The sequence below is a fragment of the Streptomyces sp. CB02980 genome, from assembly GCF_014451325.2.
Classification (GTDB): domain Bacteria; phylum Actinomycetota; class Actinomycetes; order Streptomycetales; family Streptomycetaceae; genus Streptomyces.
Genome location: NZ_JACSCH020000026.1, coordinates 1 through 54,911, shown reverse-complemented (window position 1 = coordinate 54,911; position 54,911 = coordinate 1). Strand labels below are relative to the sequence as shown.

The following is a 54,911-nucleotide window of genomic DNA, read 5'->3' as shown; positions in this document are numbered from 1 at the left end:
AGAGGACGCCGGACCTCGGAAGAAGCCGCGCCCCAGAGGACGCCGGACCTCGGAAGAAGCCGGGCCTCAGAAGATGTCGGGCGAGAAGGGCCGCAGCGGCGTACGGAACAGCAGGTCGGCGCGGGCGGCCGCGCCGGCCGTCAGCTCCTCGACGCGCCCGAGCCGGGTGAGCCGAACCGCCGACTCGTCGCCGAAGGCGAGCACGCCCAACTCGGCGATGTCGAAGGCGAGATCGGCGGACTCGTCCGTGGGGACACAGGAGACGCCGTCCGGGGAGGCGTCGAGCCGGTAGCGCCCGCCGGCGAACCCGTCCCCGTCCCGCAGGTCGAGCACCAGACCGTCCGTCACCGGGTACGTCCGGCTCTCCAGGACCCGGACGACGTCGAGGACCCGGACCCACAGCATGTCCGCGTACGTCAGCAGCTTCGCGGCGCGCGGGTCCGGCAGGAGCAGCGGCAGCGTGTCGTCGGGCGCCCGGTAGCCGGAGCGGACGGTGGTGATCCAGTCGACGGAGCACAGGTAGTGCCAGAGGGCGCGCTCGGCGGCCGGGGTGACGGCGATCAGATCCCGTACGGTCGCCGTGTTCATCGGCTGCTTGGCGTCGTCCCACTTGTCGTCCGAGGTGTACCCCACGAAGCCCTCGACCTCGCCGGACTCCGACCGGTACACCGCGTAGAACGGCTCCCGCCACGGATCGCTCTGCACGCCGAGGCCGGTGCCGACCTCCCAGTCGCGCGGGGAGCGGTCGGTCACCCCGGCGCGGACGCCGGCGAGCCGGCGGTGCGTCTCGGGGCCGATCTTGCGGATCTCGTCGGCGTCGGTCAGATCGATCCGGCCGCCGTCCTCCGGGCGGCCCGAGCGGCGCGGGTCGAGCCCGGTCCTGCGGACGTCCACGCTCCACTCGCTGCACCAGGTGGCCGGGCCGAAACCGTACCGCCCGTAGATCGGGTACTCGGCGGCGATCAGGGTGGCGATCGCGTCGCCCCGCTCCTTCGCCGCGGCCAGGTCGGCGGTCATCATCCGGCTGAGCAGTCCGCGCCTGCGGTGCGTCGGGGAGACGGTGACCTGGGTGATCGCGTCCGCGGTGAGACTGCCGCCGCCGACCGTGCTGACCTCCTGCCGGAAGGACCGGAAGGTGGCGACGAGCCGGTCCCCGTCGAAGGCCCCGAGCGTCCGCGCGAGGTCGACGTGCGGCAGCCGGTCGGCGACCTCCGCGTCGGTCACGACCGGCGGACGGAGGAAGCCGGTGCGCAGGGCGCGCTGCCAGTCGGGGAAGTCGGACTCCGTCACCGCGCGTACGTCGACAGTCATCCTTCGAGCCTACGCACGGCCCCGGCGCACCCGCACCCGAGTTTTCCCGGGCGTCCTCCGCGGCCCGGCGGCGACCTCCGCAGCCCGCGCGGCTTCGGGCCCGGCCTCCGCAGCCCGCGCGGCTTCGGGCCCGGCCTCTCCGCGGCTCACGCCAGCAGGTCGTCGACCTGCGCCTCGCCCTCCCGGTAGCGGCGGGCGATCTCGGCGCTGCAGTCGTCGGCGGTCCGCTGGAGGTGCTGCCGGCGCCGGGAGATCTGCTGCTCGTACCCGGCGAGCCGCCCCATCCCCGCGTGCAGCTCGTCGTCCGTCCGGGCCATGAGGTCCGACAGCTCGACCTCCGACAGCATCTCGGACGCGAGCCGCCGGTACTCCTCGCTGCGCGGCGTCGACAGCGTCACGTGCCGGGCCGACGAGCGGTGCCGCGAGGGCACGTCGGCGAGGATCTCGGAGAGCCGGTCGAGGACCCGGGCCTCCGGGTCGGTCCGCCGCGCCAGCTCGGCCCGCAGGATGTCGATCCGGCCCTGGAGCATCCGGCGTACGTAGCTGAGGTCGGCCTCGTCGCTCTGCGCGTCCCGGCGCAGGGCACGCAGCTCGGGCAGCCGCAGCGCACCGAGTTCGGGCTGGGTCCGGTCCGGCAGGGCGGGTTCGGCGGTCCTCTGTACGGGTGGGCGCGTGGCCGGGCCTCCGCCCGGTCCACCGCCCCTGGTTCCGGCGCGGATCAGCGGTACGGGGCCGGACGGCGTCGGCCCGGTGCCAGGTGCACTCATGAGAATCGTCCCCTCGACCGGTGCGGAGCCGCACCGCCTGACACGCATCGTGCCACTCATGCAGGGGCGCGTGCAGGCGCTCTGCACCCGTTCGGCCCCTCATCCGTCGGACTGGTCACCACTCGGTAGGTTGGGGCGTATGCGTGCAGTGGTGCAGAGGGTGGACGGCGCGAGTGTCGTCGTCGCAGGGGAGACCGTCGGTGAGATCACCGGCGAGGGCTTGTGCGTGCTGGTCGGGGTGACCCACGACGACACCCCGGAGAAGGCCGCCCAATTGGCCAGAAAACTCTGGTCCGTCCGAGTACTGGACGACGAGAAGTCGTGCTCGGACGTGAACGCGCCGCTGCTCGTCATCTCCCAGTTCACGCTCTACGGGGACGCCCGCAAGGGCCGCCGCCCCACCTGGAACGCGGCCGCGCCCGGCCCGGTGGCCGAGCCCCTCGTGGACGAGGTCGTGACCCGGCTGCGCGAACTGGGCGCACACGTGGAGACGGGCCGGTTCGGAGCGGACATGCGCGTCTCGCTCACGAATCACGGCCCGTTCACGGTGCTGCTGGAGGTCTGAGCGACCCCGGCGGCGCTACGGCTCGACGACGGTCTCCTGCGCGGCCGCCGTCGTCCCGGCGATCAGCGGGGCGTCCACCGGCACGTTCCGCTTCACCAGGGCCAGGGCGATCGGCCCCAGCTCGTGGTGGCGGACGGAGCTGGTCACGAAGCCGAGCTGACGGCCCTCCTCGCCGTCGGCGGCGAGCCGGAGCGGGGTGCCGTGCCCGGGCAGCAGCACCTCGCTGCCGTCCAGGTGCAGGAAGACCAGACGGCGCGGCGGCTTCCCCAGGTTCTGCACCCGGGCGACGGTCTCCTGGCCCCGGTAGCAGCCCTTCTGGAGGTGGACGGCGCTGCCGATGAGGCCGACCTCGTGCGGGATGGTCCGGTGGTCGGTCTCGAAGCCGAGCCGGGGCCGGTGGGCCTCGACGCGCAGCGCCTCGTACGCCAGGATGCCGGCGGCCGGGCCGTGCGAGTCCCCGAAGGACTCCAGGTCGGCGCGGGGCAGGAAGAGGTCGCGGCCGTGCGGGGTCTCCCGTACGACGACTCCCTCGGGCACCTCGGCGATGGAACCGGCCGGGAGGTGGACGACGGCGATGTCGTCCGTACGGTCGGCGACCTCGACCCGGTAGAAGAACTTCATCGACTCCAGGTACGCGACGAGCTCCTCGCGCGTCCCCGGCTCGACGTGCGCCCACACCGTCTCGCCGTCGTCGACGAGGTACAGGGCGTGCTCGATGTGCCCGTTCGCGGAGAGGATCAGCGCCTCGGTGGCCTGACCGGGCGCGAGGTCCGTCATGTGCTGGGTGACGAGCAGGTGCAGCCAGCTCAGCCGGTCGCCACCGGTGACGGCGACGACACCGCGGTGCGAGAGGTCGACGAAACCGCGTCCGTCGGCGAGGGTGCGCTGCTCGCGGAACAGGTCGCCGTAGTGCGCGGCGACACCTTCGTCGCGGCCTTCCGCGGCGACGGCGCCGGGCAGGGACAGCAGAGGGCTGGTCGTTGAATGTCGCTGCATGGGGCAAGCCTACGACTCGCTGTCCAGCGCCTTCCGCGTACAGTCCGCGCATCGCCCGAAGATGGCGAAGTGCTTCATGTCGGTCTCGAAGCCGAAGGTCTCACGGAGCTTCCCGGTGAACTCGGCAGCCACCTCGACATCCGCCTCGATCACCTCGGAGCAGTCCCGGCAGACCAGGTGCAGATGGTGGTGGCGATCGGCGAGGTGGTACGTCGGAGCCCCGTGCCCCAGATGGGCGTGGCTCACCAGACCGAGCTCCTCCAGGAGCTCCAGGGTCCGGTAGACGGTGGAGATGTTCACCCCGGACGCGGTCCTGCGGACCTCGACGAGGATGTCGTCGGGCGTCGCGTGTTCGAGCGCGTCGACCGCCTCCAGGACGAGCTGACGCTGCGGCGTCAGCCGATAGCCGCGCTGCCGCAGGTCGCTCTTCCAGTCGGTACTCACCACGCCCCCCAGTGTAGGAGGGCGCGGCGCTCCGCCCCAGGTTCCGGCGGGATCCCACAGGATCCAGCGGGGTTCCAGCCGGTTCCAGCGGGTTCTAGCGGGTTCTAGCGGGTTCCAGCGGGTTCTAGCGGAAGAAGGCGATGCCGTCGTCCGGCAGGTCGCCGAGGTTGCGGGCCATGTCCGCGACCTCTTCCGGCGTCACGACCTTCTTCAGGTGCGCCGACATGTACGGCCGCAGCGGGACCTCGGGGGTCGCCTTCTCGCCCACCCACATGAGGTCGCTCTTGACGTAGCCGTAGAGGCGCTTGCCACCGGAGTACGGGCCCGAGGCCGCGGTACGGGCGACGGCGTCCGTGGCCAGGTCGATCTGCGGCTTCTGGTCGGCGAGCTCGCCGTACCAGATCTCGACGATTCCCTGGTCACGGACCATGACGATCTCGACCTTGCGGTCCTTGTCGATGCGCCAGTAGCCGCTCTCGCTCTCCAGCGGACGGACCTTGTTGCCCTCGTTGTCCAGGACCCAGGAGTGGGACGAGTACTCGAGGAAGTCCCGGCCGTCGTGGCTGAAGGTCACGGACTGCCCGAAGTTGCACTTCTCGGCGCCGGGGAAGTCGGAGACACCCGCGCCCTCCCACGTACCGAGCAGGAACGCGAGGGGGACGAGGCCCGGGTTGAGGTCGGACGGGATCTCGATCATGAGCAGCTCTGGCGTTCTCTAGAAGTGGTTGGCGAGAAGGATTAGCGCTGGCCCTGGTACAGCTTCTTCACGGCCAGACCGGCGAAGGCGATCACGCCGACGGCGACCAGGACCAGGAGGGTTTCGAAGAAGATGATCACAGGGTGCTCCTCGACTGAGCAGTGAAGGCGGAACGGGCCGGACCCCAGCTTAGTGGGCGGGGGCCCGGCCCACTCGGTGAGGTGGGTCTCGCACGCTGTGACCGGCGCGCCGCCTAGCCGAGCAGCTGCGCCTGGAGTGTCACGGTCTGCTGGAACGGGACGGTCGTCACCCCGCCCTTCCGGGTCTGGGTGATCACCGCGAAGGTGTCACCGGCCTGGATGTAGCTCCAGCGGGTCTGCTGCGGACCGTACGGCTCCGCCTCCGCGTAGGAGTAGACGGAGAGGTACTGCACCGCGACGTCCTGGGTGGACGTGTCGATCTCCGCCGTGTCGACGCCGAGGGGCAGCCGGCTGCTCTGGGAGATCTCGCGCGTGACCCCGTCCTTGAAGGCCTCCGAGAACGCCACCGAGGAGAACCGCAACAGGTGGATCCGGGTGGTCGTGCCGTCCGGCATGGTCCAGCCGCGGGCGGCGATGTGCCGGAGCGCCGATTCCGCCATGTACTGCTTCACCTCGCCCCGGTCCTTCTCCGCCAGCAGCGCGAGGTACGAGTCGAGACCGGTCCAGCCGCCCTTGAGCTTCGGGTCGACCGTCGCGCCCGCCGGGGCGGGCAGCAGGAGCTGCCGCAGGTCGGCGTGGTGGATCTCGGCGTCGTTGCCCTCCGTCCACGGGCGCGGAGCGTCCGCGGGAAGCGCCGGAAGGGTGAGCTTCGGGTAGTCCCAGCGGCCGTCGGACTCGGTCGCGAGCCCCGGCACGTCGGTGCGCTCCATGGCGGTGATCCCCATGGCCGTACCCGCGCCGACACCGCCGAGGACGAGCACGGCGGCGGTCCAGCGGGCGATGCCCCAGAGCAACGGCCGGCGGGACTTCTTCGGCTTCTCCGGCTTCTCGGGAGCGGGGGCGGGGATCTGGGCCTCGGTCTCGGGCTGGGTCAGGGTCTGCTCGGTCATACGTACTCCCCCGGGGATGCGATGTGGTCGAGCTGCTGCGTCAGCAGCTTCGCCACGCGCGCCTTGTCGAACGGCTTGGCGCCCGCCGCCTTGACGATGACGAAGACCTCGGAGTCGTACGCGAGGCAGATCATCTCCTCCAGCGCCGCGGCCCGCTCCTTCTTGTCCAGCGAATCGTTCTCGGGGGCGAGGTAGCAGACGGCGTTCCGGTGGTCCTTCACCTTGGGGCCCTTCGGGAACTCCAGAAGGTCCATGACCCTCTTGCGCAGCAGGTAGGTGCTCTTGATCTGCTTCTTGTCCTTCATCCGCGCCAGCTCCACGGAGACGACGACGTCGTTGTTCAGGTCGGCGAAGGACCGGACTCCGATGCCCTCGATGCCGAGCTTGTCGACGTCCTTCTCGAACTGGCGGCGCTTCTTCCCGGAGAGCCCCTCGCCCGCCTGCTTCGTCAGGGCGGTCGCCTCCGCGGCCCCGAGCTCGCCGTCGTTCCCGTACAGCTCCTCGTCGGGGCCGAACTCGTACCCCTCCGGAAGCGGCAGGAGGAGCTTGCTCAGCGGCGTTCCGGCCTTGCCGCGCGCCAGCGCGGCGGCCGGGTCCTCGTCCTGCGCGGTCTTCTCGGGCGTGCCCCACAGTGTCGTCGGCGCGGTGCGGTCGGCGGAGGAGACGGTGAGCGCGGTGTAGGTGACGCCGCCGCCGATCAGGCTGAGGACGAGCACGGAGGGCAGGACGACCCGGAGCAGGACCCGCCGGACGCCCCGCTTCGCCACGGGTTCGGCCACCGCTTCGGCCATGGGTTCGGTCACGGGTTCGGTCACGTCGTTCCGGTCCTCACTCACAGGCGCCCCAGCTGTCGCTCGGCCAGCGAACGGATGTCTTTCTCGGAGACCTTCTCGGTGTCGACGACGAAGATCTCCACCGCGATGTCACCGCGGTAGAAGTAGGCCCGGGCCTCGTACATGTCCAGGTAGCCGGCCTTCCTCTGCACGGGGAAGACGTAGTAGCGGCCGTCGGCCGAGCCCTTGAGGGCCTTGCCCTCGCTGTCGGCGAAGTCCTCGTCCGGCATGTAGCCCTGCTGGTCCTCGGCGAACTCCTGCGCGCCGAGGGCGTCGTTCGAGCGGTACTGGACGAGCCGGATCTCGGTCGCCCTGTGCCGGCCCGTCTCCCAGGAGGTGACCGCGATCCGCCGGATGCCCAGGTCCAGCTGGTAGTCGAGCGCGTTGCTCGGCCCCTTGAAGTTGGACGCGAACTCGTTCACCGGCATCCAGCCGTCGGCGTCGGCGAACTCGGCCTTCTTCGCTCCGGCGGGCTTCGGCAGCAGCAGCTTCCGCAGGTCGCCCTCCGCCTTCGCCCGGAGGTCCTCCGAGGCCGGGAGCGGCTTCGCCTTCTGCCCCTTGGGGAGCGGCTTCGGGTGGGCGAGGTCCGGCTGGTTCAGCGGCGGCAGGGCGGTCGGTTCGCGGTCGGCCTGGATGCGGTAGCCGACGGCCGTGCCGCCGACGAGGCCGAGGACGGCGGCGACGGCGATCAGCCCGACGGTACGGAGGACGCGGCGGCGCGGCCGCACGGCGACCGGCACGACCGGCTCTGTGACCGGCTCTGTGACCGGCTCGACGACCGGCGGCGCGGCCGGCTCTGCAACCGGGTCCACGGCCGACGGCACGACCGGCGCTACAACCGGCGGCGCGGCCGGGTCCACGGCCGGGTCCACGGCCGGGTCCACGGCCGGCTCTGTGACCGGAGCCACATCGTCCGGTGCGTCCTGCGACACGACCGGAGGTGCGGTTTCCGTGCCCGGCTCCGGGTTCGGCGGCGGTGCCGTTTCCGGATTTCGGGTGCTTTCTTCGCTGCTCAAGAGTCCCCCCACGAGACCTGAAGCGCGGATTCCGTCATCCGCGCACCCACCAGACCCGTGGGGGACACCGGGGGTTGCGGTGCCGCACATTACAGTTCGGCATATGCCGAAGAAGCTCGTGATCAAGGTGACCGCGGGGGCCGAGGCCCCCGAACGCTGCTCCCAGGCCTTCACGGTGGCCGCCGTGGCCGCCGCCAGCGGCGTCGAGGTCTCGCTCTGGCTGACCGGCGAGTCCTCGTGGTTCGCCCTCCCCGGCCGCGCCGCCGAGTTCGAGCTCCCGCACGCCGCGCCGCTCCCGGACCTGATCGACGGGATCCTGGCGGGCGGCGGCCGCATCACGGTCTGCACGCAGTGCGCGGCCCGCCGTGACATCGAGGAGAAGGACCTCCTGGAGGGCTTCCGCATCGCCGGCGCCCAGCTCTTCGTCCAGGAGGCGATGGCGGACGAGACGCAGGCCCTCGTCTACTAGGGGGTGTCTCTTCGATCACGTGAGATCCATGGGGCGGCTGGCGGCAGCGGCCCGTCACGGGAGTCGACGGGCCGGGAAAACGCGTCGCACGCGGAGTCGACCTTTGAGAAGGTCCTGAGTGCCCTGTAGCTGCCGCGAAAGGAAGCCCGTGCCGCGTGCCGTCACCCTGATTCGCTCCGCCTCCCTGTCCGATGTCGCGGAGTACGCCTACGCGGCCACGGCCCCGGCCGAGTCACGGCTGATCTTCCTGGCCGGAGCATGTCCTCTGAACGAGGATGGCTCCACTGCGGCGATCGGGGACGTCGCGGGGCAGGCGGCCAGGGCTGTGGAGAACATGCGGACCGCTCTGACGGACTCGGGCGCGTCACTGCACGATGTCATCAGCACCCGTGTTCTCGTTGCCTCTCACCGGCGGGAGGACCTGGTGACGGCGTGGGAGGTCGTCCGGGACGCGTTCGGTGATCACGACGTGCCCAGCACGCTGATGGGTGTCACCGTGCTCGGCTATGACGGCCAGCTCGTAGAGATCGAAGCCGTCGCAGCCGTGCTTGATTCCTGATCGAAGGGACACGGCCCAGCCGGCCGACTCGTCGGCCGGCGGTCAGGGCTCCCGGCGCTTCTTGCCGTCCAGCTCGTCCCACCACTCGTCCGACTTCGGGTCGCCCGAGGGGTCGTCCCACCAGCGGTCCTCCGGGCCCCGACGGTTCGCGACCATCGCGGCGACCGGGGGGATGACCATGGCGACCACGCACATGCCGATGGCCACCGGCATCGAGAAAAGGCGCACGACGGCCCAGGCGCCCACGAAGAGCAGCAGGCAGGCGCCCATCATCCAGAAATAGACGTGGCGACGTCGTGCGTACACACCTTCAGGGTACGACCGAAGGGCCGTGCCTCAAGTCCTGGAAATGGCGTCCAACCCCCCAGGAGGCACGGCCCTTCGGCCGGTTCGGTGTCGCGGATCAGACCGCGATGGCGACCTCCGCGAGGCCACCGTGCTGCGCCACGACCTGGCGGTCGGCGGTGCCGCCGGGGACCAGGGCGCGGACGGTCCAGGTGCCCTCGGCCGCGTAGAAACGGAACTGGCCGGTGGCGGAGGTCGGGACCTCGGCCGTGAACTCGCCGGTCGAGTCCAGGAGGCGGACGTAACCGGTGACGGGCTGGCCGTCCTTGGTCACGAAACCCTGGATGGTGGTCTCACCGGGCTTGATCGTCGAGGCGTCGGGGCCGCCGGGCTGCGCTCCACACATGTCGTTCTGTCCTTACGGTCGAGGGGTCCGGAGGAGGGAGGGTCCGGGGTTACTTGTTGGCGCCGAGCTCGATCGGCACGCCGACGAGGGAGCCGTACTCGGTCCACGAGCCGTCGTAGTTCTTGACGTTCGTGACCTCGAGCAGCTCGTGCAGCACGAACCACGTGAGCGCGGAGCGCTCACCGATGCGGCAGTAGGCGATGGTGTCCTTCGCCAGATCGACCTGCTCGTCCTCGTAGAGGGCCTTGAGCTCGTCGTCCGACTTGAACGTGCCGTCGTCGTTGGCGTTCTTCGACCACGGGATGTTGCGGGCGCTCGGCACGTGGCCGGGGCGCTGCGACTGCTCCTGCGGGAGGTGCGCCGGGGCGAGCAGCTTGCCGGAGAACTCGTCGGGCGAGCGGACGTCGACCAGGTTCTGGGCGCCGATCGCGGCCACGACGTCGTCGCGGAACGCGCGGATCGAGGAGTCCTGGGCCTTCGCCTTGTACTCCGTGGCCGGGCGGGCCGGCACGGCGGAGCCGTCGACCAGGTCGCGGGAGTCGAGCTCCCACTTCTTGCGGCCGCCGTCGAGGAGCTTCACGTCCTGGTGGCCGTAGAGCTTGAAGTACCAGTAGGCGTAGGAGGCGAACCAGTTGTTGTTGCCGCCGTAGAGGACGACCGTGGTGTCGTTCGCGATGCCCTTCGCCGAGAGGAGCTTCTCGAAGCCCTCCTGGTCGATGAAGTCGCGGCGGACCGGGTCCTGCAGGTCCTGGGTCCAGTCGATACGGATGGCGTTGCGGATGTGGTTCTTCTCGTAGGCCGAGGTGTCCTCGTCCACCTCGACGATGGCGACCTGCGGGTTGTCGAGGTTGGCCTCGACCCAGTCCGCGTCGACCAGGACGTCGCTGCGAGCCATGCTGTTCTCCTCCGGGGCAGTGTGCGGCGGTGTGGTGCGGGTGTGCGATGTGGTGCGGTACGCCTCGTCGCGGGCGGCTCGTCGGGTGACGTGTCAGGGACGTGTCGGGCAAGCGGACGTGCGTGACGGACGTGCGTACGGCTACACGGGGCGGCCCCGACCTCGGTCGGAGGGCCTGAGGAATACGGGAGTGGTGAGTCCCGCTCAGACGGAGCGACAGAGCATGGCGGCGACGCGGCACAGGTCTACTGCCCGCCGCTTCGTGAGATCCGCCTGTCGCTTCATGCCCTCGATCGTAGGGACGGACAGGCGGCCGTGTCACCGGTGTGTCGTATTTTGAGACGCGATCGTCCGAGATACGAGACGCGATCACGGTACGAGAGGGATCCGGGCGCCTCCGCACCGGGGCGTCCGGTTCTGATTCTGCTGGTCGGACAGCGGTGTCTCAGCATGTGACCAACGGGTACGTGCCGGGGCCTACGGGCGGCTTGGGCGGCTTGGACAGCTCGGTCGGCTCTCCGGGCCGTCAGCCCGCCAGGACGACGTCCTTGCCGGTCACGGTGACGGCCAGACCGTCCGGCCTCGGCTCGACCTTCTCGACCTTCATCCCGGCGATCACACCGATCGGACGCTCGAAGTCGGTCCGGGCGCGGACCAGGTCCTCGATGCCCGGGATGCCCTCGCCGGGCACCTCGTCGGCGCGGACCCGGATCGTGTCGCCGTTCACCACGGTCACCGTCGACAGGACCGTACGGGTCAGGGTGCGGCCCATCACCTTCACGCCGCCGGTCACCTTCACCTTGCCGTTGCCGCCGTAGGCGACGACGGCCTCCTGGTCGGAGGCGGCGGTGAGGTCCGCGTACGAGATGAGGGCGGTGCCGCTCGCGGAACCGGCCTTCGCGCCCGCCCAGTCGCCGGTCACGGTCACGTCCCGCAGCGCCACGGTCAGCTCGCCGACCCGGATGCGCTTGCTGCCCGCCTGCGCCTTGACGCCGGTCGCCTTCACGTCGACCTCGTCGAAGTGCTTGTCCACGACCTGGGTCAGGAACGGGAAGCCCTTGATGTCGACCTCTATGGCGTCGCTGTCGACGGAGGCCAGCTTCACCCGGCCCGCCGCCTCGTCCTCGGCGTACGCCACGGCCAGCCGGTCGATCCCCACCAGGATCCCGCCCAGCACGACGGCCACGATCAACAGAATCCGCAGTGCTCGCATGGGCTGTGGTCCCCCCGATGGAAATGGATGTGTTCCGGCCCCCCGACACGAAGATCGACGCGTCGGGGGGCCGGTTGGTTCCCGTGCCCGGTCCGGACCGAGGCCGGACCGAGGCCGGACCAGGGCCGGACCAGGGCCGGACCGGTGTCCGCTCAAGGTCCGCCCGGGGCCGGGTACGGGGATCAGACCAGAGCCCTGCCCAGCAGGTAGACGGCGGGTGCGGCGGCCGTCAGCGGCAGCGCGACACCGGCCGTCATGTGCACGAAGCGGGACGGGTAGTCGTAGCTCGCCACCCGCAGGCCGACCAGCGCGCAGACCCCGGCCCCGAGGCCGAGGAGCGCACCGGAGGAGCCCAGGTCGGCGAGACCGCCGGCCGCGATCCCCGCGCCCGCCGAGGCCAGCAGCGCGGCGATCAGGGAGACGGGTCCGGGCAGCGGGAGCGCCCGGGCGAGGACGGCCGCGGCCACCGCGACCCCTCCGACGACGACCGCGTCCGGGTCGGCGCCCAGGTGTCCGGTGGCGACGACGGCCAGCGCCGCCGAGGCGATGGTGGCCATCAGGCCGTACATGCGCTCGTCCGGGTCGGCGTGGCTGCGCAGCTGGAGGACCAGGCAGAGCAGCACCCAGACGCCGAGGGTGCCGAAGATCGCGGCGGCCGCGTTCTCCCGGCCGGTGACGAGCAGGGCCGCGTCGGCGGCGAGGCCGCCGGCGAAGGCGAGGGCGATGCCCTGACGGGCGGGCCACATGCCGTTGAGCCGGAACCAGCCGGCGGCGGTGAGGCCCTGGAGCACTACGAGCGGGACGAGCAGCGCGTACGTGCCGAGGGCGGCGCCACCGGCGAGCAGCAGCCCGAGGACGGCGGTCAGCGCGGCGGGCTGCATCCCCGGCTCGATGACCGGCGAGCGGCCCTCGGCGCGGGCGCGCTGGGCGTCGGTGATCCGGGTGTTCCCGGAGGTGGTCGGCGAGGACCAGCCGGGACCCGCCTCACCGGACGGCGCGGGGGGCGCCGGAACGGGCTCCGCGACGGGGGCGGGGGCCGGGGCGGGAGCCGCCACCGGCTGAGACTGGTGCTGAGGCTGTGCCTGCGGCGGCTGCGGCTGCTGGTGCTGCGGCTCCGCGTAGTACGCGGCGGGGGTCCCGTACGACTCGTAGGAGGCCTGGCTCGACGCGTACGCCTCGTACGGCTGCTGCTGCTGAGGCTGGTGCGGCTGCTGCTGGTGGCCCTGCCGGCCCTGCGCGGCCTGCGCCCGGTCGGCCCGGACCTGCTCGTACGTGACGGCCGGCTGGAACTGGGTGTCCCAGGTCTGGCCCTCCCACGTCTGGGTGACGTCGGGGCCCTGCTGCTCCTGGTGACCGCTCCCGCTCCCGCTCCCGGTCCCGTTCGCGTTCCCGGTCCCGTTCGCGGTCCCGTTCGCGTACGGGTCGTACTGCTGACCGCCGTAGTACTGGTCGTTGCTCATGATCTGGGGTTCACCCTCCTGCGAACGGGGGGAGCACCTCGACCGTGCCGCCCTCGGCAAGCCGTACCGTCTCATGGCTCCGGGTCCCGACGGGGTCGCCGTCGACCAGGAACGAGCACCGCTTGAGCACCTGGACGAGCTCGCCCGGGTGCTTCGCGCGGGCCGCGTCGAGGGCCTCGGCGAGGTGCTCGGCGGTGTACGGCTCCTCCGCGACACCGGCGGCGGCCTTGGCCGCGGCCCAGTAGCGGATGGTTCCCGCTGCCATAGCGGGCTCCCTTCGTTCGTGTGCGCGCCGCCCCCCATGATGGGCTATGCGCGCGTGAGCCAGTTCCCGATGCGGGCGAGCAGCTCCTCGTCCGCCGCGTTCTCGGCGTGGCCCATCCCCCGCTCCAGCCACAGCTCCGCCTCGCCGGCCCCGGCCAGCATCCGCGGGTGGTCGAGCGGGAAGTACGCGTCCCGGTCGCCGTGCACGATGAGCAGCGGGGTCGGGGCGATCAGCGGCACCGCCTCCACGGGAGACAGCGGTACGGGGTCCCAGGCCCGCCGGTCGATGCGGGTGCGGAGCCCGTACCGCCCGACGAGGCGGCCCGCCGGCCGGGTGACCACCCAGTGGAGGCGACGCATCGGCGCCGTCCCCCGGTAGTACCAGCGGGCGGGCGCGGAGACGGCGGCCACCGCGTCGGCGCGTCCGTCCGTCTCCCGGGCGAGGGCCGCGTGGCGCAGGACCACGGAGCCGCCCATGGAGAAGCCGACCGTCGCCACGCGCGCGTGGCCGAGCTCACGTGCCCAGCGGACGGCGGCGGCCAGGTCGAGGACCTCCCGGTCGCCGAGGGTGGAGAGACCGCCGGAGGCACCGTGGCCCCGGAAGGAGAAGGTGATCACCGCCGCGCCCCGCTCGGCGAACACACGTGCGGCGCGGCGGACGGCGGGCCGGTCGGCCGACCCGGTGAACCCGTGGGCGACGACGACCGCCGTATCGGTGACACTTGCGGGAGAGGGTTCGTAAACCGCCTCGATCCGGACATCGTCATCCGTACGCAACATTGCCCGCCGGGGGCCGGAAGTGATCAGGGAGACATCCACCATATGAAATACGCCCTCTCCCTCTGAACCCATGTGGGCTATTCTCCTTGGCAGAGGATCCGGGCGACGTAGCCCCCGGGTCCTTTTGCGTTTTCCGACCGTTGTTACGGACGGATGAACAAAAGCTCTCAGGGCGCGAGAGCCGGCAGTGATCTGTACGAAGCAGTGCACGTCCTCGCAGGGACCGAGGAGGAACCGACGTTATGAGCGAGCGACCGAAGCACGACCGACCGACGGCAGGGACGGCAGGTGGTGCGCGATGAGCGCCTTGCTGCTCCTGACCAACGCTCTCCAGCCTTCCACCGAGGTGCTGCCCGCCCTCGGTCTGCTCCTGCACAACGTCCGGGTCGCCCCGGCCGAGGGCCCCGCCCTCGTGGACACCCCCGGCGCGGACGTGATCCTCGTCGACGGGCGGCGCGACCTCCCGCAGGTCCGGTCGCTCTGCCAGCTGCTCCGCTCCACCGGGCCGGGCTGTCCGCTGATCCTCGTCGTCACCGAGGGCGGTCTCGCGGCCGTCACCGCCGACTGGGGCATCGACGACGTCCTCCTCGACACCGCGGGACCCGCCGAGGTCGAGGCGCGGCTGCGGCTCGCGATGGGCCGCCAGCAGATCGTCGCGGACGACTCCCCCATGGAGATCCGCAACGGCGACCTGTCGGTCGACGAGGCGACGTACAGCGCCAAGCTCAAGGGCCGGGTCCTCGACCTGACCTTCAAGGAGTTCGAGCTCCTCAAGTACCTCGCCCAGCACCCGGGCCGGGTCTTCACCCGCGCGCAGCTCCTGCAGGAGGTGTGGGGGTACGACTACTTCGGCGGCACCCGGACGGTCGACGTCCACGTGCGGCGGCTGCGGGCCAAGCTCGGCCCCGAGCACGAGTCGCTCATCGGCACCGTCCGCAACGTCGGCTACCGCTTCGTCACCCCCGAGAAGGTCGAGCGGGCGGCGGAGGAGGCACGGGCCAAAGCCGAGGAGGCCCGTGTGCAGGAAGCGGCGCGTGCGACCGCCCGCGTCAAGGACGCCACGGGGGATGTCACCCCCCTGGCGGACAGGAACGTGGCAGATGCCACAGTGCGACCTGCCGGTCGGTAGGTCACCCCGCGTAGACTGCCGCGCGTGGCCAAGGTGACGCGGGATGACGTAGCTCGACTGGCAGGTACTTCGACCGCGGTCGTGAGCTACGTCATCAACAACGGACCCCGGCCGGTCGCCCCGGCCACGCGCGAGCGTGTCCTCGCCGCGATCAAGGAACTGGGCTACCGCCCCGACCGGGTCGCCCAGGCGATGGCGTCCCGGCGCACGGATCTCATAGGCATGATCGTGCCGGACGCGCGGCAGCCGTTCTTCGCGGAGATGGCGCACGCGGTCGAGCAGGCCGCCGCCGAGCGCGGGAAAATGGTCCTGGTCGGCAACTCCGACTACCGCGACGAGCGCGAGGTCCACTACCTGCGGGCCTTCCTCGGCATGCGGGTCTCCGGTCTGATCCTGGTCAGCCAGGGCATGAGCGAGCGGGCCGCGAGCGAGATCGAGGCCTGGGACGCGCGCGTGGTGCTGCTGCACGAGCGGCCCGAGGCCTTGGACGACGTGGCCGTCGTCACCGACGACATCGGCGGCGCCCAGCTTGCCACCCGGCACCTCCTGGAGCACGGCCACGCGTACGTGGCCTGCATGGGCGGCATCCCGAACACCCCGGCCGTCGGCGACCCGGTCGCCGACCACGAGGAGGGCTGGCGGCGGGCCATGCTGGAGGCGGGCCGCTCGATCGAGGGCCGGCTCTTCCAGGCCCCGTACAACCGCTACGACGCCTACCAGGTGGCCCTCAAGCTGCTCGCGGGCCCGGACAGGCCGCCGGCCATCTTCTGCGCCACCGACGACCAGGCCTTCGGTGTCCTGCGGGCGGCGCGCGAGCTGCGCATCGAGGTGCCGACGGAGCTGGCGGTGGCCGGCTTCGACGACGTGAAGGAGGCGGCGCTCACCGACCCGCCGCTGACCACGATCTCCTCGGACCGGCCGGCCATGGCCCGTGCGGCGGTGGACCTGGTCCTGGACGACTCGCTCCGGGTGGCGGGCTCGCGCCGCGAGCGCGTGAAGCTCTTCCCGTCGGCCCTGGTGATCCGCCGCTCCTGCGGCTGCGACGGCGGCTGATCCCGGCTCCTGCCGGTGCCCCGGTAGCCGGTCGGCGAGCCGGGGCCTTCAGGGGGAGAGCCGGGAAGGGCCCCTCCCCCGAGTGGCCTCACGGGGAGACCCGGGAAGGGCCTCTCCCCCGAGTGGCCTCACGGGGAGATCCGGGGAGGGTCCTCCTCCGAGCGGTCCTTCCGGGGAGACCCGGGAAGAGCCCTCCCCCGAGCGGTCCTTATATCGGGCATACACGCTTCTGTCGGGCTTCTCAGCCGGTCCTCAGACGGCTCTCATGAACGGCTCCGAGAGTCATTGCCATGACGGACTTCCAGGAGCAGCAGCCGCAGCAGCCCTACTACCCGCCGCACCCGCCGAGGCCGCCGTACGCCCCGGCCCAGCCGCCGGTGGGCGCCGAGCAGACCGCCACCCAGCCGATCGTCACCGAGCCCGGCACCACCATCTGGCCGTCCGGTGGGCACGTACCGCCGTCGGGTCCGCCCATCCCGCCCGTCCCGCCCGCCGCCGCCACGGGCGCCCCGGCCGCCGCCCCCGCCGGAGGTCCCGGCTCCCGGCGCCGCGCCAAGCGCGGGGTCGGTCTCATGGCCGCCGTGGCCATCGCGGCCGCCGCGATCGGCGGCGGTACGGCGACGCTGGTCCAGCAGGCCACCGCGGACACCCCCGTCGCCGCCTCCTCGAACGTGAACGGCACCAACGTCTCCGCGAGCAGCACGGGCACGGTCGCCGGCGTCGCCGAGGCCGTCTCCCCCTCCATCGTCGAGATCTCCGCGAGCTCCACCTCCGGCAAGTCCACCGGCTCGGGCGTGATCATCACCTCCGACGGCGAGATCATCACCAACAACCACGTGATCTCCGGCGCGTCCGAGATCACCGTGCAGCTCAGCAACGGCAAGTCCTACCGGGCCGAGGTCGTCGGCACCGACCCCGACAAGGACCTGGCCCTCATCAAGCTCCAGGGCGCCTCCGGCCTCAAGACCGCCACGCTCGGCGACTCGTCCAAGGTGCGGGTCGGCGACCAGGTCGTCGCGATCGGCTCCCCCGAGGGCCTGACCGGAACCGTCACCAGCGGCATCGTCTCCGCGCTCGACCGGGACGTGACCGTCGCGAAGGACGAAGGCGGCAGCGACGGCCGGGACCAGCAGCAGGGACAGCAGCAGTACGACCCGCGGCAGGGCTGGCCGTTCGAGTTCGGCGGACAGCAGTTCAACGGCGACACCGGTTCGTCGAAGACCACGTACAAGGCGCTGCAGACCGACGCCTCGCTCAATCCGGGGAATTCCGGCGGCGCGTTGATCAATATGAACGGCGAGATCATCGGAATCAATTCCGCCATGTATTCGCCCAGTTCTTCGAACGGTTCGACGGCCGGCAGCGTCGGTCTCGGATTCGCCATCCCGGTCGACACCGTGAAGGCCGACCTGGACAGCCTGCGCGCGGGCGGCGACAGCTGACCGGCGACCGGGTGGCGTGCGACGCTGAGCCCATGACCGCCCAGCGACACGAGCCCGAACGCATCCTCATCGTCGACGACGAGCCCGCCGTACGGGAGGCCCTGCGCCGCAGCCTCGCCTTCGAGGGGTACGGGACGCAGGTCGCCGTGGACGGACTCGACGCGCTCGCCCGGATGGACGCGTACGCCCCCGATCTCGTCGTCCTCGACGTCCAGATGCCCCGCATGGACGGGCTGACGGCGGCCCGCCGGATCAGGGCGTCCGGCTCGACCGTGCCGATCCTGATGCTCACCGCGCGCGACACGGTCGGCGACCGGGTCACCGGGCTCGACGCGGGCGCCGACGACTACCTCGTGAAGCCGTTCGAGCTGGACGAGCTGTTCGCCCGGATCAGGGCGCTGCTGCGGCGCAGCTCGTACGCCTCCGCGACGGCCTCCGGCCCGGCCGACGCCGACGTGCTGTCCTTCGAGGACCTGCGGATGGACCTCGCCACGCGCGAGGTGTCCCGGGGCGGGCGGACGGTGGAGCTGACGCGGACGGAGTTCACGCTCCTGGAGATGTTCCTGGCGCACCCGCGGCAGGTGCTGACCCGGGAGCAGATCCTCAAGGCCGTATGGGGCTTCGACTTCGAACCGAGCTCGAACTCACTGGACGTGTACGTGATGTACCTGCGACGCAAGACGGAGGCGGGCGGCGAGCCGCGCCTCGTGCACACGGTGCGGGGCGTGGGATACGCGCTGCGCGGAGGGGGCGGGGAGTGAGAAGTCCCCTCGCCTGGTTCCGCTCCCGCCCCCTCCGCTCGCGCCTCGCCCTCCTCACGGCGTTCGCCGTGGCCGTGGCGGTGGCCGCGGTGTCGCTCGCCTGCTGGTTCGTGACGCGGACGCAGCTGGAGAACGAGATGGACGCCTCCCTGCGCAGCACCCGGCTCGACCCGAACGGGGTGCAGAGCCTGCTCACCCTGTGCCGGCAGGGCACCACGCCGCCGCCGGTGGCGGGCTCGTACACGGTGCAGGTGATCTTCGCCAACGGCAGCGTGTGCACCTCCGGCAAGGCCGCGATCCCGGCCGGGGCCGGCGATCTCGCGGTGGCCCGGGGGCAGCTGGAGTTCGCCCTGCACACGGTGAAGGACGACGCCGGGCGGGAGATGCGGGTCTTCACCTATCCGCAGGAGGGCCCGATCGGGCTCGCCGTCTCCGTCGCCCGTCCCCTCGACGAGATCGACAACTCGATGTCCACCCTGCGCTGGGTGCTCCTCCTGGTCTCCGGGATCGGCGTCGTCGGCGCGGGCGCGGCCGGCCTGTGGGTGGCGCGGACCGGTCTTGAGCCGGTGAACCGGCTGACCGGGGCGGTCGAGCACGTGGCCGCGACCGAGGACCTGACCGTGCGGATCCCGGTCGAGGGTGAGGACGAGATCGCCCGTCTCTCGCGTTCGTTCAACGCGATGACGGCGGCGCTCGCGACGTCCAGGGACCGGCAGGCGCAGCTGATCGCGGACGCCGGCCACGAGCTCCGTACGCCGCTGACCTCGCTCCGGACGAACGTCGAGCTGCTCGCGCGCAGTGAGGAGACCGGCCGGGCGATCCCGCCGGACGACCGGCGGGCCCTGATGACCTCGGTGAAGGCGCAGATGACGGAGCTGGCGGCGCTGATCGGCGACCTCCAGGAGCTGGCTCGGCCGGACGCGGCGCAGCCGGGCCCCCTCGCAGTGGTCCCGCTGCACACGATCCTGCGGGCGGCCCTGGACCGGGCGCGGCTGCGCGGACCCGAGCTGACCTTCGTGACGGACCTGGCGCCCTGGTACGTACGGGCGGAACCGGCCGGCCTGGAGCGGGCCCTGGTGAACGTCCTGGACAACGCGGTGAAGTTCTCGCCGCCCCGGGGCACGGTCGAGGTGACCCTGATGCGCGGCGAACTGGCCGTCCGCGACCAGGGTCCCGGCATCGCCCCGGACGAGCTCCCGCACGTCTTCGACCGGTTCTGGCGCTCCCCGTCGGCCCGCAGCCTGCCGGGCTCGGGCCTGGGCCTGTCGATCGTGGCCCGCACGGTCCACCACGCGGGCGGCACGATCGCCCTGACCCCGGCGGAGGGGGGCGGCACCGTGGCGACGCTCCGGCTGCCGGGGGCGCCGACCCCGCCGCCGTCAGTTGTGGCGGATGAGGGACTCGACGAGGCCTGAGCTTGTGTTCGGGTAGTCCAGGACGGTGATGCCGAGGCCCTTCCAGGTGTTCGCCGTGCCGTCCAGGAAGCCGTGGACGCGGGGGTTGAGGTTGTCGGAGTTCCACCGCGGCGGCAGGGAGGCGGAGGTGCTGACGAAGTTGATGTACAGCTTGCCGGGCTGTTCGACGGCCTTGCGGTAGTGGGCCTCGATCTTGGGGTACTTGGCGTTCGGCAGGGCGTTCCAGTCGTCCTGGAGCGCGATGGCACCGCCGTCCCACCACTTGAGGCCGGGCAGGCCGCCGTTGTCGGCGATGAGGACGACCTTGCCGCGGGCCTCGCCCAGGGAGGGGACGGTGTCGCCGATGCGGAACAGCGAGCGCCAGCCCCGGTTGTCGAGGTAGTCGGTGAAGACGGCGCCGAAGGTGGCGTCGGAGTCCGAGGAGTACTCCTGCTTGACCCGCATCAGGACGGTCTCGGAGGGGTGGGCGGCCAGGAAGTCGCGGCAGGCGATGAGGACGTCGCCGAACATCATGTTCTGGTACGAGGCGCCGTGGTGGATGGCGAAGGAGCCGCCGGTGACCCGGCACCGTACGTCGAGGAATCTGATTCCGGCGGCGAGCTGCTGCGCGATCGTGGTGTTCTGGCACTCGGACCAGGGGCCGCCGAAGCGGGCGCCGGAGTCGTGGGTGCCGGGGATGGTGAGCTTCTGGAGCGGGGTGGGGTCGCCGTGGCCGGCCATCCAGTCCTGGGTCGTGGCCGCCCGCGCGGAGGGGGCGCCGACCAGGAGGACGGCACCTGCTGCCGCGGCTCCCGCGAGAAAGCTTCTACGGTCCATGCGCGGAGTATGACGTGCACGCGTCACGGTCGCCAGAGTGCCGCACCCGGAAGGGAACGGAGAAGGAGAGGGGGCGGCGGACCGTCGAACGGTCCACCGCCCCCTCGGACGTACGGAGTTACTTCACGACCGTGATCCGGCCCGTCGCCGGCGGGGCCAGCGGGGCGGTCGCGGTGGAGTGCGCCGCCAGGTAGGCGGTGAACAGGTCCAGGTCGGACGCGCCGACCAGCTTGTTCTTGTGCTCCTTCAGGACGGCGAAGCCGTCACCGCCACCGGCCAGGAACTCGTTCATCGCGACGCGGTAGGTCTTCGACGGGTCGATCGCCTCGCCGTTCAACTTCACCGAGGACGTCACGATCCGGTCGGCGCCGGTCTTCGTCATGTCCAGGGTGTAGGTGAAGCCCTTCGAGATCTGGAGGATCTTCGGGGCGGCCTGGTTGGCACCGCTGACCTGCTGCTGGAGCGTGGTGATGAGCTGGGCGCCGGTCAGGTCGACCGCCGTCATCATGTTGGTGAACGGCTGGACCGTGTACGCCTCGCCGTAAGTCACCACCCCGTCGCCCTCGGCGCCGGACGCCTTGTGGACCAGCGGCGCGCGGACGCCGCCCGGGTTCATCAGAGCCAGCTGCGCGCCGCCCTTGTCGGCCGGGGCCATGCCCTCGAGCTGCGCGTCGGCGATCAGGTTGCCCAGCGGCTTCTCGTACGCCGTCGCATCGAGGGGGTTGTCGATGTCGGCGGAGATGTGACCGACGGGACGGCCGGCGATCGGCGCGGCCAGGTCCTTCCAGCGCTTGATCAGGGAGCTCATGTCGCGGGCCGGCTTCACGTCACGGGTGACGACGTGGTTCGCGGAGGCGACCGCGGTGCGGACGATGTCCTTCGTACGACGGTCGTAGGTGAGCGTCGTGTCGGTGTAGAGCCGGCCGAAGGAGGCCGCCGAGGTGACCGTGCGAGGCTTGCCCGCCGGGTCCGGGATGGTGCACGCGTAGGCCTGGTGGGTGTGGCCGGTGACCAGGGCGTCGACCTGCGGGCTGACGTTCTTGGCGATGTCGACGATCGGGCCGGAGATGCCGTTGCCGGGACCCGGGCTGTCACAGTCGTAGTTGTACGCGCCCGAGGCCGGCAGGCCGCCCTCGTGGAGCAGGGCGACGATCGACTTCACGCCCTTGCGCTCCAGCACCTTGGCGTACTTGTTGATCGTCTCGACCTCGTCGCCGAACTTCAGGCCCTTGATGCCCTCGGCGGAGACGATGTTCGCCGTGCCTTCGAGGGTGACGCCGATGAAGCCGATCTTGACGCCGTTGCGCTCCCAGACGAAGTACGGGTCGAGCAGCGGCTTGCCGCGCTTCTCGTCCGTCACGTTGGCCGCGAGGTAGGGGAAGTTCGCCCCCTTGAAGCGCTTGCCCTTCTCGAAGCAGCCCTCGGTCGGGTGACAGCCGCCGTTCTGGATCCGGGCCAGCTCGCGCGCGCCCTCGTCGAACTCGTGGTTGCCGACCGAGCTCACGTCGAGCTTCAGCTTGTTCAGCGCCTCGATGGTCGGCTCGTCGTGGAAAAGACCGGAGACCAGCGGCGAGGCGCCGATCATGTCGCCCGCGGCGGCGGTGACGGAGTACCGGTTGCCCTGGCGGGCCTGCCGCAGGTGCGTGGCCAGGTACTCGACGCCGCCGACGTCGTTGACGGTCTCGGTCGTGCCGTCTTCCTTGAGGTGGGTGAGCCGGCCCGCCGAGCCGGTCGGCGGCTCCAGGTTGCCGTGGAGGTCGTTGAAGGAGAGCAGCTGGACGTCGACGTACCGCCCGTGGTTGCCCCCGCCCTTGGTGCCCGAGGCGCCCGCGGGCAGCGCGGCGACGAGTGCGCCGACGGTGGCGAGCCCCGCGCCGACGGCGAGTATCCGCCCGGCTGTCCTCTTCTTCTTCGGTGTCGCTGCCATCGCTCCCCTTGTCCCCGCGCCCGTTCCGGTGCGCCTCTCGACTGCTGACGTGCCAGCGAAGCCTAGAGTCAACGCGCGTAGCGCAACAGGGGGTAGCGGGTTACGAGACAGTTGCCGTCGCCTTTCCCCGGGGCGGCCGCGCGTCACCGTAGGCTCGGGTCCATGACTTCCGACGCGGCGCCGGCCCTCGAACCCGGACGGCAGATCCACACCTACGACGAGCTCACGCCCGAGCAGATCCAGGACGTACTGGACCTGCTGAAGGCCGCGGACCAGGCCGACGGCGTGCACGCCGTCTCCGAGCAGGGCCGGCTCTACCTCCGGCACGGCGGCCGCGAGGGCGTGCGGCACTTCCTCCTCACCGTCGGCCCCCACCTCTACGGCTACGCCCAGCTGGAGGAGACCGACCCCATCGAGGCCCCGGCCGCCGAGCTCGTGGTCCACCCCGGCCACCGCGGCCGCGGCCACGGCCGGGCGCTCGGCACCGCCCTGCTCGCCGCCTCCGGCAAGCGCCTGCGCGTCTGGGCGCACGGCGGGAAGTCCGCCGCCCGGCACCTCGCCCAGGTCCTCGGTCTGACCCTCTTCCGCGAACTGCGCCAGCTCCGCCGCTCCCTGACCCCGCTCGACATCCCGGAGCCGGTGTTCCCCGAGGGCGTCACCGTCCGCACCTTCGTCCCCGGCCAGGACGACACGGCCTGGCTGGCCGTCAACTCCGCGGCCTTCGCGCACCACCCCGAGCAGGGCTCGCTCACCCAGCGGGACCTGGACGACCGGATGGCCGAGCCCTGGTTCGACCCGAAGGGCTTCTTCCTCGCCGAGAAGGACGGCCGGGTCATCGGCTTCCACTGGACGAAGACCCACGCCGAGGAGCAGCTCGGCGAGGTGTACGTCGTCGGCATCCTGCCCGACGCCCAGGGCGGCGGTCTCGGCAAGGCGCTCACCGCGACCGGGCTGCGACACCTGGCGGCGCAGGCGCTGCCGACGGCGATGCTGTACGTGGACGCGGACAACACGGCGGCCGTGACGGTGTACGAGCGGCTGGGCTTCGTCACGCACGAGGTGGACCTGATGTACCGCACGGAGTCGTGAGGGCGGAGTCGTAAGCCCAAAAGCCCTGAGAACGGAGTCCTGAGAACGGAGTCCTGAACACATCGGTGACAGGGGGCGGTTGACACCGCCCCCTTCTTTGCACCACCCTTTCACTACTTGATTAGTGAAAGGGTGGTGGAAGCGATCGTGGTCGAGTACCGCATCGACCGGCGCAGTGGTGTCGCCACCTACCTCCAGATCGTCCAGCAGACGAAGCAGGCCCTCCGGATGGGCCTCCTGGAGCCCGGCGACCGACTGCCCACCGCACGTGAGGTCGTCGAAGCGACGGCCATCAACCCCAACACGGTCCTCAAGGCCTACCGCGAGCTCGAACGCGAAGGTCTCGTCGAGGCCCGTCGAGGCCTCGGCACCTTCGTCCGCGCCACGCTCGGCACCGGCCCGGCCGACTCGCCCCTGCGCGGCGAACTCGCCGACTGGGCCCGCCGCGCCCGCACCGCAGGCCTGGACCGCGAAGACGTGGCCGCGCTCTTCACATCCGTACTGAAGGAACACTTCGAGGGGGACGACGCATGACAAGAGACGGCATCGCGCTGGAGGCCGATCTCCTGGGCAAGAAATACGGGGGCAGAAACCACGGCTGGGCCCTGCGGGAGTGCGACTTCGCCCTCCCCGCCGGCCGGGTCTGCGCCCTCGTCGGCCCCAACGGCGCCGGCAAATCGACCCTCCTCGCCCTCGCCGCAGGGCTCCTCCGCCCCACCGAGGGCGCCATCAAGGCCCCGGCCCGCGAACACCTCGCCTACGTCGCCCAGGACAAGCCGCTCCACCCCCGGCTCACCGTCGCCGACACCCTGCGCATGGGCCGCGAACTCAACCCGGGCCGCTGGGACGACGCCGCCGCCCGGCGCGCCATCGCCGACACGCTCGACCCCAAGGCCGTCGTACGGACCCTCTCCGGCGGCCAGCGCACCCGCGTCGCCCTCGCGCTCGCCCTCGGCAAGCGGCCCGAACTGGTGCTCCTCGACGAGCCGATGGCCGACCTCGACCCGCTCGCCCGGCACCAGCTCATGGGCCTGCTCATGGCCGACGCCGCCGAACGCGGCACCACCGTCGTCATGTCCTCCCACATCCTCACCGAGCTGGAGGGCGCCTGCGACCACCTCCTGCTGCTCCACGGCGGCCGGATCCGCCTCGACGGACCCGTCGACGAACTCCTCGCCGCCCACACCCTGCTCACCGGCCCGGTCGCCGACCTCGCCCCGCACACGGTCGTCGAGTCCCGCACGACGGGCCGTCAACTCACTGCCCTGATCCGCCGCGAGGGCCCCGTCGAAGGCCCCTGGGAGACGCGGGACCCCTCCCTGGAGGACCTCCTCCTCGCCCACCTCCGCACCACCGAAGGAGCCCCGGCATGAGCACCCTCGCCCTGAAGGGCCCCTACTGGGTGACGGTCCGCCAGTACCGGCGGACGCTGTGGCTCGTGGGGGCGGCGGTGGCCGTGTCCCTCGCGGTGATCGGCGGACTGCGGATCTGGGACGCCCAGACCCCCGACCGCCACTACGAGGACGGACAGAGATACGCCGCCGACGACAACCGAGGCTACGAGACGCTGCGGATAGCCCTCGAGTACGGCGGTATGTGGCTGCTCCTCCTGCCGCTGCTCGTCGGCGCCTTCGTCGCGGGCCCGCTCGTCGCCCGCGAATTCGAGTCGGGGACGTACAAGCTCTCCCTCACCCAGTCGGTGAGCCCGGCGGCCTGGCTCCGCTCCAAGCTCCTCACCACGTCCGCCGTCGCCCTCGGGGCCACCTTCGCCCTCATGGGCGTCTACCGGATCGGCTGGGGCCGCGTCGCCGGCAGCTACGGCCTCACCTGGTCCGAACGCGGACCGTACGAGGCGACCGGCATCGTCCTCCTCGCGTACGTCCTCGCGGCCGTCGCCGTCGGGGCGCTCGTCGGCCAGCTGATCCGCCGCACCCTCGTCGCCATGGCGGTCACCGGCCTGGTCATGGGCGTGGTCCTGCTGGTCCTGGGCGCCATCCGCTGGTCCTTGCTCTCGGTGCAGACGGCCACCGGCCCGGCCGGCCCCACGCTCTGGACACCGGGGAACGGCCTGATGATGGACTCGGGGCTGCTCACGTCCTCCGGCGTCCACTTCGACCAGTCGGTCTGCTGGGACGAAGTGCACAGGACCCCCGGTCTCGACAGCATGCACGACGGGGGAATGAAGCTGTTCGACCGCTGCCTCGCCCAGCGCGGCGTCACCGGTCAGTACGTCGACTACCACCCCCAGTCACACTTCTGGCCCACTCAGCTCATCGAGACCGGCATCGTCCTCGCCCTCGCCGCCCTCGCGGCCTACGCCGCCTTCCGCGTCCTGCGCGCCCGGCACCCGTAGGGATCCACCGGCACCCGTAAAACATTCAAACGATCAGGGGGCGGGGCCCGCACACGGCCCCGCCCCCGATTCCCGTACGACATGTCGTCGTTACCGGCCATTCAGACGCGCTTGCGACGCTCACGCAATGAAGCGCTCCGTGACCCCGCCCGGCAGGGCGGCCCTTCCCAAGGGGAGACTTCCCTCCCCCACGGCCCGCTCCGACGCGCCCGACCACCCCTTCGCGCGGAAGAATGGGGCCATGAGCCAGCAGCCCGCCGAGGTCCCGGTCCAGTCCTCCGCCACGCAGTCCGTCCCGTCGTCCGCTTCCTCGTCCGCGCCGTCGTCCGCCGACTCCATAGCCGCGCGCCGCGCGACGGTGGTGAACGGTGCCGTCGTGACCGACATCGACACGGATCTGGACTCCGACCCGGACACCTACGAGGACGACGGCACGCTCGGCGACGAGCTGCCGCAGGGGCGGTTCCTCGACCGGGAGCGCAGCTGGCTCGCCTTCAACGAGCGCGTGCTCGAACTGGCCGAGGACCCCACCACCCCGCTCCTCGAACGGGCGAACTTCCTCGCGATCTTCGCGTCGAACCTCGACGAGTTCTTCATGGTCCGGGTCGCCGGCCTCAAGCGCCGCATCGCCACCGGCGTCGCCACCCGTTCCGCCTCCGGCCTCCAGCCCCGCGAGGTCCTGGACCTGATCTGGACCCGCTCGCGCGAGCTCATGGCCCGGCACGCCGCCTGCTTCCAGCAGGATGTGGCCCCCGCCCTCGCCGACGAGGGCATCCACCTGATCCGCTGGCCCGAGCTCACGGAGAAGGAGCAGGCGCGCCTCTTCACCCTGTTCCGGCAGCAGATCTTCCCGGTCCTCACCCCGCTCGCCGTGGACCCGGCGCACCCCTTCCCGTACATCTCGGGACTCTCGCTCAACCTCGCCGTCGTCGTACGCAATCCGGTCAGCGGCCACCGGCACTTCGCGCGCGTGAAGGTACCGCCGCTGCTGTCCCGCTTCCTGGAGGCCTCCCCGCAGCGCTACGTGCCGCTGGAGGACGTCATCGCGGCACACCTGGAGGAGCTCTTCCCCGGCATGGAGGTGCTCGCGCACCACATGTTCCGGGTGACCAGGAACGAGGACCTGGAGGTCGAGGAGGACGACGCCGAGAACCTGCTCCAGGCCCTGGAGAAGGAGCTCATGCGGCGCCGCTTCGGCCCGCCGGTGCGCCTGGAGGTCGAGGAGTCCATCGACCCGTACGTCCTCGACCTGCTGGTCCGCGAGCTGAAGGTCTCCGACGCCGAGGTCTACCCGCTGCCCGGCCCGCTCGACCTCACCGGGCTCTTCGGGATCGCCGGGCAGGACCGGCCGGAACTCAAGTTCCCCAAGTTCGTGGCCGGCACCCACCGGGACCTCGCCGAGGTCGAGTCGGCGTCCGCACCGGACATCTTCGCGGCGCTGCGCGAGCGGGACGTCCTGCTCCACCACCCGTACGACTCGTTCTCGACGTCCGTGCAGGCCTTCCTGGAGCAGGCGGCGGCCGACCCGGACGTCCTCGCGATCAAGCAGACGCTGTACCGGACCTCCGGCGACTCGCCGATAGTCGACGCCCTCATCGACGCCGCCGAGTCCGGCAAGCAGGTCCTCGTCCTCGTCGAGATCAAGGCCCGCTTCGACGAGCAGGCCAACATCAAGTGGGCGCGCAAGCTGGAGGAGGCCGGCTGCCACGTCGTGTACGGCCTCGTCGGCCTGAAGACCCACTGCAAGCTGTCGCTCGTCGTACGGCAGGAGGGCGAGCTCCTGCGCCGCTACTCCCACGTCGGCACCGGCAACTACCACCCGAAGACCGCCCGCCTCTACGAGGACCTGGGCCTGCTGACCGCCGACCCGCAGGTCGGCGCGGACCTCTCGGACCTCTTCAACCGGCTCTCCGGCTATTCCCGCCGCGAGACGTACCGCCGTCTGCTCACGGCCCCGAAGTCGCTGCGCGACGGGCTCGTCTCCCGGATCACCAAGGAGATCGCCCACCACCGCGCCGGCCGGCCCGCGTACGTCCGGATCAAGGTCAACTCGATGGTCGACGAGGCCGTCATCGACGCCTGCTACCAGGCCTCACGGGCGGGTGTCCCGGTCGACATCTGGGTCCGCGGCATCTGCGCCGTACGCCCGGGGGTCACCGGCCTCTCGGAGAACATCCGGGTCCGTTCGATCCTCGGCCGCTTCCTGGAGCACTCCCGGATCTTCGCCTTCGGCAACGGCGGCGAACCCGAGGTGTGGTTCGGCAGCGCCGACATGATGCACCGCAACCTGGACCGCCGGATCGAGGCCCTCGTGCGGGTCTCGGACCCGGCGCACCGGGCAGCGCTCACCCGGCTCCTGGAGACCGGGATGTCCGACACCACCTCCTCCTGGCACCTCGGCCCCGACGGGAACTGGACGCGGCACGCGACCGACCCCGAGGGCCGACCGCTCCGGCACGTCCAGGAGATGCTCATCGACGCGCGGAGGCGCCGGCGTGCACAACCCTGACCAGTCGCAGGACGTCTCGGCGGGCGAGGTCCTGGCCCCCTACCTGCACGCCCGTGCCGCGGACTTCCTCCGCGGCCTCCGGCTCCACGGCGAGAGCGGCTCGGCCACGGCCGGATCGGAGGAGGCGGCCCGCACGCTGCGCGGCGCCGCCCGCCGCATCAGCGGGACGCTCCACACGTTCCGGCCGCTGCTGGACACGGCCTGGGCGGACCAGCTGCGCACCGAACTGGCCTGGCTCTCGGGCACCCTCGCCCTGGAGCACGCCTGCACCTCGCGGCTGGTCCGCCTGGTGGACGCGCTGTCCCGCCTGTCGAACGGCACGGGCGGGATGAACGGCTCCGGCGGGATGAACGGCAGCGGCCCCGTCCCCGCCGCCCGCGGCAGTGAGGCGGCCGGCCTCACCGTGGGCGCCGCCCGGGCGGGCGCCCTCCTGGAACGGCAGCTGACGCTGGCCAGGACGCGCGCCCACTCGGCGTCGCTCCAGGCACTGGGCTCGGCCCGTTTCCACGCGGTCGCCGACGCCGTCGCACTCCTCGCCTCCGAGGTCCCGCTCGGCCCCGTGGGCAGCGCCCCGGCCGTCGAGGTCCTGGACGGCCCCGCCGAGGTCGCCGAGCGTCGCCTCCTGGACGCGGTGGCCGCCCTGCCGCTGACGCGGGCGGCCCACCCGTACAACGCGGACGCCCTCGCGCTGGCCACCGGGGAGAGCCAGGACGCCCCCTGGCACCACACGCGGCTCCTGCTCCGGCTGCACCGGTACGCCACCGAGGCCCTGCACACCGGGGGCGAACCCGACGCCGTCCTGTTCGAGGCCGCCCGGGCCCTCGACCGGCACCGGGACGCCGCCGAGGCCGCGTCGGCGGCCGCCGCGGCCGCCCGTACACCCCGGATCGCCCCGGCGACCGCGTACGCGCTGGGCGTCCTCCACGCCGACCAGCGCCACGAGGTCGAGGCGTCCCGCTTCGCCTTCCAACGCGCCTGGCGGAGAACGACGGCGCCCGTCCCATGAACACCCCCACCCCCCAACCCCCGATCCTCGCCGCCGGCTGCGTCCTGTGGCGCCGGGCGCGTTCCGGCCACGGCATCGAGATCGCCGTGGTCTTCCGACCGAAGTGGTCCGACTGGTCCCACCCCAAGGGCAAGCTGAAGTCCGGAGAGGAGGCGCGCGCGGCCGCGGTCCGCGAGGTTCGGGAGGAGACGGGCATGACATGCGCGCTGGGCGTCGAACTGCCCACCGTCCGCTATCGGATCCAGGGCCGTCCCAAGGAGGTCCGCTACTGGGCGGCCGAGGCCACGGGCGGCTCGTTCGAACCGAACCGGGAAGTGACACGTCTGCTCTGGCTCACCCCCGAGGCCGCACGCACCTGCCTCACCCAGGACAGGGACAAGGACCTGATCGGCGTATTCCTCAGGGGGCGCGACGCCCGGAAGTCGTCTCCCGGCGCCACTCGGGGATGAGCAGGGCGGGGTCGAACGGCGCCTTGTCGCTGACTCCGCCCGGCACGGGCAGGACGAGGACCGACGCGAGGACCCGTGTGATCACCGGGCGCTTCTCGCGCACCGTCATGTGGGTCCATTTCTCCCGGCTCCACCCGCGCAGCAGGTTCTCCTCCGCCTGCTCCTCGGCATGTTCCCGCCGCTCCGACTCCAGACTCTCGATGTGCCGCCCGAGCCGCACCAGCAGATCCCGGACGTCGCCCCGGGCCACCTCACCGCTGACGAGCGACGACTCGATTCCGCGCCGCGCCGCGCACAGCTCGGCCGGCTTCCCCTCACCGCGCCACGCGGCCGTGTCGGGAGCACCGCCCGTGACGTGTTCTTCGAGATGGCCGATGACCAGCCCTTCCAGGAACTCGTCCACGGGAGCCGTCCTCCGGCCCACACCTCTGCAGTTGGGATCCGCGCAGCGGTAGTGGTCGCCGTACTTCGCGTTCCGCCCGGTGGCTCTGTTTCCGCAGAGCCGGGAGCGGCAGATCTGCCCCAGGTCGTTGAGACGCCCGCACCGGGACACGCCGGAGAACAGGTAGACCCGGGGAGCCACCGCGATCGCTGCCGGGGCCGCGGCGTCTTCCCGGGCCAGGCCCCGCCGCGCGCGTCCGGCCCGCACCTCGTTCATGATGCCGATCCAGGTCCCGTAGCCGACCCCGTCCCGGGTCTCGTCGGCGTGGTCCCACCGGCCGATCACCGGTTCGCCGGTGGCGGGATCCCTGACGAGCACACCGTCGAGGATCCGGCCGCCCCACCATGCGGGATGGGATACCAGCCCCTTCACCCCCTGCTCGGACCAGCGGCCTTCCCTCGCCGTCCTGACCCCCTTCCGGTTCAGGTCAGCGGCGATCCCCCGCCACGACCCGCCAGCGGCCCGCGCCTTGATCATCCCCAACAGGTGGGGCCACTCCTCGTCGTTCCCGTGCGTGTTCCCCATCCGGCGGGGGTCCGTGGAAGCCCCCGACCAGCCGAACCGACGCGGTCCCGCATAGGCCCCGCCTTCCTCCGCACGGTCGGCGCGGCTCCTGGCCGTACGGGCCCGCACTCTGTCGACCTCGCCCGGTCCCGACGGAGCGTCCGCCTCGGTGAGATCCACGGCCACGCCCCCGTCGACGAAGACCCCACCACCGGCCATGGCCAAGGCGTCCTGGAACGCGACGAAGTCACGGAACAGGCGGTAGACCCTCCTGCGCGGCGCGCTCGTCGGCGGCGCGGCCTACGCGGAGCCTCTGCACTCCTGGTGTTGCTGCGGTGCTGACGCGTGACCCCGACGGAGTACCCGTCCAGTCGGTCTGCGGAGATCCGTGCGTACGAGATCAAGGGCGTACGCCCTCGCAACCAGCCCTCGGCCGTCCCGCCCCCGTCGAGCCACGCCCGGAGCGCCGGGGCGACGAAACAGCGGGAGAAGGTCCTGGAGGGGCGTTCCGGGTCACGCGCATCGAGCATGCGCCCTCCTGCACCGTGGTCGATATGACAACGGCCGGTAGCACCGGAAGGGCATTCGTCCGCAGCGCCCTGTCTCACCCCACCCACGCGATACCGCACCCGGCCTTACGGCACGGTTCACTTTCCGTTCACTCTGTTCCGTCGACCGCTTCACCTGTTCTGCCTAATTTCGGCCTTACACGGTGCACAGAGCACAGCGATGCACCGCCCACCGACACACGCCGCCGTAGAACGTTCAGGACACTCGGTCCGCGACAGGGCGGCTTCTGGAAGGAACACCCGAAAGTGAAGCTTTCGCGCAAGAACGGGCTTCGCGCCTCCGCGATCGGTGCCCTCGTCGTCTCCGGTGCGCTCGTCCTCTCGGCGTGTGGCTCGGACAACAACACGGAGACGCCGGCCAAGGAAGGCGGCACGAAGACCTCCGCCGCCGCCTCGAACATCGCCTGCGAGGGCGCCAAGGGCCAGCTCCTCGCCGCCGGTTCCAGCGCGCAGAAGAACGCGATGGACCTCTGGGTCAAGAACTTCCAGGCCGCGTGCTCCGGTGTCGAGATCAACTACCAGGCCATCGGCTCCGGCGGCGGCATCACCAAGTTCAACCAGGGCCAGGTCGCCTTCGCGGGCTCCGACTCCGCCCTGAAGGACGAAGAGGTCGCCGAGTCGGCGAAGATCTGCAAGACCGGCAAGGGTGTCAACCTGCCCATGGTCGGTGGCCCCATCGCCATCGGCTACAAGCTGGACGGCGTGGACAACCTGGTCCTCGACGCCTCCACCATCGCCAAGATCTTCGACAACAAGATCACCAAGTGGAACGACCCGGCGATCGCCAAGCTGAACCCGGGCGCCAAGCTCCCCGACAGCACGATCCAGGCCTTCCACCGCTCGGACGAGTCGGGCACCACCCAGAACCTGGGCAAGTACCTCTCCACCGCGGCCGCCGCCGACTGGAAGCACGACCCGAAGTCGAAGTCGTGGCCCGCCCAGGGCGGCCAGGCCGCCAACGGCTCCTCCGGTGTCGCCACCGCGGTGAAGGACGCCGAGGGCTCCATCGGCTACTTCGAGCTCTCGTACGCCACCGCGAACAAGATCTCCACCGTCAGCATCAACACCGGTGCCGCCGCCCCGGTCGCCGCCTCCTCGGAGAACGCGTCCAAGGCCATCGCCGCCGCCAAGGTCAAGGGCACGGGCAGCGACGTCGCCCTCTCCCTCGACTACGCGACGAAGGCCGAGGGTGCCTACCCGATCGTCCTCGTCACCTACGAGATCGCCTGCGACAAGGGCAACAAGGCGGAGACCCTGCCGACCCTGAAGGCCTTCCTCAACTACACCGTGAGCGAGGAGGGCCAGAAGGTCCTCGCCGACGCCGGCTACGCCCCGCTCCCGGCCGAGATCGCCGCGAAGGTCCGCGCGATCGTCCCCACCCTGTCCTGACCCCCGGCCGGGTCCGGCCCCCCGCTCCGGGGGGCCGGACCCGGCATCCGGTGCACCGCCGCCAGGAGCCCGTACATCTGTAGGGGCCCCGCAGACCGGAGAAGCAGATGGCTACCACCACACCAGACATAAAGAGGAGCCGGAGCGCCAAGAGCGCGTCCCGCCCCGGGGACCGCGTCTTCAGCGGTCTGTCCCGAGGCTCCGGCATCACCCTCCTCGTGATCATGGCCGCGATCGCCGGCTTCCTCACCTACCGCGCCGTCCTCGCGATCTCGAAGGACAGCACGAACTTCTTCACCACCTTCGAGTGGAACCCGGCCGGCAACCCGCCGGTCTTCGGCATCGCCGTCCTCGCCTTCGGCACGGTGGTCTCGTCGATCATCGCCATGGCCATCGCCGTGCCCGTCGCGATCGGCATCGCCCTCTTCATCTCGCACTACGCCCCGCGCAAGCTGGCCAAGCCGCTCGCGTACGTCGTCGACCTGCTCGCCGCCGTGCCCAGCATCATCTACGGCCTCTGGGGCGCGATCTTCCTCGTCCCGTACCTGGACGGCCTCAACAAGTGGCTGAACGAGTACTTCGGCTGGACGTACATCTTCGACAAGGCCAACGACGGCCCCGCCCGCAACCTCTTCACCGTGGGCATCCTGCTGGCGATCATGATCCTTCCGATCATCACCAACGTCACCCGTGAGGTCTTCCTCCAGGCCCCGAAGATGCACGAGGAAGCCGCGCTCGCCCTCGGCGCCACGCGCTGGGAGGTCATCCGCATGTCGGTGCTGCCCTTCGGCCGCTCCGGCATCATCTCCGCCTCCATGCTGGGCCTCGGCCGCGCACTCGGCGAGACCATGGCCGTCGCCGTGGTCCTCTCCCCCAGCTTCCTCATCTCGGGCCACATTCTCGACCCGGGTGGCGGCACGTTCGCGCAGAACATCGCCGCCAAGTTCAACGAGGCCAACGAGTTCGGCCGGGACGCCCTGATCGCGTCCGGTCTCGTCCTCTTCGCCATCACCCTGCTGGTCAACGGCGCCGCCCGCTGGATCATCGGCCGCCGCAAGGAGTACTCGGGGGCAGCGGCATGAGCCACGCCATACAGGATCGTCCGGTCTCGACGGTCAAGCGCGCCAGTTCGCTCTCCAGCGCCCGTCTCCCCCGCTGGAGCCCGATCGCCATCGCCGCCGGCTCCATCGCCGCGGGCATCGGCATCGGCCTCGGCGCCGGCTGGCACAGCAAGGTCCAGTGGGGCATGATCGCCGCGCTGCTCTTCGTGCTCACCACGTACGCGCTGACCACCAAGGTCGAGGGCAGCCGCCAGGCCAAGGACCGCGTCGCCACCAGCCTCGTCTGGGTCTGCTTCATCCTGGCCGTCGTCCCGCTGCTCTCCCTCGCCTGGGTCACGATCAGCAAGGGCATGGAAGTCCTCGACCCGTACTTCCTGAGCCACTCGATGAACGGCGTCCTCGACGCCGAGGCCGGCGGCGGCGTCTACCACGCGCTGCTCGGCACCATCGAGCAGGTCGCCATCGCGACCGTGATCGCCGCCCCGATCGGCCTCCTCACCGCCGTCTACCTCGTCGAGTACGGCGGCGGCAAGCTGGCCCAGGCCGTCACCTTCTTCGTCGACGTCATGACGGGCATCCCGTCGATCGTCGCCGGCCTCTTCGTCCTCGCCACCTGGAACCTGATGCTGGGCTTCGGCCCCTCCGGTTTCGCCGGCGCGATGGCCCTCGCCATCCTGATGGTGCCGGTCGTGGTCCGCTCCACCGAGGAGATGCTCAAGCTCGTCCCGAACGAGCTCCGCGAGGCCTCCCTCGCCCTCGGCATCCCCAAGTGGCGCACCATCCTGAAGGTGGTCCTCCCCACCGCGATCGGCGGCATCACCACGGGCGTCATGCTCGCGGTCGCCCGTATCACCGGTGAGACGGCCCCGGTCCTGCTCCTCGTGTTCGGTACGAAACTCATCAACCCGAACCCCTTCGAAGGCGCTCAGTCCTCCCTGCCGCTCTACGTGTACGAGCAGTACGCGGTCGGCACCGACGCAGCCGTGTCCCGCGCATGGGCCGCAGCGCTCGTCCTGATCGCCTTCGTCATGATCCTCAACCTGGTGGCCCGCGGCATCGCCCGCTGGAAGGCCCCCAAGACCGGCCGCTGACCGCGGCATCATTGGAAGTAGTGATTCACATGGCCAAGCGAATCGACGTCAGCGGCCTCTCTGCCTACTACGGCGCCCACAAGGCGATCGACGACATCTCCATGACCGTCGAGCCCCGCTCGGTGACGGCCTTCATCGGCCCGTCCGGCTGCGGCAAGTCCACCTTCCTGCGCACCCTGAACCGCATGCACGAGGTCACCCCCGGCGGCCGTGTCGAGGGCAAGGTGATGCTCGACGACGAGAACCTGTACGGCTCGAACGTCGACCCGGTCGCCGTGCGCCGCACGGTCGGCATGGTCTTCCAGCGCCCGAACCCCTTCCCCACCATGTCGATCTTCGACAACGTGGCGGCGGGCCTGCGCCTCAACGGCAAGTACAAGAAGTCGCAGCTCAACGACATCGTCGAGAAGTCCCTCAAGGGCGCCAACCTCTGGAACGAGGTCAAGGACCGCCTGAACAAGCCGGGCTCCGGCCTCTCCGGCGGTCAGCAGCAGCGTCTGTGCATCGCCCGCGCCATCGCGGTCGAGCCCGACGTCCTGCTGATGGACGAGCCCTGCTCGGCCCTCGACCCGATCTCGACGCTGGCGATCGAGGACCTCATCGGCGAGCTGAAGGAGCGCTTCACGATCGTCATCGTGACGCACAACATGCAGCAGGCCGCCCGCGTCTCGGACCGCACGGCCTTCTTCAACCTGGCGGCCGTCGGCCAGCCCGGCAAGCTGATCGAGCTGGACGACACCGAGCGCATCTTCTCCAACCCGAGCGTCCAGGCGACCGAGGACTACATCTCCGGCCGCTTCGGATAAAGACTCGTCTACGGTGCTGCATGGCGGTGCCACCGTTAGACGAAGGGCCCGGCTCCCCCACAGGGGAGCCGGGCCCGACCATTTCACGCCACTGTCGACCTCAGCCGAAGAAGAGCTGCACCACGGAGAAACTGGCCGCAGCGACGAGCGCCGCCGCCGGCATCGTGATACTGCATCCCCCGGGGAATCACCCCCGGACCCCCAGCAGAACAGCAGCCACCACTCGTCAGCCGAAGAAGAGCTGCACCACGTAGAAACTGGCCGCAGCAACGAGCGCCGCCGCCGGCATCGTGATACTGCATCCCCCGGGGAATCACCCCCGGACCCCCAGCAGAACAGCAGCCACCGCTCGTCAGCCGAAGAAGAGCTGCACCACGTAGAAACTGGCCGCAGCAACGAGCGCCGCCGCCGGCATCGTGATGAACCAGCCCAGGATGATGTTCTTGGCGACACCCCACCGCACCGCGTTGACCCGCTTCGTCGCGCCCACACCCATGATCGCGGAGGTGATGACGTGCGTCGTCGAGATCGGCGCGTGGAAGAGGAACGCCGAGCCGAACATGATCGACGCACCCGTGGTCTCCGCCGCGAAGCCCTGCGGCGGGTCCAGCTCGATGATCTTCCGGCCGAGCGTCCGCATGATGCGCCAGCCACCCGCGTACGTACCCAGCGAGAGCATCACGGCGCACGCGATCTTCACCCACACCGGGATGTCGTCGCCGGCGTCCTGCACATCGGCGATGACGAGGGCCATCACCACGATGCCCATCGTCTTCTGCGCGTCCTGCAGACCGTGACCGAGCGCCATGCCGGCCGCCGACACTGTCTGCGCGATACGGAAGCCGCGCTTGGCCTTGTGCGGGTTGGCCTTGCGGAACATCCACATGATCGCGCACATCACCAGGTAACCGGCCACGAGGCCGACCACCGGCGAGATGAACATCGGGATGACGACCTTGTCGAGGACGCCACCCCAGATGACCTCCGTACCGCCGGCGAGCGCCGCACCCACCATGCCGCCGAACAGGGCGTGCGAGGAGGAGGACGGCAGACCGAAGTACCAGGTCACCAGGTTCCAGATGATCGCGCCGACCAGCGCGGCGAAGAGGATGCCCATCCCCTTGTCGCCGTGCGGCGTCTCGATCAGGCCCTCGCTGACCGTCTTGGCGACCCCGCTGCCCATGAAGGCGCCGGCGAGGTTCATGACGGCGGCCATGGCCAGGGCCGCTCGGGGGGTCAGCGCACGCGTCGACACCGAGGTGGCGATGGCGTTGGCTGAGTCGTGGAAGCCGTTCGTATACGTGAAGCCGAGCGCGACACCGATGGTCACGATCAGAGCAAAGGTGTCCACGAAGCTCAGGACTCCTTGACCGCGATGGTCTCCACCGTGTTGGCGACGTGCTCGAACGCGTCGGCCGCCTCTTCCAGCACGTCGACGATCTGCTTGAGCTTGAGCACCTCGATGGCGTCGTACTTGCCGTTGAAGAGCTGGGCGAGCAGCTTGCGATGGATCTGGTCCGCCTGGTTCTCCAGCCGGTTGACCTCGATCCAGTACTCGGTGAGGTCCTTCATCGTCCGCAGGTTCGGCATCGCCTCGGCGGTCAGCTCCGCCGCCCGCGCCAGCACCTCGATCTGCTGCTCGACACCCTTGGGGAGCTCCTCGACGTTGTAGAGGACGACCAGGTCGACGGCCTCCTCCATGAAGTCCATGATGTCGTCGAGGGAGGACGCGAGGTTGTAGATGTCCTCGCGGTCGAACGGCGTGATGAAGGAGGAGTTCAGCTGGTGGAAGATGGCATGGGTCGCGTCGTCGCCGGCGTGCTCCGCTGCCCGCATCCGCTCCGCGATCTCGGCCCGGGCGGAAGGCTCCGCGCCGAGCAGTTCCATCAGGAGTTTCGAGCCCGTGACGATGTTGTCCGCGGACGCGGCGAACATGTCGTAGAAGCTCGTCTCCCTGGGGGTCAGACGAAATCGCACGTGAGGTCCTCGGGGTGCTGGGTTTCGGTCAGGCTGATGCTAGGCGCATCATCCGGCCACGGCTAACCGGCGTCTCTCAGTGTCGCCCATCAGGCACAGTGAACAGCACGGGCCCCCGCCCGGATCTGCGGGGATCGGTACCATATACCCACGAGGGGTATACACCCCCTTAATGGACAACGGGAGGACGCCATGACGACCACCGAGGCGGACCAGGTCACCCCCGAGGCCGTCGAGGCCGTCGGGCCGGCCGACCACGAGCACGGCGTGCACGGCTACCACAAGCAGAAGGACGAGCACCTCAAGCGACTCCGCCGGATCGAGGGCCAGATCCGCGGGCTCCAGCGGATGGTCGACGAGGACGTCTACTGCATCGACATACTCACGCAGGTCTCCGCCTCGACGAAGGCGCTCCAGTCGTTCGCCCTCCAGCTCCTGGAGGAGCATCTGCGGCACTGCGTCGCGGAGGCGGCGACCAAGGGCGGCGACGGCATCGACGCCAAGGTCGAGGAGGCCACGAAGGCCATCGCCCGCATGATGCGGACCTGAGGCCTCCGTCCCGCTCCTCCCGTACGCGGTGATGAGCCGGGCCGTCCCGTCAGAGGTCCTCCACGGCCCGCTCCACCGCCACCCTCAGCACCTCGTCGATCCGGTCGGCGCTGAGCCGCTCCCCGTCCGCGGCCGACGCGGCGATGATCAGCTCGCCGCACAGTTCGATCTCGGCGAGGGCGACGCAGTCCGGGTCTGCGGTCACGGTTGCTGTACCGGGCGGGGCCACGCGCATCCACCTCTTCCTGCCGGCGTCGGTCTCCCAGCGGTCTCCCAGCGTAGGGACGGCGACACGCACCGCGCATGACACGTCCGGACCATTTGCCGATGGTCCACGCCAGTACCGGGCCGGCTCAGGCCGTTCAGCCCTTGATCTTCCCGGCGTAGATGTCCCGGCGGTCCGGCAGCGCCACCTGGACGGGGACCCCGAAGCCGTACAGCAGGGTCGTCGACGCGACCGCGACCGTACGGCCCTGGTTGCTGAAGCTGAACTGGTGGCGCACCTTGCGCAGCCGCCCCTCCCCGTCGAGGTACGCGTCGAAGGGCACGGTGTCCGTGGCGAACCCTTTCGCCGCCGCGGCGAGCGGTCCCCGGAGCTGCGGCGAGGCGACCCGGGCGGCGTGCGCGATGTCCGCGACCCCCCGGTAGTGGCTGACTTTCACCCCTGCCAGATCGACCTCGCCGACGTACGTGACCTGCCGGGCGCCCCGCAGCAGCTCCGCCGCGGCGGCCGGATCGGTGGCCCCGCCCGTGACGAGGTTCCCGTCGTCGAGGGTGGTGGTGTCGACCCGCACCCACTTGTCGGCGGGCACCCCGGCCCCCCGGTTCTTCATGTAGAGGGCGCCGGGGGTGAGGAGCTCGGTGATGGGCCGGTGCTCGCTGGTCCCGGCCGCGTCCTTCGGCAGCACCACCTGGAGCCGGCCGGTACGGCGCCGGAAGTCGTAGCCGCCCTCGCCCCGGATGGTGACCCGCGTCCCGCCCGCGGCCATCTCCATGGAGGTGCTCGCCTTGGAGGTGCCGGCCTTCGTCAGCGCGTCGGGGGCGTTCCGTACGGCGAGGGTGGGGTCGACCGTCGGCCTGGGGTCCTCGGGGGCGGCGCACCCCGAGACCGCCGCGGTCCCGACGAGGGAGCCGACCAGGACGGCGGTGACGGCGAACGCCCCGCTCCCGCGCACACCCGGACGGCCGTACCGCAGCTGCACCACCATCGCCTGCCAACCCCCAACGCCTCACCGCTGTTTGCCCGGGACCCGCCCTTCCCCGGGCCCGCGGGCCCTGGGGACGCCCGATCCGCATAACGACGGTCGAGGCGTGCCGTCACGCGCAGTACCGTGGTGAGGTGCACGCGCAGTCCTCCCCTCACACCACCACGACGTCGGAGCGCGGCTCGTTCGCGCTGGCACGCTGCAGCTGCGGCTGGACGGGCCCGGCCCGAAGATCCCGCGACCGGGCCCGCACGGACGCGGCGGACCACCTCCGCACCGCGGAGGGCACGGAGGGCTAGGGCCTATCCGACCCTGATCCGCCGGACAGGCCCTGGGCGGCGAGGTCGCGCAGGCGTGGTGACCGGGGGCGCGAACGCCGCCCGGGCGATCCGTCGAACGGACAGGTCCTAGGCGGCGAGGTCGTTGCGGCCGGGACCGGCGGCCGGGCCGCCGATGCGCGGCTCGGGGATGCCGATCGCCTCCGGGTGCCGCGTCGGCTCGGCCCGGCGGGAGCGGACAAGACCCGCGCAGCGGCCCGAGCGGGCGACGGCGGAGATCACCGGGGTGAGCAGCGCGAGGGCGAGCGGGGCCAGGAGCAGTGCCACCGCCGTACCGAGGGCGAAACCGCCGATCACGTCGGTCGGGTAGTGGACCCCCATGTAGACCCGCGCGAAGCCCTCGGCGAGGGCGAGGCCGATCGCGACAAGACCGAACCTGCGGTGGGCGACGAAGACACCGACGCCCAGGGCCATCGCCAGCGTGGCGTGGTCGCTGACGAAGGAGAAGTCGGTCTTCCCGGCGACGAGGACCTCGAGCCCCTGATGGTCGTTGAAGGGCCGGGGGCGCTCGACGAAGCCGCGGATGGGGATGTTCACCAGGAGGGCGACGCCGGCGGCCAGCGGGGCCCAGACGAGCCCGGCGACGGCCGAGACGGAGTCGGCCAGGGTGCCGCGGCGGCGCACGCTCCACCAGCACCACAGCACGACGAGGGCCATCGCGAGCATGATCCCGTACTCGCCGACGAACTCCATGACGCGGTCGAACCACGGCGGGGCGGCCTTGGCCAGCCCGTTGATGTCGTAGAGCAGGCTGACATCGGGGTTCGAACCGTCCGATGCGAGTCCAGCCATCTGCTGAGGCCCCTTGCTCTCGTGTCTGTGTTTTCCAACCCCCGTGGTCAGAGCGGTCGGACCAAGGAACGAACCGCCTGAGGCGCACGTTCCGATCTCTCCGGTGGATCATGATGACGTTATCGAAGAGTGACGGTTCACCGCAGCTCAGGGCCTGTGCATGACGGAGAGTTCCGGCCATGTCCGGTACGCCCGGTAGGCGCGCGCCTGCCGACGGTCCGTCTGTTCCGCTCAGGCCTGCGGGAGATGGGTGGGCAGCGCCGCCGCGCCCTCCGCGGTGACCCGGGTCGCACCGAAGTAGTCCGGGGTGTCGATCCGGTCGAAACGGATCACCGCGCCGGTGCGCGGCGCGTCGATCATGTACCCGCCGCCGACGTAGATGCCGACGTGCCGGATGGCCCGCGAGTTGGTCAGGTCGTCGGAGAAGAAGACCAGGTCCCCGGGGAGCAGCTCCTCGCGCGAGGGGTGCGGCCCGGCGTTGTACTGGTCGTTGGCCACGCGCGGCAGCCGGATGCCGACATCCTCGTACGCGGCCTGGGTGAGCCCGGAGCAGTCGAACCGGCCGCTCTGCGCGGCCGTGCCCGTACCGCCCCAGAGGTACGGGGTGCCGAGCTTCCCCTGCGCGTAGTGGATCGCACTGGCCGCCTGCCGGGAGGGATCGACACGGCCGAGGGGCTTGGCGAAGCTCTTCTCCAGGGACTTGATGATGCGCACGTAGTTCTGGGTCTCGCTGATGGGCGGCACCCCACCGTGCTTGATCACCCGGTACGCGCCCGCGTTGTACGCGGCCAGCATGTTGCTCGCCGGGTCCCCGGGCACGTTCTTCACATAGCCGGCGAGCTCGCAGTCGTACGAGGCGGCCGAGGGGATCGCGTCCTGGGGGTCCCAGATGTCCCGGTCGCCGTCCCCGTCGCCGTCGACCCCGTGCCCGGCCCAGGTGCCGGGGATGAACTGGGCGATGCCCCGCGCGTCGGCCGAGGAGACGGCCCGCGGGTTCCAGCCGCTCTCCTGGTAGAGCTGGGCGGCGAGCAGGGCCGGGTTGATGGCGGGGCAGAGGTTCCCCCAGCGCTGCACGAGCCCCTGGTAGAGCGCCGGGACCGCACCCTTGGCGAGCGCCACGGTGCCGTTCGCGCCGGTGCCCGCACCGCCCGCGAGACCCGCCGCCGCCGAGTACGTACCGACGACGAGCAGTGCGACGAAGCTCAGACAGACCCCGAAGGCCCCACCGGCCACCAGCCACGCCTTGCCGGCCCTACGCACCGTCAACCACCCCTCGGCTCATGGCAGTACGCCCCCGGGGTCGATTCTAGGCGGTGAGCCGCCGACACCGCCCCAAGAGTGCAACAACGACAATCATTGCCCGGAGTCACTCTCCGTGATACACAGAGTGACCATACGCTTCTTTGCATAGAAACCGGCCAGACCACCGCAGGTCAAGACGGTCAAGTCGGTCAGATGTGCGGGGATCGGGTAAAGAGAGCCGTCAAGCCGTCACACGCGAGCGGTTTCATCAGCGAAGATAGGGCGATGACCCATGCCGTCCGGCAGGGGCGACTAACTACCCATACAGGGGCGGTGAGTTACATGTACCTGGCGGCAGAAAAAGGCGACATCACCACCATCATCGGTGGAATCGCCCCGAACTGGGGCCCCTTCGGCAGCCTGGGCGCCGAGGCGAAGATCATGATCGAGGTGGTGATGGCCGTGGCCATCCTGCTCTGCCTCGGCATCGCCATCTGGGGAGCGGCCAAGCAGCGCATCGGCGCCACCGCCCTCCGCGACACGTTCAGCGCGGAACAGGGCAAGGGCCTCATCGTGGCCGGTCTGACCGGCGTCTTCATCATCGGATCCCTGGGGACGCTGTTCACCATCGTGTACGGGATGGCGGTCTGACCCCCCGTCGGACACCACTCCTCTGAGAATGCGTTCCCCAGATGTCCAGCAAGACGTACTGCCCGTACCGCGAACCAGTGAGGGGGCGTTCCCGGCATGAGTCCCGGTGACGAGCACGACAGCTTCGGCGGCGTGGGCGGCTCGGGCCAGACCCGGACCCGCCTGCCGGAGGGCAACAGCGGCGACGTGTACGGCGGCGCCCGCCGCCCCGTCCGCAGCTCACGCTCCCTCATCACGGTCGTCGGCGTGGTGGTCCTCCTCGTCGCGGCCATCGCCTTCGCCAACCGCGGCGGCGGCGACCCGGCGGACGCGGCGGGCCCCTCCTCCGACACCCCCGGCAGAACGGCCCCCACGGCGGCGACGGGCATCCGCCCGGTCACCGGCAAGAACGGCCAGATCCCCACGGGCTACGCCCAGGACGAGCAGGGGGCGCAGAGCGCGGCGACGAATTACGCGGTGGCGCTGGGTTCGGTCGACATGTTCAACGCCGACCAGCGCCGTGAGATCGTACGCACCGTCCACGCCCCGGCGGTCGTGGACGACCTTCTCAAGAAGTTCGACGCCTCCTACACAGCCGATCTCATGGCCAGCGCCGGACTCAACAAGGACGGAACCGCACCCTCTGGAATGACCCTCGTGTCACGCACCATCCCCATCGGCGCGAGGGTCCTGGACTACACGGAGAACTCCGCGACGGTCGAGGTCTGGTGCACCAGCCTTGGTGGCCTCGCAGGCGCGGGCTCGACCAAGCCCGTCACTTCCACGTGGTTCACCATCACAGAGAAGCTCACGTGGGTCGGGGGCGACTGGCGCCTGGAATCCCTCGACCAGCGCGAGGGACCCACCCCGGTCAACGGCGACAACCGCGCCTCCATGGCCGACGAGATCGCCGAAGCGGTCGAGGGATACGGAGGGTTCACCTATGCCCGCTGAGCGAAGCCTGCCCGTACGCGCGGCGACCGCGATCGTGGCGGTGTTCCTCTTCCTGCCCCTCCTGCTCGCATCGGCCGCCCAGGCCGCTCCCACACCGACGCCTTCGACGCCCACGCCCTCCCCGAGCGCGGGCAACAGCGAGTGCAGATTCCTGGTGGGAGAAGCCAGGACGCTCTGCGAGCGGAGTCAGCCCGGCGGCGGCACGGTGCCGCTCCCCGAGACCAACAACGAGCAAGACCCCCTCAAGTCCCTCGCCCGCGGCTTCTCCGACGCCGCCATCGCCACCATCGACTACCTCTCCAAGGCCGTCAAAGAAACCGCCGACGTCGACTTCACCAACACGGAGTTCCTCGGCCGGTACGCCATCGTCTTCGCCGCCTCCACCGTCCTCACCCTCCTCCTCTGGCTCCTCGCCGTCGCCAAGCGCGCCGTCCGCGGCGTCCCCCTCACCACCGCGCTCTCCGAAGCCATCGGCTTCCTCTGGCTGACGGTCCTCGCCTCCGCCTTCACCCCCCTGATCCTCTACACCGTCGTCAACGCCACCGACGCCGTCACCGAGGTCATCGCCTCCGGCACCGGCAAGCAGACCGACGTCTTCTTCGGCAGCTTCAAGGAGGCCCTCCAGAAGGGCGACAGCATCGGTGGCGGCCCCATCATGCTGATCATCGTGTCCCTGGTGACCGTCATCGCCGCCGGCGTGCTCTACCTGGAGCTCTTCCTCCGCGCCGTCATGCTGTACGTCGGCGCCCTCCTCGGCGTCGTCGTCTACTCCGGCCTCGTCGACAAGAACATGTGGGGCCACGTCCGCCGCTGGGCCGGCATCATGATCGCGATCATCCTGGTCAAGCCGGTCATCGTCATCGTCCTCGGCCTGGCCGGCGCCCTCTCCTCCGGCACCGGACCCGACTCGTTCTCCGCCGTCGTCTCCGGCCTCGCGATCATCCTGCTCGCGATCTTCGCCTCCGCGATGATCTACCGCTTCGTCCCCGGCTTCGGCGACGAGATCGCCGCCTCCCGCAACAACCGCCTCCACCGCGCCGGCGAGAACGCGGCCGCGGCGGTCATCTCCTCCCCCGCCTCCCTCGTCTCCCAGGGCATCAAGACCCACAGCTCCCGCGGCGACGGCGGTGGCGGCCAGGGCTCCCAGCCCGCCCGCCCCGCCAACCCCATGTCCGGCGGCATGGCCGCCCACAGCAGCCGCGGCGGAAGTGGCGGCGGCGCGACTCCTCCGCCCCCGCCCCGCAGCAGCAGTCCCACCGCGGGAACCCCGCACAGTAGCCGCAAGAACTCTGGAGGTGCAGGGCGTTGACGACCCAGTCCCAGCCGGTCGCGCCCCGCCGTACGTATCTCGTGGGCCGCGCCCGGCCGAACGCGATCGTCGGCAAGAACCGCGAGACGGGCGAGATCGCCCTGATCATCGTCGGCGCCTTCCTCGGCATGATGAGCGGACTCCTCGTCCCCCTCCTCCCCCTGCGGATCGCGCTCCTCGCCGGCCTCCCGATGCTCGCGATCGCCGCCGTGTACCTCCCGTACAAGCACCGCACGTTCTACAAGTGGTTCGAGATCAACCGCAGCTACAAGCGGATGCTCAAGCGCGGCACGGCCTACCGCTCCGTCGTCTCCGAGTCCGGCACCCACCTCGACGGCCGCGAGGTCGAGGTCGGCCCGCCGCCCGGCATCGGCCGCGTCGGCTGGCTCGCCGCCCCCTTCGGCCCCGACGAGATCGCCGTCCTCCTGCACGCCGACCGCCGCACCGTCACCGCCGCCATCGAGATCGAGGGCCCCGGCGTCGGCCTGCGCGACAGCGAGGACCAGGAGGCCCTGGTCGACCGCTTCGGCACCCTCCTCAAGCACGTCGCCAACGGCGACGGCTTCGTGACCCGCCTCCAGATGCTGGCCCGCACCCTCCCCGCCGACCCGGACGCCCACGCCAAGGACGTCGGCCAGCGCGGCGACCCCCACGCGCCCACGTGGCTCATGGAGTCGTACGACCAGCTCCAGTCGATGGTCTCCACCTCCAGCGAGCAGCACCGCGCCTACCTCGTCGCCTGCATGCACTACACGCGCGAACTCGCCGCCGAGGCCAACGCCATGGCCCGCGCCGCCAAGCACGCCTCCGGCGCCCGCAAGCTCGACCGCGACGCCGGCCTCGCCGTCGTCATGGCCCGCGAGCTCACCGACATCTGCGCCCGCCTCGCCGAGGCCGACATCCGCGTCCGCCAGCCCCTCGGCCAGTCCCGGCTCGCCTCCCTCGTGCACTCCATGTACGACCCGGACCACCCCATCGACCACATCCAGGCCATGACGAAACGAAACGCTTGGCCCGCCGAACTGGACGCGATGGAGCCGACGTACCTCCAGGCCAAGACCCGCGAGTCCTCCACCCGCGCCCCCTGGTGCCACGCCACCGCCTGGGTGAAGGAGTGGCCGATGACCCCGGTCGGCGTCAACTTCCTCGCCCCGCTGCTCGTCCACACCCCGGACGTGATCCGTACGGTCGCCGTGACCATGGATCTCGAGCCCACCGAGGTCGCCATCGAGCGGATGCTCACCGAGAAGACCAACGACGAGGCCGACGCCTCCCGCGCCGCCAAGATGAACCGCACGGTCGACCCGCGCGACATCGCCGCCCACGGCCGGCTCGACCAGCGGGGTGAAGATCTCGCCAGTGGAGCAGCCGGAGTGAACCTCGTCGGGTACATCACGGTGTCGTCGCGTTCACCCGAGGCCCTGGCCCGGGACAAGCGCACGATCAGGGCCTCCGCCGGCAAGTCGTACCTGAAGCTGGAGTGGTGCGACCGCGAGCACCACCGGGCCTTTGTGAACACCTTGCCGTTCGCGACCGGCATCCGCCGCTAGGGCCGAAGGGGCACAGACCCATGCGAGATCCGCTGTCCGTCCTCACCGACGCCTTCACCGCCTTCGTCTTCGGCAAGGTGGAGACGACCCGCCTGCCCGTCCGCACCTCCACCGGGCAGGCCCAGGCCGTCTACCTGCCCACCGCCGCCCCCGGCCTCGGCGACTCCGGCGTGATCATCGGCCGCGAGGTCTACAGCGGCAAGGGGTACATCTACGACCCCTTCCAGCTGTACGGGCAGCAGCTCCCCGCCCCCCACTGGCTGGTCCTCGGCGAGTCCGGCAACGGCAAGTCGGCGCTGGAGAAGACGTACGTGCTCCGCCAGCTCCGCTTCCGCGACCGTCAGGTCGTCGTCCTCGACGCCCAGGGCGAGGACGGCGTCGGCGAATGGAACCTCATCGCGCAGGAGCTGGGGATAACCCCCATCCGCCTGGACCCCATGGTCGCCAACGACTCCGGGATCCGCCTCAACCCGCTCGACCCGTCGATCACCACGACCGGGCAGCTCGCCCTGCTCCGGACGATCATCGAGGTGGCGATGGGCCACGGCCTCGACGAGCGCTCCGGCTTCGCGCTCAAGGTCGCCCACGCGTACGTCGTCGAGCACACCACCCACCGCCAGCCGATCCTCACCGACATCGTGGAGCGGCTCCGCCACCCCGAGGCGGAATCCGCCGAGGCGATGAACGTCGACATAGACGATGTACGGGCCTGGGGCCTGGACGTCGCCCTCGTCCTGGACCGGCTGGTCGACGGTGACCTCCGGGGCATGTTCGACGGACCGACGACCGTCGGCATCGACCTCGACGCGCCCCTGATCGTCTTCGACCTCTCCCACATCGACCGCAACTCCATCGCCATGCCGATCCTGATGGCGATCGTCGGCGTCTGGCTGGAGCACACCTGGATCCGCCCCGACCGGAAGAAGCGCATCTTCCTCGTCGAGGAGGCCTGGCACATCATCAACAGCCCGTTCGTTGCGCAGCTGTTCCAGCGGCTGCTCAAGTTCGGCCGCCGCCTCGGCCTGTCCTTCGTCGCCGTCGTCCACCACCTCTCCGACGTCGTCGACGGGGCCGCGGCGAAGGAGGCCGCGGCGATCCTCAAGATGGCCTCCACCCGGACCATCTACGCCCAGAAGGCCGACGAGGCACGCAACACGGGCCGGGTCCTCGGCCTGCCCCGCTGGGCGGTCGAGATCATCCCGACCCTCACCCCCGGCATCGCGGTCTGGGACGTCAACGGCAACGTGCAGGTGGTCAAACACCTCATCACCGAACGAGAACGCCCGCTGGTCTACACGGACCGCGCCATGACGGAAGCCTCGGCCCCGTCGGGAGACCCGGACCTCGAATGGGAGACGGAGCAGCGCGCGATCCTCATCGAGCAGCAGATGAACGGCACTTCGCAGTCGACGGTGGCATAGATGGAATCGGCACGGAAGGGCGGGGGAGGGGTCTCCGACGGGCTGCTGCTCAGCCTGTTCGGCCTCCTTCTGTGCCTCACGGTCCTGGTGTGGACGGCGACCGGCCTGGCCGGTCTCCTCTCCCACGGCGCCTGGCCGCAGGGCGTCGCCTACACGGGCACGCCCTCGGCCCTGCGCTCCCTGGCCACGGCCCCGACGGACCTCGCGGCGGCCTGGCCGAACACCCCGCCGGGCCGGCTCTCCGGGTACGGCCTGTTCTGGGGCCTGCTGATCGGCGAGGCGATGATCCTCTTCGTCCTCGCGATCTTCGCCCTGGGCACCGTGACCCGCTGGCGAGCGGTGCGCGCCAACAGGAAGGCGGGGGCGTACGGGCGCGTCCCCGCGACTCCGGTACGGGAGGGCCGGGCTCCGGCGGCCCCCGCCGAGGCCGTTCGGGTCACACCGCCCCGGACGGAGACCCCCACGGCCTCCGCCCTTCCCACAGGGGCCGCCCCAGCGCCTCCGGCGGCCCCCGCGGCTCCACCGGTCGCGGGGGTTCCGGCGCCCGCCGCCCCGTCCCCCGCGACCACCGCGGCCATGCCCGTCGTCCCGGCACCCACCGAACCGACGTCCGCGGGCGCACCGGTCGTACCCGCGCCCCTCATGACGTCGCCGGTTCCCGCGCCGCACCCCGTCGCCGCTGCCGCCGGTCAGGCGACCCGTACGTTCTACGGCCCCCCGGACGCCCGCCGTCCCGCAGCCGTCCAGGCCGTACGGGATGCCGAGGGCCCGGTCCTCGTCGTCACCTCCGACCCCGCCCTCTGGTCCGCGACCAAGGACGCGCGCGGCAAGCTCGGCCCGGTCCTCGTCCACGACCCCGGCCACCTGTGCGACACGCCCGCGCGACTCCACTGGTCGCCGTCCGAGCGCTGCGAGGACCCGGCCGTGGCCGCGGAGCGGGCGGTCGCCCTGCTGGCTCCGGTACGCCCGCACTCCCGGCTTGACGCGGCCACCGCGGACACTGCGGAAACGCTCCTGCGCTGCTGGCTGCACGCGGCCGCCGTGGACGGTCGCCCGTTCCGCCAGGTCCACCGCTGGGCGCAGGGCACGGGCGCCCACGAGCCGGTACGGATCCTCCGGAGCCACCCGAAGGCGGCCTCCGGCCACGCGGGACTGCTCGAATCGGCACTCACCGCGCACCCGGAAAGCCGCCGCATGGCACAGGAACTGACGGCCCGTGCGCTGGCGTCGCTCTCCTCGGTCCACATCCGGGAGGCCTGCACCCCGAATCGAACGGATTCGCTGGCGCTGGCATCTTTCCTCCCCGAAGGGGGCACCCTCTACGTGGTGGGGGAGTCGGTCGAGGATCCCCGCACCCACCCCGGCGCGATGCCGCTCCTGACGGCGCTCGCCGCAAGCGTGGTCGAGCACGGCCGCCGCATGGCCGCACGGTCATCCGACGGTCGGCTCGACCCACCAATGACCCTCGTCCTGGACGACGTCGCCGCCGTGGCCCCGCTCCCCCAGCTCCCGGAGCTCCTCGCCACCGGCCACACCCAGGGCCTCTCGACCCTGGCCCTGATGCGCTCCCCGGAACAGGCCAGGTCCCGCTGGCCGGAGAACCTGCTGAGCCCGCGCGGCTGAGGGCTCCGGCCCGCTCCCGGGTCAGAGGGCGCGGCCGCGCAGGGAGTGCAGGTGGGCGCGGGCGGCCTCGGCGGCATGGGTGAACCAGTCGGCGATGACCGCGGTCTCCTCCGGGGTGTACCGGGCGAAGACATCCTCCAGGCGGGCGTAGAACGGCTGGTACAGCGCGACGACCCGGGCGGCCGCGTCCGGGTCCGCGACCACGCGCACCCGCCGCCGGTCGGCCGGGTCCGGGGCCCGGTGGGCGTATCCGGCCTTCTCCAGCCGGTTGAGCACGCCGGTCACGGCCCCCGTGGTGAGGTTGGCGCGCTCCGCCAGGTCCCCGGCCGACAGCGGATCCTCGCCGGCGCCGAGCACATGCCCGAGACAGGTCAGATCGGTCACGTTGAGGCCGAGGGCCTGGGCGACCTCCTGCTGGCCGATGAGGCCCAGGGCCACGTACGCGTCCATCCGATGGATCGCCTCGCCGACGGTGGCCGGGGGACGGCTCTTGCCCTCCACGCAGAGACTCCTTAGCATCTAAGTTACTTAGCTCGTGAGATAAACCATCCCACCGATGCCTTCATCCTGCCTGCCCCGACACCCCACAGGAGCATCCATGAGTGCCCACGGCGACGTCGACCTCGGCCACACCCTGGCCGGCTGGACCGGAACCACCCTCGCCGGACTGGGATCCGCCGTCGCCGGAGCCGGAATCTGCCTCGATCGCACCTGGGCCCTGTGGCTCGGCGCGGCACTGGCCGTTCTCGCCGCCGCCACGACCTGGACCCTCCACCTGACGGGCTGGGGCAAGCCCTCCGGCCCCCGCCCCGCCCACCAGTGGGACTGGCGGGTCCGCGACACCACCGCACGCCACGGCCACCCCGACTGCCTCGGCTGCCGCCTCGCGGGCCGCCCCGTCACGGCCACCGCCCGGACACGGCCACAGCCCGAACCGGCCCCCGGCGGCGGCCTTCGGCACGGCGAGCGAGCTGCCACCGTTCTCCACCGCCCCTGATCCCGGCCTGATCGGCAAGACACCCCCTAGGAAGCCCGCCGCACCTCGTACTCGTCCTCCATCGCCGTGTCGTGCCCCGGTACGGGCACCCGGGCCCCCGTCGCCACGAAGCCGAAGCGGCGGTAGAAGGCCGCGGCCCGCGCGTTGTCCTCGTGGACGTAGAGCCGCACCCGCTCGACCGGCTCCGCCAGCGACCAGGACCACTCGACGCCCGCACGGAACAGCGCGTCGATCACACCGGTCCCCCGCACCTCGGGCCGTACATAGACACCCACGATGTGCGTCTGGCCGACCTTCGCCGGCTCACCGAAGCGCACCTCGTCCGACGGCCGCTCCACCAGGAGCGAGATCGTGCCGACCCACGTCCCGTCCGAGGCCTCGGCCACGAACTGCCGCACCGTCCCGTCGCCCGTCTCGGACGCCCCCTCGGCACGCTCCTGCCAGAAGGAGTCCGGGCGCTGCACGGAGGCCTCGTACGTTTCGAGGAACGCGAGGTGGGCGACAGGGTCGCGCAGGGCAGCGAGGCGGAGCTCGCGGGCCCGCTCCCACTCCTCGGCGCGGATGACACGTATCGAAAAGTCCATGGGCCCGATCCTCCGCGCGACCGCACGCCCCTGACAAGGGCTTTTCGCACCGTCGTACCCCGGTACTACACCGACGCCCCACCTCCCGCCCCAGGTCGGACGAACGCCCGCCGCCCGCTCCCTAGCGTCGTCAGCATGATCCGAGCAGAGAACCTCACCAAGCGGTACGGGGACACCACCGTCGTCCAGGACCTCAGCTTCACCGTCCGACCGGGCGCCGTCACCGGCTTCCTCGGCCCCAACGGCGCCGGAAAGTCCACCACCCTCCGCATGATCCTCGGCCTCGACGCCCCCACCCGCGGCCACGCCACCGTCGACGGCCGCCCGTACGCCCGGCACGGCGCCCCGCTCACCCGCGTCGGCGCCCTCCTCGAAGCCCGCTCCGTGCACCCCGGCCGCTCCGCCCGCCACCACCTCACGGCCCTCGCCCTCACCCACGGCATCCCGCGCTCCCGCGTCGACCGGGTCCTCACCGTCGCCGGCCTCACCCATGTCGCCGACAAGCGCGTGAAGGGCTTCTCCCTCGGCATGGGCCAGCGCCTCGGCATCGCCGCCGCGCTCCTCGGCGACCCGGCCGCCGTCGTCCTCGACGAACCGGTCAACGGCCTCGACCCCGAGGGCGTGCTCTGGATCCGCACCCTCCTCAAGTCCCTCGCCGCCGAGGGCCGTACCGTTCTCGTCTCCTCCCACCTGATGAGCGAGATGGCCCTCACCGCCGACCACCTGATCGTCATCGGCAAGGGCCGGCTGCTCGCCGACACCACCGTCGACGAACTCGTCCGCACCTCCGGCGGCACCTCCGTCAAGGTCGTCACCCCCGAGGCCGACCGGCTGCGGAACCTGCTCCCCGGCGCCGGCATCACCCTGGAGGCCCCCGACACCCTCCTCGTCACCGGCCCGGACGCACCGGAGATCGGCCGCACGGCCGCCGCCCACGGCCTCCCCCTCCATGAACTGACCCCTCAGGCCGCCTCCCTGGAGCAGGCGTTCATGGCCCTCACCCACGACTCCGTCGAATACCAGGGAGCCCCCGCATGAGCACCCCGACCATCACCCCGACCATCACCCCGGCCATCACCTCGACCACCGCCCCGACCGCGACCCCGCGCCTCACCCACGCGCGCGTACTCCGCTCCGAGTGGCACAAACTGTGGACCGTCCGCTCGACCTGGATCACCGTCCTCACCGCCACGGCGCTCGTCCTCGGCGTCGGCATCCTCATGGGCGCCACCTACACCTCCGACGGCGGCGACTCCGACGTCGACACCGTCATCCTCACCCTCTACGGCAGCCAGCTCGGCGCCATCGCCCTCGCCGTCCTCGGCATCCTGGTCACAGCCGGCGAGTACGCGACGGGCATGATCCGCGCCTCCCTCACCGCCGTCCCCGGCCGCCTCCCCGTCCTGGGGGCGAAAGCCGCCGTCTACACCGGCGTCGTCCTCACCCTCGTCCTCGTCACCAACCTGCTGACCTTCCTCACCGCGCAGGTCTTCCTCTCCGACACCGACCAGGCCGCCTCCCTCACCGACGACGGCGTCCTCGCCGCCCTCGCGGGCAACGCCGCCGGCATCACCCTCCTCGGCCTGATCGCCCTCGGCCTCGGCGCGACCCTCCGCTCCGTACCCGGCGCGATCGGCGCCTTCGTCGGCGGCGTGATGATCCTGCCCGAGGTCCTCGGGATGCTCCCGTACGAAGCGATGGAGACCGCCGTCCGGTACTTCCCCACCCAGGCCGCCGGCGCCCTCGGCTCGGCCACCCCGCTTCCGGGCGCGGCCTCCCCCGGCGCCGCCCTCCTCGCCCTGCTCCTGTGGGCGACCGCGACACTCGCCGTCCCCGCACTGTTGCTCAAGCGCCGGGACGTATGAGGATGATGACCGGGTGACCACGGAAGCGACCACGACGACGGGCCTCAGCCGCTCCATCCAGCAACTGCTCGCGCGGGCCCGGGCGTTCGATGCCCGCCGACCCTGGCTGTGGGACTCCACTCTGACGTTCTTCTGGACGGCGGCGGCCCTGGTGGACGCGTCGGGCGGCTGGCGGAACACCGCCCCCGACCCGTCCGTCCCCGCCTGGCTCGTGGTCACCCTGAGCCTCGGCCTCTCCCTCCCGCTGTACCGCCGCCGCCGTGAACCCCAGGCCGTCCTCACCGTGATGGCCTGCGCGGCGCTCGTCAGCGCCGCCACGGGCGCCTTCCTCCAGGCCGGCTACCTCCAGCTGATCCCGCTCTTCCACATCGCCCTCGCCCGTCCGCCCCGCGCCCTCCTGTGGGCCTCCGCCCTGCTCGTGCCGCCGCTCCTGACGGGGGCGGTCCGCTTCCCCCGGGGGAGTTGGGACCAGCACGTCGTCCCCACCCTGTGGGCGTACGCGCTCGTCGCCCTCCTCGGCATCGCGGTCCGCTCCCGCAAGGACCACACGGCGGCCCTCGTCGACCGGGCCCGCCGCCTGGAGATCGAACGCGACCAGGAGGTACGGCTCGCCGCCGCGGCCGAACGCACCAGGATCGCCCGCGAGATGCACGACATCATCGGCCACAACCTCTCGGTCATCACGGGCCTCGCGGACGGCGGCCGGTACGCGGCGGCGAAGAACCCCGAGCGCGCCACCCAGGCCCTCGACGCCATCGGTACGACGAGCCGCGAGGCCCTCGCCGAACTCCGCCGCCTGCTCGGCGTCCTGCGCGACGACGAGCAGGCGGCGGCCCGAGACCCCCAGCCCACCCTGGCCGACCTCGACGCCCTGGTCACCGGCGTACGGAACGCGGGCCTGCCGGTGCGGTTCGACCGGGACAGCACCTCCCCCGAGCGCCCCCTCACCCCGGGCGCCCAGCTGACGGTCTACCGGGTGGTCCAGGAAGCCCTGACGAACACCCTGAAGCACGCGGGCGAGGGCGCGAAGGCGACCGTGCTCCTCACCCACACCCCCCAGGAGGTACGGGCGGAGATCACGAACACGGGTCCGGCCGTCCCACCGCCCCCACCGTCCGGTCAGGGCCAGGGACTTACCGGGATGCGGGAGCGCGCGGCCCTCTACGACGGCACACTCGATACCGGCCCGCTGCCGACCGGCGGCTGGCACGTCAGACTCCGACTCCCCCGGGAGGGCTCCCCCTCGTGACGACCGTTCTCATCGCGGACGACCAGCCGATGCAGCGCTTCGGCTTCCGCATGCTGCTGGAGAGCCAGGACGACATGACCGTCGTCGGGGAGGCCTCCAACGGCACCGAGGCGATCCGCCTTGTCGACCGTCACCACCCCGATGTCGTCCTGATGGACATCCGGATGCCCGGCCTGGACGGCATCGAGGCGACCCGCCGCATCGTCGCCACGGGCGACCGCACACGGATCCTGATCGTCACGACCTTCGACCTCGACGAGTACGCGTACGACGGCCTGCGCGCCGGCGCCAGCGGCTTCCTGGTGAAGGACGCCCAGCCGGAGGAACTCCTCGCCGGCATCCGCGCGGTCGCGAGCGGCGACGCGGTCGTCGCCCCGAGCCTCACCCGCCGCCTTCTGGACGCCTACATCCACCACCTGCCGGCGTCCCCCACGGCGGACCCGAATCCGGAGGACCCCCGCCTCGCGGCTCTCACGGACCGGGAACGCGAGATCCTCACGGTCATCGGCCAGGGCTGGACGAACACCGAGATCGCCGAACGCCTGCACCTCGCGGAATCGACAGTGAAGACCCACGTCGGCCGCATCCTGGCGAAGACGGGCGCCCGTGACCGCGTCCAGGCGGTGATCCTGGCGTACGACACCCAACTGGTCGCGCCGGCCTGAGCGGGCCCCACGAAAAGACCCCGGAACGCAGAAAAGCCCCGCACCATGAAGGTGCGGGGCTTTCCCACAATGATTGTTCGGCGGCGTCCTACTCTCCCAC

The 54,911-nt window shown here is 71.1% G+C and carries 59 protein-coding genes and 1 pseudogene; 32 read left to right on the top strand and 28 right to left on the bottom strand.

Features of this window, described 5'->3' with window-relative positions; all coding sequences use genetic code 11:
* Positions 1-66: 66 nt before the first annotated feature.
* Complete coding sequence (locus tag E0F75_RS36420; protein ID WP_229315261.1) at positions 67-1,311, bottom strand: GNAT family N-acetyltransferase; 1,245 nt, start codon at positions 1,309-1,311, stop codon at positions 67-69.
* Between the two features lie 146 nt (positions 1,312-1,457).
* Positions 1,458-2,078 (bottom strand): ABC transporter substrate-binding protein, encoded by a 621-nt coding sequence (locus E0F75_RS36415; protein ID WP_229315260.1) that lies wholly within the window; start codon positions 2,076-2,078, stop codon positions 1,458-1,460.
* 139 nt (positions 2,079-2,217) lie between these two features.
* On the opposite strand from E0F75_RS36415, the gene dtd reads away from it, so the two are divergent.
* Entirely contained in the window at positions 2,218-2,643 is a 426-nt protein-coding gene (gene dtd / locus E0F75_RS36410) for a D-aminoacyl-tRNA deacylase (protein WP_229315259.1), read from the top strand.
* A gap of 15 nt (positions 2,644-2,658) precedes the next feature.
* Here the strand turns inward: dtd and E0F75_RS36405 are convergent, their stop codons facing one another.
* The 6 genes from E0F75_RS36405 to E0F75_RS36380 all read right to left on the bottom strand — a co-directional run bounded on the left by E0F75_RS36405 (position 2,659) and on the right by E0F75_RS36380 (position 7,587).
* The gene (locus E0F75_RS36405) at positions 2,659-3,639 is read right to left on the bottom strand and encodes a folate-binding protein YgfZ (protein ID WP_229315258.1); all 981 of its coding nucleotides are present in this window, start codon (positions 3,637-3,639) and stop codon (positions 2,659-2,661) included.
* A gap of 9 nt (positions 3,640-3,648) precedes the next feature.
* Positions 3,649-4,086: a Fur family transcriptional regulator gene (locus E0F75_RS36400; protein WP_055600541.1), complete on the bottom strand. Its 438-nt coding sequence runs from the start codon at positions 4,084-4,086 to the stop codon at positions 3,649-3,651.
* A gap of 121 nt (positions 4,087-4,207) precedes the next feature.
* Complete coding sequence (locus E0F75_RS36395; RefSeq protein ID WP_229315257.1) at positions 4,208-4,780, bottom strand: FABP family protein; 573 nt, start codon at positions 4,778-4,780, stop codon at positions 4,208-4,210.
* 253 nt (positions 4,781-5,033) lie between these two features.
* Positions 5,034-5,870 carry a hypothetical protein gene (locus E0F75_RS36390; protein ID WP_229315256.1) on the bottom strand — a complete coding sequence of 279 codons (837 nt, stop codon included), beginning with the start codon at positions 5,868-5,870 and terminating at the stop codon, positions 5,034-5,036.
* Positions 5,867-6,685, bottom strand: coding sequence for a hypothetical protein (locus E0F75_RS36385; protein WP_229315255.1), 819 nt, complete (start codon positions 6,683-6,685; stop codon positions 5,867-5,869). The genes E0F75_RS36390 and E0F75_RS36385 overlap by 4 nt, the downstream gene beginning before the upstream one ends.
* 17 nt (positions 6,686-6,702) lie before the next feature.
* Positions 6,703-7,587, bottom strand: coding sequence for a hypothetical protein (locus tag E0F75_RS36380; RefSeq protein ID WP_229315254.1), 885 nt, complete (start codon positions 7,585-7,587; stop codon positions 6,703-6,705).
* Between the two features lie 235 nt (positions 7,588-7,822).
* Between E0F75_RS36380 and E0F75_RS36375 the strand changes: the two genes are divergently transcribed.
* Both E0F75_RS36375 and E0F75_RS36370 read left to right on the top strand, forming a co-directional pair.
* Positions 7,823-8,188, top strand: coding sequence for a DsrE family protein (locus E0F75_RS36375; protein ID WP_229315253.1), 366 nt, complete (start codon positions 7,823-7,825; stop codon positions 8,186-8,188).
* Positions 8,189-8,336: 148 nt separating this feature from the next.
* A complete protein-coding gene (locus tag E0F75_RS36370; protein ID WP_229315252.1) occupies positions 8,337-8,747 on the top strand; it encodes a RidA family protein in 411 nt (136 codons plus the stop codon).
* Positions 8,748-8,789: 42 nt separating this feature from the next.
* Here E0F75_RS36370 and E0F75_RS36365 read toward each other — a convergent pair whose 3' ends face one another.
* The 8 genes from E0F75_RS36365 to E0F75_RS36335 all read right to left on the bottom strand — a co-directional run bounded on the left by E0F75_RS36365 (position 8,790) and on the right by E0F75_RS36335 (position 14,122).
* Positions 8,790-9,053, bottom strand: coding sequence for a DUF3099 domain-containing protein (locus tag E0F75_RS36365; protein ID WP_073911713.1), 264 nt, complete (start codon positions 9,051-9,053; stop codon positions 8,790-8,792).
* A gap of 97 nt (positions 9,054-9,150) precedes the next feature.
* Positions 9,151-9,438 (bottom strand): DUF1416 domain-containing protein, encoded by a 288-nt coding sequence (locus tag E0F75_RS36360; protein WP_015035121.1) that lies wholly within the window; start codon positions 9,436-9,438, stop codon positions 9,151-9,153.
* A gap of 49 nt (positions 9,439-9,487) precedes the next feature.
* Positions 9,488-10,333, bottom strand: coding sequence for a sulfurtransferase (locus tag E0F75_RS36355; RefSeq protein ID WP_073911714.1), 846 nt, complete (start codon positions 10,331-10,333; stop codon positions 9,488-9,490).
* Positions 10,334-10,537: 204 nt separating this feature from the next.
* Positions 10,538-10,618, bottom strand: a complete 81-nt coding sequence (locus tag E0F75_RS40825) for a putative leader peptide (RefSeq protein WP_350497993.1) — start codon at positions 10,616-10,618, stop codon at positions 10,538-10,540.
* Positions 10,619-10,859: 241 nt separating this feature from the next.
* Positions 10,860-11,546, bottom strand: coding sequence for a DUF2993 domain-containing protein (locus E0F75_RS36350; protein WP_229315251.1), 687 nt, complete (start codon positions 11,544-11,546; stop codon positions 10,860-10,862).
* Between the two features lie 182 nt (positions 11,547-11,728).
* Positions 11,729-13,006, bottom strand: coding sequence for a hypothetical protein (locus E0F75_RS36345; protein WP_229315250.1), 1,278 nt, complete (start codon positions 13,004-13,006; stop codon positions 11,729-11,731).
* Positions 13,007-13,016: 10 nt separating this feature from the next.
* The gene (locus E0F75_RS36340; RefSeq protein WP_030323286.1) at positions 13,017-13,271 is read right to left on the bottom strand and encodes a MoaD/ThiS family protein; all 255 of its coding nucleotides are present in this window, start codon (positions 13,269-13,271) and stop codon (positions 13,017-13,019) included.
* 44 nt (positions 13,272-13,315) lie between these two features.
* Positions 13,316-14,122: an alpha/beta hydrolase gene (locus E0F75_RS36335; protein WP_229315249.1), complete on the bottom strand. Its 807-nt coding sequence runs from the start codon at positions 14,120-14,122 to the stop codon at positions 13,316-13,318.
* A gap of 226 nt (positions 14,123-14,348) precedes the next feature.
* On the opposite strand from E0F75_RS36335, the gene E0F75_RS36330 reads away from it, so the two are divergent.
* The 5 genes from E0F75_RS36330 (at position 14,349) to E0F75_RS36310 (ending at position 19,850) form a co-directional block, all read left to right on the top strand.
* On the top strand, positions 14,349-15,179 hold the full coding sequence (locus E0F75_RS36330; protein ID WP_229315248.1) for a response regulator transcription factor: 831 nt from the start codon (positions 14,349-14,351) through the stop codon (positions 15,177-15,179).
* A gap of 24 nt (positions 15,180-15,203) precedes the next feature.
* The gene (locus E0F75_RS36325) at positions 15,204-16,232 is read left to right on the top strand and encodes a LacI family DNA-binding transcriptional regulator (protein ID WP_229315247.1); all 1,029 of its coding nucleotides are present in this window, start codon (positions 15,204-15,206) and stop codon (positions 16,230-16,232) included.
* Between the two features lie 290 nt (positions 16,233-16,522).
* Positions 16,523-17,674, top strand: coding sequence for a S1C family serine protease (locus tag E0F75_RS36320; RefSeq protein WP_229315246.1), 1,152 nt, complete (start codon positions 16,523-16,525; stop codon positions 17,672-17,674).
* Between the two features lie 32 nt (positions 17,675-17,706).
* Positions 17,707-18,435 carry a response regulator transcription factor gene (locus tag E0F75_RS36315; RefSeq protein ID WP_229315245.1) on the top strand — a complete coding sequence of 243 codons (729 nt, stop codon included), beginning with the start codon at positions 17,707-17,709 and terminating at the stop codon, positions 18,433-18,435.
* The gene (locus tag E0F75_RS36310) at positions 18,432-19,850 is read left to right on the top strand and encodes a cell wall metabolism sensor histidine kinase WalK (protein WP_229315244.1); all 1,419 of its coding nucleotides are present in this window, start codon (positions 18,432-18,434) and stop codon (positions 19,848-19,850) included. Before E0F75_RS36315 ends, E0F75_RS36310 begins: the two co-directional genes overlap by 4 nt.
* Here the strand turns inward: E0F75_RS36310 and E0F75_RS36305 are convergent.
* Together E0F75_RS36305 and E0F75_RS36300 are read right to left on the bottom strand one after the other, a co-directional pair.
* Positions 19,815-20,666, bottom strand: a complete 852-nt coding sequence (locus E0F75_RS36305) for a phosphatidylinositol-specific phospholipase C (RefSeq protein WP_229315243.1) — start codon at positions 20,664-20,666, stop codon at positions 19,815-19,817. The two genes, E0F75_RS36310 and E0F75_RS36305, sit on opposite strands and share 36 nt — an antisense overlap.
* A gap of 118 nt (positions 20,667-20,784) precedes the next feature.
* A complete protein-coding gene (locus tag E0F75_RS36300) occupies positions 20,785-22,593 on the bottom strand; it encodes a bifunctional UDP-sugar hydrolase/5'-nucleotidase (RefSeq protein ID WP_229315242.1) in 1,809 nt (602 codons plus the stop codon).
* A gap of 162 nt (positions 22,594-22,755) precedes the next feature.
* Here E0F75_RS36300 and mshD point away from each other — a divergent pair, with 162 nt between their 5' ends.
* The 7 genes from mshD to E0F75_RS36265 all read left to right on the top strand — a co-directional run bounded on the left by mshD (position 22,756) and on the right by E0F75_RS36265 (position 29,999).
* Positions 22,756-23,682, top strand: a complete 927-nt coding sequence (mshD, locus tag E0F75_RS36295; protein WP_229315241.1) for a mycothiol synthase — start codon at positions 22,756-22,758, stop codon at positions 23,680-23,682.
* A 147-nt stretch (positions 23,683-23,829) separates the two neighbouring features.
* The gene (locus E0F75_RS36290) at positions 23,830-24,216 is read left to right on the top strand and encodes a GntR family transcriptional regulator (RefSeq protein WP_055601792.1); all 387 of its coding nucleotides are present in this window, start codon (positions 23,830-23,832) and stop codon (positions 24,214-24,216) included.
* Entirely contained in the window at positions 24,213-25,055 is an 843-nt protein-coding gene (locus E0F75_RS36285) for an ATP-binding cassette domain-containing protein (RefSeq protein ID WP_229315240.1), read from the top strand. Before E0F75_RS36290 ends, E0F75_RS36285 begins: the two co-directional genes overlap by 4 nt.
* Positions 25,052-26,035 (top strand): ABC transporter permease, encoded by a 984-nt coding sequence (locus E0F75_RS36280; RefSeq protein WP_229315239.1) that lies wholly within the window; start codon positions 25,052-25,054, stop codon positions 26,033-26,035. The genes E0F75_RS36285 and E0F75_RS36280 overlap by 4 nt, the downstream gene beginning before the upstream one ends.
* Positions 26,036-26,276: 241 nt before the next feature.
* Positions 26,277-28,544, top strand: a complete 2,268-nt coding sequence (locus E0F75_RS36275) for an RNA degradosome polyphosphate kinase (protein WP_229315238.1) — start codon at positions 26,277-26,279, stop codon at positions 28,542-28,544.
* Positions 28,531-29,550: a CHAD domain-containing protein gene (locus E0F75_RS36270; RefSeq protein WP_229315237.1), complete on the top strand. Its 1,020-nt coding sequence runs from the start codon at positions 28,531-28,533 to the stop codon at positions 29,548-29,550. Before E0F75_RS36275 ends, E0F75_RS36270 begins: the two co-directional genes overlap by 14 nt.
* The gene (locus tag E0F75_RS36265) at positions 29,547-29,999 is read left to right on the top strand and encodes an NUDIX hydrolase (RefSeq protein WP_229315236.1); all 453 of its coding nucleotides are present in this window, start codon (positions 29,547-29,549) and stop codon (positions 29,997-29,999) included. Before E0F75_RS36270 ends, E0F75_RS36265 begins: the two co-directional genes overlap by 4 nt.
* Here the strand turns inward: E0F75_RS36265 and E0F75_RS36260 are convergent.
* Entirely contained in the window at positions 29,950-30,759 is an 810-nt protein-coding gene (locus E0F75_RS36260; RefSeq protein ID WP_229315235.1) for a hypothetical protein, read from the bottom strand. The two genes, E0F75_RS36265 and E0F75_RS36260, sit on opposite strands and share 50 nt — an antisense overlap.
* Positions 30,760-30,780: 21 nt before the next feature.
* Positions 30,781-30,918 (bottom strand): annotated as a pseudogene (locus E0F75_RS40820) (recombinase family protein); the annotation flags it as partial.
* Between the two features lie 842 nt (positions 30,919-31,760).
* Between E0F75_RS40820 and pstS the strand changes: the two are divergent.
* The 4 genes from pstS (at position 31,761) to pstB (ending at position 35,861) form a co-directional block, all read left to right on the top strand.
* Positions 31,761-32,903: a phosphate ABC transporter substrate-binding protein PstS gene (gene pstS / locus E0F75_RS36255; RefSeq protein ID WP_229315234.1), complete on the top strand. Its 1,143-nt coding sequence runs from the start codon at positions 31,761-31,763 to the stop codon at positions 32,901-32,903.
* A gap of 107 nt (positions 32,904-33,010) precedes the next feature.
* Positions 33,011-33,985: a phosphate ABC transporter permease subunit PstC gene (pstC, locus tag E0F75_RS36250; protein WP_229315233.1), complete on the top strand. Its 975-nt coding sequence runs from the start codon at positions 33,011-33,013 to the stop codon at positions 33,983-33,985.
* Positions 33,982-35,055: a phosphate ABC transporter permease PstA gene (gene pstA / locus E0F75_RS36245; RefSeq protein ID WP_229315232.1), complete on the top strand. Its 1,074-nt coding sequence runs from the start codon at positions 33,982-33,984 to the stop codon at positions 35,053-35,055. The genes pstC and pstA overlap by 4 nt, the downstream gene beginning before the upstream one ends.
* Before the next feature lie 29 nt (positions 35,056-35,084).
* Positions 35,085-35,861 (top strand): phosphate ABC transporter ATP-binding protein PstB, encoded by a 777-nt coding sequence (pstB, locus tag E0F75_RS36240; protein WP_030323320.1) that lies wholly within the window; start codon positions 35,085-35,087, stop codon positions 35,859-35,861.
* Between the two features lie 352 nt (positions 35,862-36,213).
* Here pstB and E0F75_RS36235 read toward each other — a convergent pair whose 3' ends face one another.
* Positions 36,214-37,212, bottom strand: a complete 999-nt coding sequence (locus tag E0F75_RS36235) for an inorganic phosphate transporter (protein ID WP_229315231.1) — start codon at positions 37,210-37,212, stop codon at positions 36,214-36,216.
* Positions 37,213-37,217: 5 nt separating this feature from the next.
* Positions 37,218-37,838 (bottom strand): DUF47 domain-containing protein, encoded by a 621-nt coding sequence (locus E0F75_RS36230; RefSeq protein ID WP_229315230.1) that lies wholly within the window; start codon positions 37,836-37,838, stop codon positions 37,218-37,220.
* A gap of 192 nt (positions 37,839-38,030) precedes the next feature.
* Between E0F75_RS36230 and E0F75_RS36225 the strand changes: the two genes are divergently transcribed.
* Complete coding sequence (locus tag E0F75_RS36225) at positions 38,031-38,387, top strand: metal-sensitive transcriptional regulator (RefSeq protein WP_229315229.1); 357 nt, start codon at positions 38,031-38,033, stop codon at positions 38,385-38,387.
* A 49-nt stretch (positions 38,388-38,436) separates the two neighbouring features.
* Here E0F75_RS36225 and E0F75_RS36220 read toward each other — a convergent pair whose 3' ends face one another.
* On the bottom strand, positions 38,437-38,622 hold the full coding sequence (locus E0F75_RS36220; protein WP_030323327.1) for a hypothetical protein: 186 nt from the start codon (positions 38,620-38,622) through the stop codon (positions 38,437-38,439).
* 127 nt (positions 38,623-38,749) lie between these two features.
* A complete protein-coding gene (locus E0F75_RS36215; protein ID WP_229315228.1) occupies positions 38,750-39,595 on the bottom strand; it encodes a hypothetical protein in 846 nt (281 codons plus the stop codon).
* 131 nt (positions 39,596-39,726) lie between these two features.
* On the opposite strand from E0F75_RS36215, the gene E0F75_RS36210 reads away from it, so the two are divergent.
* On the top strand, positions 39,727-39,891 hold the full coding sequence (locus tag E0F75_RS36210; RefSeq protein WP_229315227.1) for a hypothetical protein: 165 nt from the start codon (positions 39,727-39,729) through the stop codon (positions 39,889-39,891).
* A 108-nt stretch (positions 39,892-39,999) separates the two neighbouring features.
* Here E0F75_RS36210 and E0F75_RS36205 read toward each other — a convergent pair whose 3' ends face one another.
* Together E0F75_RS36205 and E0F75_RS36200 are read right to left on the bottom strand one after the other, a co-directional pair.
* Positions 40,000-40,722, bottom strand: coding sequence for a phosphatase PAP2 family protein (locus tag E0F75_RS36205; RefSeq protein WP_229315226.1), 723 nt, complete (start codon positions 40,720-40,722; stop codon positions 40,000-40,002).
* A 231-nt stretch (positions 40,723-40,953) separates the two neighbouring features.
* Entirely contained in the window at positions 40,954-41,982 is a 1,029-nt protein-coding gene (locus E0F75_RS36200) for an NlpC/P60 family protein (RefSeq protein ID WP_374115498.1), read from the bottom strand.
* 324 nt (positions 41,983-42,306) lie between these two features.
* Here E0F75_RS36200 and E0F75_RS36195 point away from each other — a divergent pair, with 324 nt between their 5' ends.
* From E0F75_RS36195 to E0F75_RS36170, 6 genes are all read left to right on the top strand, one after another.
* Positions 42,307-42,615, top strand: coding sequence for a hypothetical protein (locus E0F75_RS36195; RefSeq protein WP_017242359.1), 309 nt, complete (start codon positions 42,307-42,309; stop codon positions 42,613-42,615).
* 96 nt (positions 42,616-42,711) lie between these two features.
* Positions 42,712-43,548, top strand: a complete 837-nt coding sequence (locus E0F75_RS36190; protein WP_229315224.1) for a hypothetical protein — start codon at positions 42,712-42,714, stop codon at positions 43,546-43,548.
* Entirely contained in the window at positions 43,538-44,857 is a 1,320-nt protein-coding gene (locus E0F75_RS36185; protein ID WP_229315223.1) for a hypothetical protein, read from the top strand. The genes E0F75_RS36190 and E0F75_RS36185 overlap by 11 nt, the downstream gene beginning before the upstream one ends.
* The gene (locus E0F75_RS36180; RefSeq protein WP_229315222.1) at positions 44,854-46,407 is read left to right on the top strand and encodes an SCO6880 family protein; all 1,554 of its coding nucleotides are present in this window, start codon (positions 44,854-44,856) and stop codon (positions 46,405-46,407) included. Before E0F75_RS36185 ends, E0F75_RS36180 begins: the two co-directional genes overlap by 4 nt.
* Positions 46,408-46,427: 20 nt before the next feature.
* A complete protein-coding gene (locus E0F75_RS36175) occupies positions 46,428-47,828 on the top strand; it encodes an ATP-binding protein (RefSeq protein WP_229315221.1) in 1,401 nt (466 codons plus the stop codon).
* Positions 47,829-49,451: a type IV secretory system conjugative DNA transfer family protein gene (locus tag E0F75_RS36170; protein WP_229315220.1), complete on the top strand. Its 1,623-nt coding sequence runs from the start codon at positions 47,829-47,831 to the stop codon at positions 49,449-49,451.
* A 21-nt stretch (positions 49,452-49,472) separates the two neighbouring features.
* On the opposite strand, the gene E0F75_RS36165 is transcribed toward E0F75_RS36170, so the two are convergent.
* Positions 49,473-49,952, bottom strand: coding sequence for a MarR family transcriptional regulator (locus E0F75_RS36165; RefSeq protein ID WP_030323342.1), 480 nt, complete (start codon positions 49,950-49,952; stop codon positions 49,473-49,475).
* A gap of 97 nt (positions 49,953-50,049) precedes the next feature.
* Between E0F75_RS36165 and E0F75_RS36160 the strand changes: the two genes are divergently transcribed.
* Entirely contained in the window at positions 50,050-50,448 is a 399-nt protein-coding gene (locus tag E0F75_RS36160) for an HGxxPAAW family protein (RefSeq protein WP_229315219.1), read from the top strand.
* Between the two features lie 26 nt (positions 50,449-50,474).
* Here the strand turns inward: E0F75_RS36160 and E0F75_RS36155 are convergent, their stop codons facing one another.
* Entirely contained in the window at positions 50,475-51,032 is a 558-nt protein-coding gene (locus E0F75_RS36155) for a GNAT family N-acetyltransferase (protein WP_229315218.1), read from the bottom strand.
* A gap of 135 nt (positions 51,033-51,167) precedes the next feature.
* Here E0F75_RS36155 and E0F75_RS36150 point away from each other — a divergent pair, with 135 nt between their 5' ends.
* The 4 genes from E0F75_RS36150 to E0F75_RS36135 are packed head-to-tail and all read left to right on the top strand — an operon-like array spanning position 51,168 to position 54,811.
* Positions 51,168-52,070, top strand: coding sequence for an ABC transporter ATP-binding protein (locus E0F75_RS36150; RefSeq protein WP_229315217.1), 903 nt, complete (start codon positions 51,168-51,170; stop codon positions 52,068-52,070).
* On the top strand, positions 52,067-52,897 hold the full coding sequence (locus E0F75_RS36145) for an ABC transporter permease (RefSeq protein WP_229315216.1): 831 nt from the start codon (positions 52,067-52,069) through the stop codon (positions 52,895-52,897). Before E0F75_RS36150 ends, E0F75_RS36145 begins: the two co-directional genes overlap by 4 nt.
* 13 nt (positions 52,898-52,910) lie before the next feature.
* Positions 52,911-54,146: a histidine kinase gene (locus E0F75_RS36140; protein WP_229315215.1), complete on the top strand. Its 1,236-nt coding sequence runs from the start codon at positions 52,911-52,913 to the stop codon at positions 54,144-54,146.
* Positions 54,143-54,811: a response regulator transcription factor gene (locus E0F75_RS36135; RefSeq protein WP_229315214.1), complete on the top strand. Its 669-nt coding sequence runs from the start codon at positions 54,143-54,145 to the stop codon at positions 54,809-54,811. The genes E0F75_RS36140 and E0F75_RS36135 overlap by 4 nt, the downstream gene beginning before the upstream one ends.
* The last annotated feature ends 100 nt before the right edge of the window (positions 54,812-54,911 follow it).

What these genes read in the sequence shown, in the direction of transcription:
- E0F75_RS36145 (WP_229315216.1), top strand. Translation starts at nt 52,067, where the DNA reads ATGAGCACCCCGACCATCACCCCGACCATCACCCCGGCCATCACCTCG.
- pstA (WP_229315232.1), top strand. Translation starts at nt 33,982, where the DNA reads ATGAGCCACGCCATACAGGATCGTCCGGTCTCGACGGTCAAGCGCGCC.
- E0F75_RS36175 (WP_229315221.1), top strand. Translation starts at nt 46,428, where the DNA reads ATGCGAGATCCGCTGTCCGTCCTCACCGACGCCTTCACCGCCTTCGTC.
- E0F75_RS36285 (WP_229315240.1), top strand. Translation starts at nt 24,213, where the DNA reads ATGACAAGAGACGGCATCGCGCTGGAGGCCGATCTCCTGGGCAAGAAA.
- E0F75_RS36335 (WP_229315249.1), bottom strand. Translation starts at nt 14,122, where the DNA reads ATGGGTTCAGAGGGAGAGGGCGTATTTCATATGGTGGATGTCTCCCTG.
- E0F75_RS36340 (WP_030323286.1), bottom strand. Translation starts at nt 13,271, where the DNA reads ATGGCAGCGGGAACCATCCGCTACTGGGCCGCGGCCAAGGCCGCCGCC.
- E0F75_RS36355 (WP_073911714.1), bottom strand. Translation starts at nt 10,333, where the DNA reads ATGGCTCGCAGCGACGTCCTGGTCGACGCGGACTGGGTCGAGGCCAAC.
- E0F75_RS36300 (WP_229315242.1), bottom strand. Translation starts at nt 22,593, where the DNA reads ATGGCAGCGACACCGAAGAAGAAGAGGACAGCCGGGCGGATACTCGCC.
- E0F75_RS36345 (WP_229315250.1), bottom strand. Translation starts at nt 13,006, where the DNA reads ATGAGCAACGACCAGTACTACGGCGGTCAGCAGTACGACCCGTACGCG.
- E0F75_RS36225 (WP_229315229.1), top strand. Translation starts at nt 38,031, where the DNA reads ATGACGACCACCGAGGCGGACCAGGTCACCCCCGAGGCCGTCGAGGCC.
- mshD (WP_229315241.1), top strand. Translation starts at nt 22,756, where the DNA reads ATGACTTCCGACGCGGCGCCGGCCCTCGAACCCGGACGGCAGATCCAC.
- E0F75_RS36330 (WP_229315248.1), top strand. Translation starts at nt 14,349, where the DNA reads ATGAGCGCCTTGCTGCTCCTGACCAACGCTCTCCAGCCTTCCACCGAG.
- E0F75_RS36160 (WP_229315219.1), top strand. Translation starts at nt 50,050, where the DNA reads ATGAGTGCCCACGGCGACGTCGACCTCGGCCACACCCTGGCCGGCTGG.
- dtd (WP_229315259.1), top strand. Translation starts at nt 2,218, where the DNA reads ATGCGTGCAGTGGTGCAGAGGGTGGACGGCGCGAGTGTCGTCGTCGCA.
- E0F75_RS36390 (WP_229315256.1), bottom strand. Translation starts at nt 5,870, where the DNA reads ATGACCGAGCAGACCCTGACCCAGCCCGAGACCGAGGCCCAGATCCCC.
- E0F75_RS36395 (WP_229315257.1), bottom strand. Translation starts at nt 4,780, where the DNA reads ATGATCGAGATCCCGTCCGACCTCAACCCGGGCCTCGTCCCCCTCGCG.
- E0F75_RS36280 (WP_229315239.1), top strand. Translation starts at nt 25,052, where the DNA reads ATGAGCACCCTCGCCCTGAAGGGCCCCTACTGGGTGACGGTCCGCCAG.
- E0F75_RS36420 (WP_229315261.1), bottom strand. Translation starts at nt 1,311, where the DNA reads ATGACTGTCGACGTACGCGCGGTGACGGAGTCCGACTTCCCCGACTGG.
- E0F75_RS36350 (WP_229315251.1), bottom strand. Translation starts at nt 11,546, where the DNA reads ATGCGAGCACTGCGGATTCTGTTGATCGTGGCCGTCGTGCTGGGCGGG.
- E0F75_RS36195 (WP_017242359.1), top strand. Translation starts at nt 42,307, where the DNA reads ATGTACCTGGCGGCAGAAAAAGGCGACATCACCACCATCATCGGTGGA.
- E0F75_RS36155 (WP_229315218.1), bottom strand. Translation starts at nt 51,032, where the DNA reads ATGGACTTTTCGATACGTGTCATCCGCGCCGAGGAGTGGGAGCGGGCC.
- E0F75_RS36375 (WP_229315253.1), top strand. Translation starts at nt 7,823, where the DNA reads ATGCCGAAGAAGCTCGTGATCAAGGTGACCGCGGGGGCCGAGGCCCCC.
- E0F75_RS36150 (WP_229315217.1), top strand. Translation starts at nt 51,168, where the DNA reads ATGATCCGAGCAGAGAACCTCACCAAGCGGTACGGGGACACCACCGTC.
- E0F75_RS36170 (WP_229315220.1), top strand. Translation starts at nt 47,829, where the DNA reads ATGGAATCGGCACGGAAGGGCGGGGGAGGGGTCTCCGACGGGCTGCTG.
- E0F75_RS36220 (WP_030323327.1), bottom strand. Translation starts at nt 38,622, where the DNA reads ATGCGCGTGGCCCCGCCCGGTACAGCAACCGTGACCGCAGACCCGGAC.
- E0F75_RS36185 (WP_229315223.1), top strand. Translation starts at nt 43,538, where the DNA reads ATGCCCGCTGAGCGAAGCCTGCCCGTACGCGCGGCGACCGCGATCGTG.
- E0F75_RS36305 (WP_229315243.1), bottom strand. Translation starts at nt 20,666, where the DNA reads ATGGACCGTAGAAGCTTTCTCGCGGGAGCCGCGGCAGCAGGTGCCGTC.
- E0F75_RS36215 (WP_229315228.1), bottom strand. Translation starts at nt 39,595, where the DNA reads ATGGTGGTGCAGCTGCGGTACGGCCGTCCGGGTGTGCGCGGGAGCGGG.
- E0F75_RS36415 (WP_229315260.1), bottom strand. Translation starts at nt 2,078, where the DNA reads ATGAGTGCACCTGGCACCGGGCCGACGCCGTCCGGCCCCGTACCGCTG.
- E0F75_RS36315 (WP_229315245.1), top strand. Translation starts at nt 17,707, where the DNA reads ATGACCGCCCAGCGACACGAGCCCGAACGCATCCTCATCGTCGACGAC.
- E0F75_RS40825 (WP_350497993.1), bottom strand. Translation starts at nt 10,618, where the DNA reads ATGAAGCGACAGGCGGATCTCACGAAGCGGCGGGCAGTAGACCTGTGC.
- E0F75_RS36190 (WP_229315224.1), top strand. Translation starts at nt 42,712, where the DNA reads ATGAGTCCCGGTGACGAGCACGACAGCTTCGGCGGCGTGGGCGGCTCG.
- E0F75_RS36275 (WP_229315238.1), top strand. Translation starts at nt 26,277, where the DNA reads ATGAGCCAGCAGCCCGCCGAGGTCCCGGTCCAGTCCTCCGCCACGCAG.
- E0F75_RS36205 (WP_229315226.1), bottom strand. Translation starts at nt 40,722, where the DNA reads ATGGCTGGACTCGCATCGGACGGTTCGAACCCCGATGTCAGCCTGCTC.
- E0F75_RS36265 (WP_229315236.1), top strand. Translation starts at nt 29,547, where the DNA reads ATGAACACCCCCACCCCCCAACCCCCGATCCTCGCCGCCGGCTGCGTC.
- E0F75_RS36360 (WP_015035121.1), bottom strand. Translation starts at nt 9,438, where the DNA reads ATGTGTGGAGCGCAGCCCGGCGGCCCCGACGCCTCGACGATCAAGCCC.
- E0F75_RS36405 (WP_229315258.1), bottom strand. Translation starts at nt 3,639, where the DNA reads ATGCAGCGACATTCAACGACCAGCCCTCTGCTGTCCCTGCCCGGCGCC.
- pstB (WP_030323320.1), top strand. Translation starts at nt 35,085, where the DNA reads ATGGCCAAGCGAATCGACGTCAGCGGCCTCTCTGCCTACTACGGCGCC.
- E0F75_RS36320 (WP_229315246.1), top strand. Translation starts at nt 16,523, where the DNA reads ATGACGGACTTCCAGGAGCAGCAGCCGCAGCAGCCCTACTACCCGCCG.
- pstC (WP_229315233.1), top strand. Translation starts at nt 33,011, where the DNA reads ATGGCTACCACCACACCAGACATAAAGAGGAGCCGGAGCGCCAAGAGC.